This window comes from Vibrio sp. PBL-C16, assembly GCF_034321865.1.
Lineage (GTDB): Bacteria > Pseudomonadota > Gammaproteobacteria > Enterobacterales > Vibrionaceae > Vibrio > Vibrio alginolyticus.
This window is the reverse complement of sequence record NZ_JAXLNY010000002.1, coordinates 3,056,242-3,113,912: the sequence shown is the minus strand read 5'-3', so window position 1 is coordinate 3,113,912 and position 57,671 is coordinate 3,056,242. Positions and strand designations below refer to the sequence as shown.

The 57,671-nt window shown below is 46.5% G+C and carries 43 protein-coding genes, 8 tRNA genes and 3 rRNA genes (2 of these 54 only partly in view); 31 read left to right on the top strand and 23 right to left on the bottom strand.

Annotation, left to right across the window (positions count from 1 at the left end):
* The 8 genes from mnmE to UQW94_RS22520 form a co-directional block, all read right to left on the bottom strand.
* Window positions 1-1,124, bottom strand: the 5' portion of a protein-coding gene (mnmE, locus tag UQW94_RS22555; protein WP_005383836.1) for a tRNA uridine-5-carboxymethylaminomethyl(34) synthesis GTPase MnmE. The gene continues 238 nt to the left of window position 1, outside the view; 1,124 of the gene's 1,362 nt are visible here — the first part of the coding sequence; its start codon is at window positions 1,122-1,124; the stop codon falls past the left edge of the window.
* A gap of 130 nt (window positions 1,125-1,254) precedes the next feature.
* Window positions 1,255-2,877 (bottom strand): membrane protein insertase YidC, encoded by a 1,623-nt coding sequence (yidC, locus tag UQW94_RS22550; protein ID WP_005383834.1) that lies wholly within the window; start codon window positions 2,875-2,877, stop codon window positions 1,255-1,257.
* 2 nt (window positions 2,878-2,879) lie between these two features.
* A complete protein-coding gene (yidD, locus tag UQW94_RS22545) occupies window positions 2,880-3,137 on the bottom strand; it encodes a membrane protein insertion efficiency factor YidD (protein ID WP_005378822.1) in 258 nt (85 codons plus the stop codon).
* On the bottom strand, window positions 3,104-3,427 hold the full coding sequence (gene rnpA / locus UQW94_RS22540; RefSeq protein ID WP_005394102.1) for a ribonuclease P protein component: 324 nt from the start codon (window positions 3,425-3,427) through the stop codon (window positions 3,104-3,106). The genes yidD and rnpA overlap by 34 nt, the downstream gene beginning before the upstream one ends.
* A gap of 46 nt (window positions 3,428-3,473) precedes the next feature.
* Window positions 3,474-3,608 carry a 50S ribosomal protein L34 gene (gene rpmH, locus UQW94_RS22535; RefSeq protein WP_005378825.1) on the bottom strand — a complete coding sequence of 45 codons (135 nt, stop codon included), beginning with the start codon at window positions 3,606-3,608 and terminating at the stop codon, window positions 3,474-3,476.
* Between the two features lie 242 nt (window positions 3,609-3,850).
* Window positions 3,851-4,588, bottom strand: a complete 738-nt coding sequence (locus tag UQW94_RS22530; protein ID WP_322142572.1) for an amino acid ABC transporter ATP-binding protein — start codon at window positions 4,586-4,588, stop codon at window positions 3,851-3,853.
* The gene (locus UQW94_RS22525) at window positions 4,585-5,256 is read right to left on the bottom strand and encodes an amino acid ABC transporter permease (RefSeq protein WP_005378829.1); all 672 of its coding nucleotides are present in this window, start codon (window positions 5,254-5,256) and stop codon (window positions 4,585-4,587) included. Before UQW94_RS22525 ends, UQW94_RS22530 begins: the two co-directional genes overlap by 4 nt.
* 114 nt (window positions 5,257-5,370) lie before the next feature.
* Complete coding sequence (locus UQW94_RS22520; protein ID WP_005378831.1) at window positions 5,371-6,117, bottom strand: amino acid ABC transporter substrate-binding protein; 747 nt, start codon at window positions 6,115-6,117, stop codon at window positions 5,371-5,373.
* A 412-nt stretch (window positions 6,118-6,529) separates the two neighbouring features.
* On the opposite strand from UQW94_RS22520, the gene dnaA reads away from it, so the two are divergent.
* From dnaA to UQW94_RS22490, 6 genes are all read left to right on the top strand, one after another.
* Window positions 6,530-7,936, top strand: a complete 1,407-nt coding sequence (gene dnaA, locus UQW94_RS22515; protein ID WP_005378835.1) for a chromosomal replication initiator protein DnaA — start codon at window positions 6,530-6,532, stop codon at window positions 7,934-7,936.
* A gap of 63 nt (window positions 7,937-7,999) precedes the next feature.
* Window positions 8,000-9,100, top strand: coding sequence for a DNA polymerase III subunit beta (gene dnaN, locus UQW94_RS22510; protein WP_005394106.1), 1,101 nt, complete (start codon window positions 8,000-8,002; stop codon window positions 9,098-9,100).
* Between the two features lie 9 nt (window positions 9,101-9,109).
* A complete protein-coding gene (gene recF, locus UQW94_RS22505) occupies window positions 9,110-10,189 on the top strand; it encodes a DNA replication/repair protein RecF (protein WP_005378839.1) in 1,080 nt (359 codons plus the stop codon).
* 13 nt (window positions 10,190-10,202) lie between these two features.
* Window positions 10,203-12,620 (top strand): DNA topoisomerase (ATP-hydrolyzing) subunit B, encoded by a 2,418-nt coding sequence (gene gyrB, locus UQW94_RS22500; protein WP_005378841.1) that lies wholly within the window; start codon window positions 10,203-10,205, stop codon window positions 12,618-12,620.
* Between the two features lie 343 nt (window positions 12,621-12,963).
* A complete protein-coding gene (locus UQW94_RS22495) occupies window positions 12,964-13,380 on the top strand; it encodes a GreA/GreB family elongation factor (protein ID WP_025768940.1) in 417 nt (138 codons plus the stop codon).
* 533 nt (window positions 13,381-13,913) lie between these two features.
* Complete coding sequence (locus UQW94_RS22490) at window positions 13,914-14,351, top strand: Hsp20 family protein (protein WP_213898944.1); 438 nt, start codon at window positions 13,914-13,916, stop codon at window positions 14,349-14,351.
* 126 nt (window positions 14,352-14,477) lie between these two features.
* On the opposite strand, the gene UQW94_RS22485 is transcribed toward UQW94_RS22490, so the two are convergent.
* From UQW94_RS22485 to glyQ, 4 genes are all read right to left on the bottom strand, one after another.
* Window positions 14,478-15,731 carry a valine--pyruvate transaminase gene (locus tag UQW94_RS22485; protein WP_154204935.1) on the bottom strand — a complete coding sequence of 418 codons (1,254 nt, stop codon included), beginning with the start codon at window positions 15,729-15,731 and terminating at the stop codon, window positions 14,478-14,480.
* 229 nt (window positions 15,732-15,960) lie between these two features.
* Complete coding sequence (locus UQW94_RS22480) at window positions 15,961-18,045, bottom strand: alpha-amylase (RefSeq protein ID WP_322142571.1); 2,085 nt, start codon at window positions 18,043-18,045, stop codon at window positions 15,961-15,963.
* Between the two features lie 217 nt (window positions 18,046-18,262).
* Window positions 18,263-20,329, bottom strand: a complete 2,067-nt coding sequence (gene glyS, locus UQW94_RS22475) for a glycine--tRNA ligase subunit beta (protein ID WP_322142570.1) — start codon at window positions 20,327-20,329, stop codon at window positions 18,263-18,265.
* Between the two features lie 12 nt (window positions 20,330-20,341).
* The gene (gene glyQ / locus UQW94_RS22470) at window positions 20,342-21,259 is read right to left on the bottom strand and encodes a glycine--tRNA ligase subunit alpha (RefSeq protein WP_048625586.1); all 918 of its coding nucleotides are present in this window, start codon (window positions 21,257-21,259) and stop codon (window positions 20,342-20,344) included.
* Between the two features lie 484 nt (window positions 21,260-21,743).
* Here glyQ and UQW94_RS22465 point away from each other — a divergent pair, with 484 nt between their 5' ends.
* Entirely contained in the window at window positions 21,744-22,298 is a 555-nt protein-coding gene (locus UQW94_RS22465) for a TMEM165/GDT1 family protein (protein WP_005378877.1), read from the top strand.
* Between the two features lie 160 nt (window positions 22,299-22,458).
* Window positions 22,459-22,719 carry a hypothetical protein gene (locus UQW94_RS22460; RefSeq protein WP_005378878.1) on the top strand — a complete coding sequence of 87 codons (261 nt, stop codon included), beginning with the start codon at window positions 22,459-22,461 and terminating at the stop codon, window positions 22,717-22,719.
* 44 nt (window positions 22,720-22,763) lie between these two features.
* Here UQW94_RS22460 and tusA read toward each other — a convergent pair whose 3' ends face one another.
* On the bottom strand, window positions 22,764-23,012 hold the full coding sequence (gene tusA, locus UQW94_RS22455) for a sulfurtransferase TusA (protein ID WP_005378879.1): 249 nt from the start codon (window positions 23,010-23,012) through the stop codon (window positions 22,764-22,766).
* A gap of 133 nt (window positions 23,013-23,145) precedes the next feature.
* On the opposite strand from tusA, the gene UQW94_RS22450 reads away from it, so the two are divergent.
* Window positions 23,146-23,328, top strand: coding sequence for a hypothetical protein (locus UQW94_RS22450; RefSeq protein ID WP_005378880.1), 183 nt, complete (start codon window positions 23,146-23,148; stop codon window positions 23,326-23,328).
* 167 nt (window positions 23,329-23,495) lie between these two features.
* Window positions 23,496-24,440 (top strand): LysR family transcriptional regulator, encoded by a 945-nt coding sequence (locus UQW94_RS22445; RefSeq protein WP_005378881.1) that lies wholly within the window; start codon window positions 23,496-23,498, stop codon window positions 24,438-24,440.
* Window positions 24,441-24,492: 52 nt separating this feature from the next.
* Here the strand turns inward: UQW94_RS22445 and UQW94_RS22440 are convergent, their stop codons facing one another.
* The 3 genes from UQW94_RS22440 to fadB all read right to left on the bottom strand — a co-directional run bounded on the left by UQW94_RS22440 (window position 24,493) and on the right by fadB (window position 29,087).
* Window positions 24,493-25,473, bottom strand: a complete 981-nt coding sequence (locus UQW94_RS22440) for an MDR family oxidoreductase (protein WP_005378882.1) — start codon at window positions 25,471-25,473, stop codon at window positions 24,493-24,495.
* 252 nt (window positions 25,474-25,725) lie between these two features.
* Window positions 25,726-26,901, bottom strand: coding sequence for an acetyl-CoA C-acyltransferase FadA (gene fadA / locus UQW94_RS22435; protein ID WP_322142569.1), 1,176 nt, complete (start codon window positions 26,899-26,901; stop codon window positions 25,726-25,728).
* A gap of 14 nt (window positions 26,902-26,915) precedes the next feature.
* Complete coding sequence (gene fadB / locus UQW94_RS22430) at window positions 26,916-29,087, bottom strand: fatty acid oxidation complex subunit alpha FadB (RefSeq protein WP_054579435.1); 2,172 nt, start codon at window positions 29,085-29,087, stop codon at window positions 26,916-26,918.
* Window positions 29,088-29,348: 261 nt separating this feature from the next.
* On the opposite strand from fadB, the gene UQW94_RS22425 reads away from it, so the two are divergent.
* The 9 genes from UQW94_RS22425 (at window position 29,349) to rrf (ending at window position 37,839) form a co-directional block, all read left to right on the top strand.
* Window positions 29,349-29,972: a YigZ family protein gene (locus tag UQW94_RS22425; protein ID WP_258488026.1), complete on the top strand. Its 624-nt coding sequence runs from the start codon at window positions 29,349-29,351 to the stop codon at window positions 29,970-29,972.
* Window positions 29,973-30,018: 46 nt separating this feature from the next.
* The gene (locus UQW94_RS22420; RefSeq protein WP_005378893.1) at window positions 30,019-31,476 is read left to right on the top strand and encodes a TrkH family potassium uptake protein; all 1,458 of its coding nucleotides are present in this window, start codon (window positions 30,019-30,021) and stop codon (window positions 31,474-31,476) included.
* Between the two features lie 9 nt (window positions 31,477-31,485).
* The gene (hemG, locus tag UQW94_RS22415; protein WP_054577148.1) at window positions 31,486-32,013 is read left to right on the top strand and encodes a menaquinone-dependent protoporphyrinogen IX dehydrogenase; all 528 of its coding nucleotides are present in this window, start codon (window positions 31,486-31,488) and stop codon (window positions 32,011-32,013) included.
* A gap of 465 nt (window positions 32,014-32,478) precedes the next feature.
* Window positions 32,479-34,031 (top strand): 16S ribosomal RNA (locus UQW94_RS22410).
* An 89-nt stretch (window positions 34,032-34,120) separates the two neighbouring features.
* Window positions 34,121-34,196: transfer RNA gene (locus UQW94_RS22405), tRNA-Glu, on the top strand.
* 2 nt (window positions 34,197-34,198) lie between these two features.
* Window positions 34,199-34,274 (top strand) — tRNA-Lys (locus UQW94_RS22400).
* Window positions 34,275-34,302: 28 nt separating this feature from the next.
* A tRNA-Val gene (locus tag UQW94_RS22395) sits at window positions 34,303-34,378 on the top strand.
* A 359-nt stretch (window positions 34,379-34,737) separates the two neighbouring features.
* Window positions 34,738-37,628 (top strand): 23S ribosomal RNA (locus UQW94_RS22390).
* A 94-nt stretch (window positions 37,629-37,722) separates the two neighbouring features.
* Window positions 37,723-37,839, top strand: a 5S ribosomal RNA gene (gene rrf / locus UQW94_RS22385).
* The 16S, 23S and 5S rRNA genes sit together here with 3 tRNA genes alongside, the layout of an rRNA operon.
* Window positions 37,840-37,930: 91 nt before the next feature.
* Here the strand turns inward: rrf and ilvY are convergent.
* Entirely contained in the window at window positions 37,931-38,821 is an 891-nt protein-coding gene (gene ilvY / locus UQW94_RS22380) for an HTH-type transcriptional activator IlvY (RefSeq protein ID WP_005379097.1), read from the bottom strand.
* Between the two features lie 143 nt (window positions 38,822-38,964).
* Here ilvY and ilvC point away from each other — a divergent pair, with 143 nt between their 5' ends.
* Window positions 38,965-40,449 carry a ketol-acid reductoisomerase gene (gene ilvC, locus UQW94_RS22375; protein WP_005379098.1) on the top strand — a complete coding sequence of 495 codons (1,485 nt, stop codon included), beginning with the start codon at window positions 38,965-38,967 and terminating at the stop codon, window positions 40,447-40,449.
* Between the two features lie 266 nt (window positions 40,450-40,715).
* Here ilvC and ubiK read toward each other — a convergent pair whose 3' ends face one another.
* The 4 genes from ubiK to UQW94_RS22355 all read right to left on the bottom strand — a co-directional run bounded on the left by ubiK (window position 40,716) and on the right by UQW94_RS22355 (window position 45,940).
* On the bottom strand, window positions 40,716-40,967 hold the full coding sequence (ubiK, locus tag UQW94_RS22370; protein WP_005379099.1) for a ubiquinone biosynthesis accessory factor UbiK: 252 nt from the start codon (window positions 40,965-40,967) through the stop codon (window positions 40,716-40,718).
* A gap of 131 nt (window positions 40,968-41,098) precedes the next feature.
* A complete protein-coding gene (gene vmeD / locus UQW94_RS22365) occupies window positions 41,099-44,221 on the bottom strand; it encodes a multidrug efflux RND transporter permease subunit VmeD (RefSeq protein WP_005379100.1) in 3,123 nt (1,040 codons plus the stop codon).
* 12 nt (window positions 44,222-44,233) lie between these two features.
* A complete protein-coding gene (vmeC, locus tag UQW94_RS22360; RefSeq protein ID WP_005379101.1) occupies window positions 44,234-45,340 on the bottom strand; it encodes a multidrug efflux RND transporter periplasmic adaptor subunit VmeC in 1,107 nt (368 codons plus the stop codon).
* A gap of 18 nt (window positions 45,341-45,358) precedes the next feature.
* A complete protein-coding gene (locus UQW94_RS22355; protein ID WP_005384254.1) occupies window positions 45,359-45,940 on the bottom strand; it encodes a TetR/AcrR family transcriptional regulator in 582 nt (193 codons plus the stop codon).
* 170 nt (window positions 45,941-46,110) lie between these two features.
* On the opposite strand from UQW94_RS22355, the gene rep reads away from it, so the two are divergent.
* Window positions 46,111-48,126, top strand: coding sequence for a DNA helicase Rep (gene rep / locus UQW94_RS22350; protein WP_005379104.1), 2,016 nt, complete (start codon window positions 46,111-46,113; stop codon window positions 48,124-48,126).
* 73 nt (window positions 48,127-48,199) lie between these two features.
* Here the strand turns inward: rep and UQW94_RS22345 are convergent, their stop codons facing one another.
* Window positions 48,200-48,613 carry a c-type cytochrome gene (locus tag UQW94_RS22345; protein ID WP_005384252.1) on the bottom strand — a complete coding sequence of 138 codons (414 nt, stop codon included), beginning with the start codon at window positions 48,611-48,613 and terminating at the stop codon, window positions 48,200-48,202.
* Between the two features lie 335 nt (window positions 48,614-48,948).
* Here UQW94_RS22345 and UQW94_RS22340 point away from each other — a divergent pair.
* The 5 genes from UQW94_RS22340 to UQW94_RS22320 all read left to right on the top strand — a co-directional run bounded on the left by UQW94_RS22340 (window position 48,949) and on the right by UQW94_RS22320 (window position 49,545).
* A tRNA-Arg gene (locus UQW94_RS22340) sits at window positions 48,949-49,025 on the top strand.
* Between the two features lie 33 nt (window positions 49,026-49,058).
* Window positions 49,059-49,134 (top strand) — tRNA-His (locus UQW94_RS22335).
* Window positions 49,135-49,203: 69 nt separating this feature from the next.
* Window positions 49,204-49,280, top strand: a tRNA-Pro gene (locus UQW94_RS22330).
* A 48-nt stretch (window positions 49,281-49,328) separates the two neighbouring features.
* Window positions 49,329-49,404: transfer RNA gene (locus UQW94_RS22325), tRNA-His, on the top strand.
* A gap of 64 nt (window positions 49,405-49,468) precedes the next feature.
* Window positions 49,469-49,545: transfer RNA gene (locus UQW94_RS22320), tRNA-Pro, on the top strand.
* Between the two features lie 338 nt (window positions 49,546-49,883).
* On the opposite strand, the gene UQW94_RS22315 is transcribed toward UQW94_RS22320, so the two are convergent.
* The gene (locus tag UQW94_RS22315) at window positions 49,884-50,609 is read right to left on the bottom strand and encodes an HAD family hydrolase (protein ID WP_033907401.1); all 726 of its coding nucleotides are present in this window, start codon (window positions 50,607-50,609) and stop codon (window positions 49,884-49,886) included.
* Window positions 50,610-51,270: 661 nt separating this feature from the next.
* Here UQW94_RS22315 and UQW94_RS22310 point away from each other — a divergent pair.
* The 5 genes from UQW94_RS22310 to UQW94_RS22290 all read left to right on the top strand — a co-directional run.
* A complete protein-coding gene (locus UQW94_RS22310) occupies window positions 51,271-52,986 on the top strand; it encodes a dipeptide ABC transporter ATP-binding protein (protein ID WP_005379108.1) in 1,716 nt (571 codons plus the stop codon).
* Between the two features lie 92 nt (window positions 52,987-53,078).
* Entirely contained in the window at window positions 53,079-54,632 is a 1,554-nt protein-coding gene (locus UQW94_RS22305) for an ABC transporter substrate-binding protein (RefSeq protein ID WP_005379109.1), read from the top strand.
* 147 nt (window positions 54,633-54,779) lie between these two features.
* Complete coding sequence (locus tag UQW94_RS22300; RefSeq protein ID WP_005379110.1) at window positions 54,780-55,757, top strand: ABC transporter permease; 978 nt, start codon at window positions 54,780-54,782, stop codon at window positions 55,755-55,757.
* A gap of 2 nt (window positions 55,758-55,759) precedes the next feature.
* On the top strand, window positions 55,760-56,710 hold the full coding sequence (locus tag UQW94_RS22295; protein WP_005384239.1) for an ABC transporter permease: 951 nt from the start codon (window positions 55,760-55,762) through the stop codon (window positions 56,708-56,710).
* A 157-nt stretch (window positions 56,711-56,867) separates the two neighbouring features.
* Window positions 56,868-57,671 carry the 5' portion of an SPOR domain-containing protein gene (locus tag UQW94_RS22290; protein ID WP_213898897.1) on the top strand. The gene runs 216 nt beyond the window's last position, so only the first 804 of its 1,020 coding nucleotides appear in the window; the start codon lies at window positions 56,868-56,870; its stop codon lies beyond the right edge, outside the window.

Genomic DNA, 57,671 nt, shown 5'->3' with positions numbered 1-57,671 from the left:
ATACACTCCTTGAGATGATCGCGCAGAGCTTCAACCCCTGCACCAGTCTTCGCTGACAAACGGATAAGAGTAGGGTTATTGACGTGGCAGATCCCCATATCTTCACCCGTTTGATCCGCTTTATTACGGATCACAGTTATGCCAATGTTGTCTGGTAGGCGATCCACAAAATCTGGCCAGATATCTTTCGGATCGGTGGCATCGGTTGTCGTGCCATCCACCATGAACAACACGCGGTCTGCTTGGGCTATTTCATCCCACGCGCGTTCGATACCGATTTTCTCTACTTCATCGGAAGCATCACGCAAACCTGCAGTATCGATGATGTGCAGAGGCATGCCATCAATATGGATATGCTCACGCAGTACATCACGCGTAGTTCCTGCGATGTCGGTTACGATTGCAGACTCTTTACCCGATAGCGCGTTCAGCAGGCTTGATTTGCCCGCATTTGGACGACCCGCAATCACGACTTTCATCCCTTCACGCATAATAGCGCCTTGGTTAGCTTCTTTGCGCACCGCATCTAGGTTGTCGATGATGGCTTGTAGGTCACCAGCCACTTTACCGTCGGCCAAAAAGTCGATCTCTTCTTCAGGGAAGTCGATGGCTGCTTCAACATAGATACGCAAATGAATCAGCGACTCAACTAAGGTATTAATGCGGCCTGAAAATGCGCCCTGTAAGGATTGCAGCGCCGATTTTGCTGCTTCTTCAGAACTGGCATCAATGAGGTCTGCAATCGCTTCGGCTTGAGCTAAGTCGAGTTTATCGTTCAGAAATGCGCGTTCAGAGAACTCACCAGGGCGAGCAGCTCGAATACCATCTATACCTAGAATGCGTTTTATCAGCATATCCATCACGACAGGGCCGCCATGGCCTTGCAGCTCAAGTACGTCTTCACCTGTAAATGAGTGTGGGTTAGGGAAGTACAGTGCGATGCCCTGATCAAGCACAGTGCCATCTTCTGACTTAAACGGCAGGTACTCTGCGTAGCGGGGCTTTAGTGTTTTGCCAGTGACTTCTAACGCCACTTGGTTGGCTTTAGGGCCAGAAACTCGAATAATACCGACACCGCCACGACCAGGCGCGGTCGCTTGAGCGACAATCGTATCTGTAGTCATAATTTTGCCTTTTGAGCTGGGCTATAGGGAAGATACCTAGGGAGCCATCACAATTAATTAGCTGAATTGTAATCAGCCAAAAACAAAAAGGCGACCTTTTGGCCGCCTTTCTCAATCATTTCCTAAAAGGTTACTTGCTGTGTAAGCCTTTTTTCTCTAATCCTTTGTAGATCAGAGTTTGCTGGATAAGCGTTACGATGTTCGACACCAACCAGTACAGAACGAGACCTGATGGGAAGAACAAGAAGAAGAAGGTAAACATAACCGGCATAAAGGTCATGATCTTCTGCTGCATTGGATCCGTTACCGTTGTCGGGCTCATCTTCTGGATTAGGAACATAGACGCACCCATCAATAGTGGCAGGATGTAGTAAGGGTCCTGTGCTGAAAGGTCATGAATCCAACCGAAGAATGGAGAGTGACGTAGCTCTACCGATTCCATTAGTGCCCAGTAAAGCGCGATGAAAATAGGCATCTGTAGGATAAGAGGTAAACAGCCACCTAGTGGGTTCACTTTCTCTTTCTTGTACAGTTCCATCATTTCTTGGCTCATGCGCTGACGGTCATCACCGATACGCTCACGCATTGCTTGCAGCTTAGGCTGTAGCATGCGCATTTTCGCCATAGACGTGTATTGCGCTTTTGTTAGTGGGTACATTGCACCACGAACGATGAAGGTCAGACAGATGATTGCCACACCCCAGTTACCAACAAAGCTCTGGATGAATGAAAGCAACATATGAAGAGGCTTCGCAATGAACCATAACCAGCCGTAGTCCACTACTAGGTCTAGGTTAGGTGCCACTTCTGCCATTTCATCTTGCAGTTTTGGACCAACCCAAAGTGTTGCTTCAAACTTAGCCTGATCGCCTGTTGCGATAGTTTTGTTCGGCATACGAACGCCGATGTCGCCTAGGTTGCCAATTACACGAGTGTATAGGTTAGTACCTGGTTCGTTACGTGGGATCCAAGCTGCGGCAAAGTAGTGCTGAATCATTGCTGCCCAACCTTGGCCATCGGCTAGGTTAAGAGACAGGTTGCGATCCTGCATATCATCAAAGCTGTACTTCTTGTAACGCGTATCTTCTGTTGAGTATGCGCCACCACGGTAAGTAGGCATTGTGATGCTACCACCATCGTCCATTAGGTTTTGACGTAGGTGAGCGTACATACCAAATGTTGCGTTGTTGCCTGAGTTGTTCACTACATCGTATTCAACATTAAGCGCGTAGCTGCCGCGTTTAAAGATGTAAGTTTTGGTGTATTCGATACCGTTTGCAGTGAATGTCATCGGAACGCGAAGTTCATCTTGACCGTCAGCCATTGTGAAGCTGTCTGCACTTACGTTGTAGTGAGGGCGATTTGTGCTGCTCAAGTCGATACCTTGAGGGCCCACTAGACCGCTTTGAGCGATAAATTGGTGACCTTGAGCGTCTTTAAGCAGAACAAAGGAATCTGATGAATCTAACTCAGCAGAGTATTCGTTAAGGTTGGCATGTACCACATCGCCACCAACGGTGTCGATCGACAGAGTTAAAACATCAGTCGTTACTGTGATAGTTTTTGCAGAAGCTTGCTGTTGACCAGGAACTGGGTCAAGTTCATCAGCAAAAGATGGTGCAGGTAGAGTGCTGCTTGATTGAGCCTGTTCAACTGCTTGAGGTTCTGGATTCTTTGCAACTTGCCATTGTTGAAACAGCAAAAAAGAAACCAGGGCCAAACCGATGAGCAGGATATTACGTTGAGAATCCATCGTTAGTTATCTCTGTCTTGTTTTTGGACTGGTGGAACGGGGTCATACCCCCCTTCATTCAAAGGGTGGCATTTTAATAGACGTTTGCCTGATAACCAACATCCTTTTACAAAACCGTGAGCTCTCAAAGCTTCTAGCGCGTAAGTGGAACAGGTTGGTGTGAACCGGCAACGAGGACCAATCAAAGGGCTGATAAACCAGCGATACAGATAAACGAGCCCAATGGCTATCCACGTGAAGGGCGAGACAGGCGTTGCCATAGCTTATCAAACAACTTAAAAATTTCCTCATTGCTTAAATCTTGCGCGCTTTTCTTTGCAATCACAACAAAATCTTTGTTTGGAAGCTGATGTTGATTGTTACGAAAGCTTTCACGAGCCAAACGCTTAAATCGGTTACGACCGACAGCCGTTTTGATTTGCTTTTTGGGAACCGCTAAACCTAATCGTGGGTGAGAAAGTTTGTTATTGCGAGCAATGATGGTGAAATGAGGCGAGCCAGCTCGATGAGCTTGCTGGAAGACGTTTTGATAATGCTCGGGAGTTAACAAACGTAACTCCCGATTAAACGCGTACGTGTTCAAAATAAACTAGCGATTATTTTGATAGGCGCGCACGGCCTTTTGCACGACGTGCGTTGATAACTTTACGACCGTTCTTAGTTGCCATGCGAGCACGGAAGCCGTGAGTACGCTTGCGCTTTAGAACTGTAGGTTGAAAAGTGCGTTTCATGATAATTACCTTTACTGATCAGTAGTTTTAGGTTCTTGTTAAACCCGGCGTGGGTATTTGCTTTCTTATATAAAGAAGCTCTTTATATAGAGAAGGACAACCGACGCCTCTCAACAAAGAGGCGGAATTGTAATCACACTCACATAATGTGTCAATGACTCAATGAGTACGAAATTCCGGCCGGGCGATTATACGTAGTGTGAGTAAAATCTCAAGGATCAATCGATCCTGATGCTTGATCGTTACTCTATTCCTACTTGGTTAAGGAATTTTTTCAAACGAGGATCTTGTGGATTATCGAAGATATCCTGTGGAGAACCTTGCTCAACGATATTGCCTTCCGCCATGAAGATCACTCTATCAGCGACTTCTTTCGCGAATTGCATCTCGTGCGTCACCACCAGCATGGTTTGATGCTGATTAGCTAACTTCTTCATTAATGAGAGAACTTCACCGACCCATTCAGGATCCAGCGCAGAAGTTGGTTCGTCAAACAACAGCAGTTCTGGTTGCAGCGCCATCGCTCGGCCGATACCCACACGTTGTTGTTGGCCGCCAGACAATGCCGCTGGATAACTATCGCCTTTATTCCCAAGACCGATGTCATCCAGAATTTGTTGCGCTCGTTTGAGAGCATCGGCTTTTTTCCAACCTCGAACGGTCACTAGACCTTCGGCAATGTTCTGACGCGCATTCATATGGGCAAACAGGGCATAGTTTTGGAACACAAAGCCAGTTCGACGACGCAGCGCTAATACTTCGGCTTTAGTGTGTTTTTGAGTATCAACGGAGATGTCATCTATCGTGATACGACCTTCATCTGCCTGCTCTAGAAAGTTCACCGTACGCAGCAAGGTTGATTTACCCGTGCCACTTGAGCCGATAATCACGATGATCTCACCTTGCTTAATATCGAGGTCGATGCCTTTCAGCACTTCAGTCTCACCAAAACGTTTGTGAATATTTTCTAACTTAATCATCGTACGTACGCCTTATTCAGTTTTGCTTCTGCCCAGATTTGTACGCGAGTCAGAATCACCACCACGCCCCAGTAAATAAGAGCAACCGCAAGGAAAGCTTCAAAGAAACGGAAACTTGATGAGGCTTCCATCTGTGCTTTCGCCATGATTTCGGCCACACCAAGCGTGAAAGCGAGAGACGTTGACTTGATCATATCGATGAAGTAGTTCATCAATGAAGGCAGTGCGACACGCGTTGCTTGAGGTAAAATCACTCGGCGCATTGCTTGGGATGTCGTCATACCGACCGATAAGCTCGCTTCCATTTGGCTGCGATCAATGCCAATAATGGCGGCACGAATACTTTCCGCCATATAAGCGGCAAAGTGCAGCGTTAAACCGATAACCGCTGCTGAAAAGGCGTCGATACCGACCATCAATGGAAAAATTTGCGGTAAGCCGTAATAAAGCAGGAAAAGCTGAACCAACAGTGGGGTGCCACGGAAGAAGCTGATGTACAGTTGGCTTAATTGATCCAGAACTGGCAGTTTAAATACGCGAATATTGGCTAAAATGACGGATAAAATCAGCGAAAACACCAATCCCCATGTCGCCATTTCCATGGTTGTGCCAAGATATTTCAGCAATATCGGCAGCAGTTCCAACATGTAATTAAAGTCAAATCCCATACGGCTTACCTAAAGGCTAGAGAAAAGAAAAGGTGGAAAACAAGTTCCACCTTTACGTAAGTTTATTTTAGTCCGAGAGTGATACCACTTTGCGGCCTAAAGTACAAAGAGTTCTTATTTCGTGATGTCAGCGCCAAACCACTTCACGGAAATTTTCTCTACTGTACCATCTGCGCGCATCTCAGCCAGTGCTTTGTTTACTTCTTCTTGCAGCTTACGACCTTTCTCGTTGTCAACGAAAGGCCATGCGTTTTGAATGGTCTCAAACGGTTCGCCTGCCAATTCCAGAGGAAGGCCAGTTTTCTTAATCAGCTCTAACGCAGAAAGACGATCCATTACAAACGCGTCTGCACGACCGAGCGCCACGTCATGTTCGATACCTGTGTCGTACGTTTTAATGTTGATCTTGCCGTCTTTGTCGTATTGACGCAGCAGTTGCTCAAAGTTAGAGCCTAGGTTCACCGCAACGGTTTTGCCCGCAAGATCGTCAACACCTTTGATGCTGTCGTTGCCTTTACGCACGGTAATTTGTGCGCCATCTACAACGTAAGGGTCAGCAAATAGGTATTTAGCTTTACGCTCATCAGTCATGGTGATTTGGTTGGAGATCGTATCGATACGACCAGTTTCTAAAAGACCAAATAAACCAGAGAAGTTGGCTGTTACGTATTCGATTTTGTAATCGTTACGTTTACCGATTTCATCCCACATGTCGACTTCAAAGCCTTGTAGCTTGTCTTGCTTTACAAAAGTAAACGGGAAGTAGCGACCTGACATACCAACTTTGACTTCAGTAGCGGCTTGTACGGTTGCTGCCGACAGTGCAATGGCTGCAACGGCAACCTTAATCCAGTTTTTCATAATACATCTCCATAATTTTATGGTTGGAAATACTACTGTTAGTTAGCTCAATTAAATAAATAACCAAGAGCAATAACCTAGACCTGTGAGTTATTAGATAATAGAAGAAGAATGTTAAATGTGACGAAAATGCGAACTGAACCTAGCGAAATGATCGACAAAATCAACATTGGGAATAAAATAATACACAGACTTATCACCAATCGCTCGATCTTGTGAATTTTGCCCAATTGTGGATCGTTGTGTGGGCAAATTTGGGGCAAGGTGTGTTGATCTCATCAAGTTTGCAGAAATAATTGTGAATAACTTGGATCTTATTCACTGGATCGTCGATCAATCGCTGGCGATCTTGGTTATCAACAGGTAAAATTGCCAGTCTTTTCCGATAATTCAATTACTCAGTGGGGGCACCGTGTCATCTTCGCTTTGGCTGCAATGTTTGCAGCAGCTTCAAGAAGAGCTACCAGCTACAGAATTCAGCATGTGGGTTCGTCCGCTACAAGCGGAGCTCAATGACAATACTCTCACTCTATTCGCGCCAAACCGCTTCGTGTTGGACTGGGTGCGTGATAAGTATCTGAACAATATTACTCGCTTACTGCAGGAATACTGTGGTGGCGACATTCCTAACTTACGCTTTGAAGTGGGGAGCCGACCTGTCTCTGCTCCAAAACCAGCGCCGACACGTACGCCTGCAGATGTGGCTGCCGAGTCATCTGCACCTGCGCAATTACAGGCGCGTAAGCCAGTACACAAAACCTGGGATGACGACGCTCAAGCGATTGCGGCTATCAATCACCGCTCAAACATGAACCCAAAACACAAGTTCGACAACTTTGTTGAAGGTAAGTCGAACCAACTGGGTTTGGCTGCGGCGCGTCAGGTATCGGATAACCCAGGTGCAGCTTACAACCCACTATTCCTATACGGCGGCACGGGTTTGGGTAAAACCCACTTATTGCATGCGGTGGGTAACGCGATTGTGGATAACAACCCGAACGCAAAAGTGGTCTACATGCACTCAGAACGTTTTGTGCAAGACATGGTGAAAGCGCTGCAAAACAATGCGATTGAAGAATTCAAACGCTACTACCGCAGTGTGGATGCACTCCTTATCGATGACATCCAATTCTTTGCTAATAAAGAACGTTCGCAAGAAGAATTCTTCCATACCTTCAACGCACTATTGGAAGGTAATCAGCAGATCATTCTAACGTCTGACCGTTATCCTAAAGAAATTAATGGCGTTGAAGATCGTCTTAAATCTCGCTTTGGTTGGGGTCTTACTGTTGCGATCGAGCCGCCTGAGCTTGAAACGCGTGTGGCGATCTTGATGAAAAAAGCCGAAGATCACCAAATCCACCTTGCTGATGAAGTGGCATTCTTCATTGCCAAGCGTCTGCGTTCGAACGTTCGTGAGCTCGAAGGTGCACTGAACCGTGTTATCGCGAACGCGAACTTTACTGGTCGTCCAATTACGATTGATTTTGTTCGTGAAGCGTTGCGCGATCTGCTTGCTCTACAAGAGAAGCTGGTGACGATCGATAACATTCAAAAGACCGTGGCGGAATATTACAAGATTAAAGTAGCGGACTTGCTGTCTAAGCGTCGCTCTCGTTCTGTTGCGCGTCCTCGTCAGCTGGCCATGGCGTTAGCAAAAGAACTAACCAACCATAGCTTGCCTGAAATTGGCGATGCGTTTGGGGGCCGCGATCATACGACCGTACTTCATGCTTGTCGCAAGATTGAGCAGCTGCGTGAAGAGAGCCACGACATTAAAGAAGATTACTCTAACTTGATTCGCACCCTGTCTTCGTAATCGGTTAGAATAACGGTATTCTAAGCAAATCATTTATTGAGCTGACAGCGTAAAGAGCCAAGCATGAAATTTACCATTGAACGTAGTCATTTAATCAAACCGCTACAGCAGGTTTCGGGCGCTTTAGGTGGCCGACCAACTCTGCCAATCCTGGGTAACCTACTTCTTAAAGTAGAAGAGAACGTATTGTCGATGACGGCAACCGATCTTGAAGTAGAGTTAGTAAGCAAAGTGACGCTAGAAGGTGATTTTGAAGCGGGCAGCATTACCGTTCCTTCGCGTAAGTTTCTCGATATCTGTCGTGGTTTACCGGACGATGCGATCATCACATTTGTATTAGAAGGTGATCGCGTACAAGTTCGCTCTGGTCGCAGCCGTTTCTCGTTGGCAACGCTTCCTGCGAACGATTTCCCTAATATTGAAGACTGGCAAAGTGAAGTGGAAGTATCACTGAGCCAAGCTGATTTACGTACGCTGATCGACAAAACTCAGTTCTCGATGGCGAATCAAGACGTTCGTTACTACCTCAACGGCATGTTGTTTGAAATTGACGGCACCACGCTACGCAGCGTAGCGACGGACGGCCACCGTATGGCGGTATCGCAAACTCAGCTAGGTGCGGACTTTGCGCAGAAGCAAATCATCGTGCCACGCAAAGGTGTGCAAGAATTAGTAAAGTTGATGGATGCGCCAGAGCAGCCCGTAGTACTTCAGATCGGTAGCTCCAATGTTCGTGCTGAGGTGAATAACTTTACTTTTACCTCTAAGTTGGTTGATGGTCGTTTCCCTGACTACCGCCGTGTATTGCCTCAGAGCACCAATAAGACACTAATAGCAAGTTGTGACGAGTTGCGCCAAGCCTTCTCTCGTGCTGCTATTCTTTCCAACGAAAAATTCCGTGGCGTGCGTGTGAATCTGGCTGATACTGAAATGCGCATAACCGCGAATAACCCAGAACAAGAAGAAGCGGAAGAGATGCTTGATGTAACCTTTGAAGGTGACGCCATCGAAATCGGCTTTAACGTAAGCTATGTGCTTGATGTTCTGAACACGTTGCGTTGTGAAAATGTACGAGTGTCGATGTCGGATGCTAACGCTAGCGCGTTGATTGAAAATGCCGACGATGACAGTGCCATGTACGTGGTGATGCCAATTCGTCTATAAGCCAACTGAATGCCTCTTTCTCGTCTCATCATTCAGCAGTTTCGAAACATTAAAGCCTGTGATATTGAGTTATCAGCAGGCTTTAACTTTCTTATCGGGCCGAACGGCAGCGGTAAAACCAGTGTCTTAGAAGCGGTTTATCTGCTCGGGCATGGCCGCTCATTCAAGAGCTCTCTCACCGGACGAGTGATACAAAATGAGTGTGACGAACTGTTTGTTCATGGTCGTTTTTTGAACTCGGATCAATTTGAGCTACCTATCGGCATTAATAAGCAGCGTGATGGCTCAACAGAGGTTAAAATAGGCGGTCAATCTGGACAAAAATTAGCGCAGTTGGCACAAGTTCTGCCTCTGCAGTTGATACACCCAGAAGGGTTTGATTTACTGACAGATGGCCCTAAACATCGTCGTGCGTTTATTGATTGGGGCGTGTTTCATACCGAGCCCGCTTTTTATCAAGCATGGGGAAGGTTCAAGCGCCTGAACAAGCAGCGCAACGCGTTGTTGAAAACCGCCAATAGTTATCGTGAGCTCAGTTATTGGGATCAGGAAATGGCAGGATTGGCTGAAAACATCAGCCAATGGCGAGCAAGTTACATCGAGCAGATGAAAACTGTCGCAGAAACTATCTGTCAGACATTTTTGCCAGAATTTGAGATCCAATTGAAGTATTATCGTGGCTGGGATAAAGACACTCCATACCACGAGATACTAGAAAAGAATTTTGAGCGTGATCAGGCATTGGGATACACCTTTAGTGGCCCAAACAAAGCTGATTTGCGCATTAAAGTGAACGGAACGCCCGTTGAAGATGTTCTGTCACGCGGTCAATTAAAACTCATGGTGTGTGCATTGCGTGTAGCGCAAGGGCAACACCTGACAGAGATGGCCGGTAAACAATGCATTTACCTAATTGATGACTTCGCGTCGGAATTAGATAGCCAACGTCGCAAGCGTCTTGCTGACTGCTTAAAAGAGACGGGCGCACAAGTATTTGTAAGCTCTATCACTGAAAGCCAAATCGCCGATATGTTGGACGATAACGGTAAATTGTTTCATGTGGAACATGGCAGGATAGAGTCAAACTAGAAGAGAGAAACTCATGTCTGAAAATTACGATTCATCGAGTATTAAGGTACTGAAGGGTCTGGATGCGGTACGTAAGCGTCCAGGAATGTACATCGGCGATACGGACGACGGCACCGGCCTTCACCACATGGTTTTCGAGGTGGTGGATAACTCAATTGATGAAGCGTTGGCAGGTCACTGTAAAGACATCGTTGTGACAATTCATGAGGATAACTCGGTTTCCGTTAGCGATGATGGTCGTGGCATTCCAACAGAAATCCACTCTGAGGAAAATGTCTCTGCAGCAGAAGTAATCATGACGGTTCTTCACGCGGGTGGTAAGTTCGACGATAACTCATACAAAGTATCGGGTGGTCTTCACGGGGTAGGTGTTTCAGTAGTAAACGCACTATCAGAGAAAGTTGAGCTAACGATTCATCGTGGTGGTCATATCCATACGCAAACCTACCGCCATGGTGAGCCTCAAGCGCCACTAGCCGTTGTGGGTGATACGGATAAAACCGGTACACAAATTCGTTTCTGGCCAAGTGCCGAGACGTTCTCTAACACTGAGTTCCACTATGACATTCTGGCGAAACGCCTGCGTGAACTGTCATTCCTGAACTCTGGTGTGTCGATCAAATTGGTTGATGAACGTGAAGCGGACAAACATGATCACTTCATGTATGAAGGTGGTATTCAAGCGTTCGTTGATCACCTAAACACCAACAAAACGCCAATCATCGAAAAAATCTTCCACTTTAACTCTGAGCGTGAAGACGGCATTTCAGTTGAAGTGGCGATGCAATGGAACGATGGTTTCCAAGAGAACATCTTCTGCTTTACCAACAATATCCCACAGCGTGATGGTGGTACTCACCTTGCTGGTTTCCGTGCTGCGCTAACACGTACATTGAACAGCTTTATGGATAAAGAAGGTTTCTCGAAGAAAGCGAAAACAGCGACTTCAGGCGACGATGCGCGTGAAGGTCTAACTGCGGTTGTTTCGGTGAAAGTGCCTGATCCTAAGTTCTCAAGCCAAACAAAAGACAAACTAGTTTCTTCTGAAGTGAAATCAGCTGTTGAGTCTGCAATGGGTGAAAAACTGTCTGAGTTCCTGATTGAGAACCCGACAGAAGCGAAGATGGTTTGTTCGAAAATCATCGATGCAGCACGTGCACGTGAAGCTGCGCGTAAAGCTCGTGAAATGACGCGCCGTAAAGGTGCACTAGACCTAGCTGGCCTTCCAGGTAAACTTGCAGACTGTCAGGAAAAAGATCCGGCACTCTCTGAACTATACATAGTGGAGGGTGATTCGGCAGGCGGCTCCGCAAAACAAGGCCGTAACCGTAAGAACCAAGCAATCCTACCGCTAAAAGGTAAGATTCTTAACGTAGAAAAAGCACGTTTCGACAAGATGCTATCTTCTCAAGAAGTAGCAACACTGATCACCGCACTAGGTTGTGGTATCGGTCGTGACGAGTACAACCCGGACAAGCTTCGTTACCACAACATCATCATCATGACCGATGCCGATGTCGATGGTTCGCACATCCGTACGCTACTGTTGACCTTCTTCTACCGTCAAATGCCAGAGCTTATCGAGCGTGGCTATGTCTACATCGCTCAGCCACCACTATACAAAGTGAAAAAAGGCAAACAAGAGCAGTACATCAAAGATGAAGAAGCGATGAACCAATACCAAGTATCATTAGCTCTGGATAATGCATCGCTACACGTAAACGCAGAAGCACCTGCACTGGCTGGTGAAGCACTAGAGAAGCTTGTTCAACAGTACAATGCGGGTATTAAACTGGCGGAACGTATGAGCCGTCGCTACCCAAGTGCTTTGGTAAACGAGTTGATTTACACTCCTCGTCTAACGCCAGAGCAATGCCATGACGCATCAGTTGTGGAAGCGTGGACGAAGCAGCTTATTGAGCAGCTGAATGCGAAAGAAGTGGGTGCAAGCCAGTACAGCTACGAAGTTGAGCAGCACGAAGAGCTAGGCTTAAACTTGCCTAAGATTGTGGTTCGTACTCACGGAGTGACGCACGAACATGCAATTAGCATCGACTTCCTAAACTCGAAAGAGTACGGCAAGTTGGCTGATCTATCAGAAGCACTTGATGGACTTCTGGAAGAAGGCGCGTACATCAAACGTGGTGAGCGTACTATGCCAGTGGCAAACTTTGCAGAAGCGCTTGACTGGTTAGTGAAAGAGTCAATGCGTGGCTTAAGCCGTCAGCGCTACAAAGGTCTAGGTGAGATGAACCCAGACCAACTTTGGGAAACCACCATGGACCCAGAAACTCGTCGTATGATGCAGGTAACGATTGAAGATGCGGTAGGCGCAGATCAACTGTTCACTACGCTAATGGGTGACCAAGTAGAACCTCGTCGTAACTTCATCGAAGAGAACGCACTGAAAGTAGCGAACCTAGACGTATAACGACACTGTTCGTGATAGTAAAAAGCAGCGAGAAATCGCTGCTTTTTTTGTTTTACCACCAGCTAAAATCGCCACTTTCTGCCAAAGCTGATGTTTTTCTGGTACTAACTGCCAACAACCCGATCAAGCCTGCCATTTTATTTCTGTTTTCTTTTTTTCTCGCCATTTTGTTCGCTTGAGCGTTTTTGCTTTCTTTTTTCTGCTCGCTATAGTGCTGAAGAACTGATGAATAAGGAGACTAAGAAAATGGTGATGATTTTCCTGAACTAAGCCGGAAGTGATGCACTTCCGGTTCAATGCACTGAATTTATTTGTAAGACAAGGCATTAAGAAGGAAATAATCATGTTTGAACGCTGGTTCTCGGCGTACTGCTTGGCGCTGCGAACTTGGTGGTTAACCAGTCGCTTTTTAACCTATCAATCACCACTAAGGTTGTTATCGCTATTTGAAACCTGCGAGCAACAAGCCCATTGCCGTAACCGAGCTCGTATTGCGGTTGGAGACACGGTTCGCTTAGTGGATGTTGAACGCGCCTATCAATATCGCATGACATTGGTCAGCTCGCGCAAGGGGCAACCCATGACAGGTATGCTCGCGGTCGATTCTTATTTGGGGTCTCGACTGTTAGGTCGAGCTAAAAATGATGCGCTCGAAGTGGAAATTTTTAATCAGCGACGCTGCTTTGTGATTACTGAAATTGTTCATCAATCGCAGCCACCAGCTCAGAAAATGCTGTGTGGTTGTCTGTTGTGCCAATAAATAGAGGTGAAGTCATGAGTAAGAAAGAAAAGAAACAACCGCAGTTGAGTCTAAAAGAAAAGCGCAAACTAAAGCAGGAAAAGGCGGCAGAAAAGGGCGTTGTAAAAGCGCGTAAATCCTCCCGCAAGTAAAGTGTAGATTGAGCCCTCCAGAACGGCGGGCTTTTTATCACTGATCGCGAAGTGATGAGGAACTAAGCTGTTCAAGGGGATAGTGGATGCTTTAAAAATTTTTTATTTTTTCCCTTGAAAGTCATTTTTGACGACCTTATATCTAGTTGTGAAGAGGGTGACTGGCTTGCTAGAGACTAGAAGACCAGCCCTCTGGAATCGCTAAAACGAGATCGCTCAGAAGAGGATATGGCGTTTTGGCACACAACTTAAACCTTTAGATTCAATATCATGTCTCCGAGCCAAACCAAGGCCAGTGGAATGATAAGAATCTCTTAGTTCGGCGTTGGTTTTTGCATAAACACGCCAGTAGGATGAAACTCATCTGAACTAAGACTATTGCTTAATTAAGAGGATAGATTTATGCGTAATGTAGACTTCTCACCACTATACCGTAATGCAATTGGCTTTGATCGTCTGCTAAACCTGATGGAAGCGAATACAGCGAAAAATACTTCTGGCGGTTACCCTCCATACAACATTGAGCAAAAAGACGAGCACAACTACCGTATTACTATGGCCGTTGCTGGCTTCTCTGAAGACCAACTCGATCTGACTCAAAACGAAAACATGTTGATTGTGAAGGGCGAACGTAAAGCCGAAGAAGGCAAAAACTATGTTTACCAAGGTATTGCAGAACGCGATTTTGAACGTAAATTCCAGCTAGCGGATTACGTAAAAGTCGTGGGTGCATCAATGGAAAACGGTCTGCTTCATATCGATTTAGTTCGTGAAATCCCTGAAGCCATGCAACCACGTAAGATTGCTATCGGTGGTAACAACCTGATTGAGAACAACTAATCAGTTAACCACCCGGTTATAGAATGAGAAAGAGCGCCATATGGGCGCTCTTTTTAGTTTGGGGTTTTCAAATCCGCTATTTTAAAGCCGTAATTTCAAAGAGAAGAACGGCTGAGTTCAATCCGTCTATTTACCTTCGCGGTAAGCCTTTTCCACTTCTTCAGCGATAATCGCAATGCCTTTTTGCATCATCTCATCATCTTGAACGTAGTTCATACGCAGGCATTGGTGCGCGTGATCCCACTCGTCTTGCTGACCAATAAAGAAATATTCACCAGGGACAATCAATACGCCACGCGCTTTCAAGCGTTGGTACAGTTCCATTGTTGTGATTGGCAGTTCATCAAACCATAACCACAAGAAGATAGCGCCTTCCGGCTTGTGGATGCGGAATCGCTCATCGGTAATTGCTTGTTGGAGCAGTTCAACCGCACGTTGTGATTTTTGCTTGTAGAACGGCTTAATCACCTCTGAACTCAGTTTAAGAAGATCGCCTTTGCCAATTATATGGTTTGCCAGCGCTGGACCAACACTGCCCGGCGCTAGGCTGATGATGCCGTTCATATTGGTTAACGCTTGAGTGATTTCTTCACTCGCAATCACAATGCCACAACGCACGCCCGGCAAGCCAAGTTTAGATAGGCTCATGCATAGGATGGTGTTTTCATTCCAGAACGGTTCGACATCTTCAAAGATGATGTTCGGGAAAGGTAGACCGTAGGCGTTATCGATGATCAGTGGGATGTTGTTCTCACGTGCTAGCTTGTCCAGCTTACGTACTTCTTCGTCTGTCAGTACATTACCCGTTGGGTTGGTTGGACGAGATGCACAGATTGCCGCAACAGAGTCGTCGACGGTTAGCTGCTCAAAATCGACGTGGTATTTAAACAGACCGTTATCTAACAGCTCGATTTCTGGGTGGTAAGAGATAAAGATATCTTTATCAATGCCAGCATCACCATAACCGATGTATTCAGGAGCGATAGGCAGTAGCACTTTCTTGTGCGAACCGTCTGGCTGTTTACCTGCCAACAAGTTGAACAAGTAGAAGAAGCCACTCTGGCTACCGTTAGTTAGGCTGATGTTCTTTTCGGAAATATCCCAGCCGTAAGTTTCACGGAATAACTGAGCTAGCGCTTTGACGAACGCGTCTTTACCCTGCGGGCCATCGTAGTTGGCAAGGGCGGCGACGAGCTCCCCACTGGCGAGCATTTCCTCACTGGCTTGGTGAAAGTAATCGAGCATGGCAGGAATGGCGGCAGGATTACCTCCACCGAGCATGATGGCACCTGGTGTGCGCAGACCATCATTCAAATCGTCCATTAACTGCGTAATACCTGAATACTGATTAAATTTTTCACCAAACTTTGAGAACTGCATGCTGACTTATACCTAATTCATTGTGATTGCTTTGTGTATGTTTATGCCGATGTTTTATCGGCTTATCGAGTAATCCTTGACCTTACCTCAATGTGTAATTAACGCAAAGTGTGAATTAAGCCGAAAAAGAAAAAAGTGCGTCATCAGACCAGAGGAACGAGACAAAAGGACAAAAACAGCAATAAAAAAGGGAAGCTTATGCTTCCCTTGCTGGTGGAGAGAGTGTGATTTACTCACCGGTGTAAACAATCAGCACCTTGTCGTCTTGGTATTGGCGTTCGAACGCGTAGTAACCTTCTTGGTTGCGAGTGATGTGCTTACCTTGAGCTACCGCTGGGTGGCGTTTACGGAATTCGCCCAACTTTTGCCAATGTTGCAGTAGATCCTCACGCTCGCCATGAATCTTATCCCATGGCATATCTGAGCGTGTGCCTTGGTGGGCGTCTGAACCAGTAATGCCAAAATCACGAGCTATCTCATCACCGTAATAGATCTGTACTGCACCGGGAGCCAGCATCAGTGCATTTGCTGCACGTGCTTGGTCATCAAAGCTGCGGCTGCGCGCTGACCAAAACAGTTGTGTATCGTGTGAAGACAGGTAGCTCAACACGTTGAACTCAGGATCGGTATTGATGCGTTCTGCATAGCGGCGGTAATCATTATCAAGTTGAGCGAAACACTTCAGCGCTTTTGGTGCTACGTCAGATTGGAACTCGAAGTTGATGATGGAATCGAAGCCGTTATCGAAATACGGGCTTTTCACCACGCTGTGTGCCCACACTTCACCCGTCATCCAGAAAGGTAAGTCATCCAAGGCTTTGTCCGGGTTGTTTTGCTTCCACTGGGCAAGCGCTTGGGTGGTGCTGGCTTTCAGCTCTGCCCACGCTTCCATTTCAACGTGTTTTGCAGTGTCGACACGGAAGCCGTCAATGCCGTAGTCACGTACCCAATCGGATAACCAGGTAATCAGGTGTTCACGTGGGGTTTGCAGCTCATCTTGCGCATTGGTGTCTTTATTGCGGAAGAAGTTTGGTAATCCGGTTTTCTGAGTCGATTCGGTTTTGAGATCCGGTAGGTAGTTCAAAGACATGGTGATGTCGTTGTAGCCCGGAGCATCGTAGTCGCCAATGTCGGTGCGAATCCAGTCTTTGCCCCACCATTTATCCCACGCTTCGCTATCACCGTATTTGATGTAGTCGTTGAAGCTGTGCCAGCTTTGTCCTGATTTTGGCTGCCAGTCGGTCCATTTTTCACCAAGGACTTGTTTGGCTTCTTGGTCATCAAGGTAAAGCTGACCAAATCCGAATTCCTGCATGTCTGCTAATGTCGCATAACCTGTGTGGTTCATGACCACATCCCAAATCACGCGGATACCTTTCTTGTGGGCGGTATCGACGAAGGTTCTGAGTTCATCTTCGGTACCCATGTTGGCATCAAGCTTGGTCCAATCTTGGTGATAGTAGCCGTGGTAGCCATAGTGCTTAAAGTCGCCTTTATCGCCGCCGCCAACCCAGCCGTGGATTTGTTCCAGTGGTGACGTTATCCAGATAGCATTCACACCAAGTGATTCGATGTAATCGAGTTTTTTCGTCAGACCCGCTAAGTCACCGCCGTGGAAGGTACCAATCTCGTATTTTCCGTCTTTGTTGCGACCGTAGCTGTTGTCATTGTCTGGGTTGCCATTGTAGAAGCGGTCGGTCATGACGAAGTACACCGTTGCGTTATCCCAGCTGAACGGTTTATCGGCTTGCTGTTCAACTTCTTCTAGCAGCAATAGACCTTGGCTCATAGGACCCGGCTGCATGGTGACGCTGCCGTTGGCGACTGTGGCTTCTTGTCCGGTTAAGGCATCGCGAACGACAGTGCCATCATTAAAGGTTTGAGCAACATTGATGGTTTTTGGCGCGTCAGTTGCGACAGGGCAAGAGTAGGTGATGTCCTGACTCTGTTTTGGTTTGATTTTTACCGTTAGCTCGTTGGTGGTTGGGTTGAGCGTAAATTGATAGGTATTGGCTTTGAAGATGCGCAGCGGCATTTGTGCATCAGTGGCGCAGTTATCCATTTTTAATGGACGATTGAACTTGATGCGATCTTCTTCTGCTAGGGCAAAGCTACTGCCACAGCTTTGCTTGCTGTCAGCAATAGTAAAGTTATAACTGCCTTTTTCGAGTTTTTGCTCGGCGACAAGTAAGCCTTGTGAGTTTTCCTCAAAAACAGCGGTGTCATCATCAACGCTTAATACGATGGCATTTTCTGGTATCTGGCTGCAGGCGCTCAGTAGACCGATAGAGAGTGCGAGAATTGTTTTTTTCATTGTGTCCTTCCCCCGAATAAACAGTCCAGTTATAGCAAAACTGTGCCTCTACAATCCGAGCTCTACACCAACAAGTTAAACGCGTCTCACCCTACAAATTTTCGCCTTGTTCACAAAATGAATAATAAGCGTCACCTTCATCGGTTTGAAGGCAACAAAAAAGGGAAGCATCTGCTTCCCTTTTACTTATTTCTTAATCACTTCGAAGAGTAATGAATTACTTTTGAAGCAAAGAAATGTCTGCGATCTGTAGGAACAGGTTACGCAGGTTGTTCAGTAGTGTCAGACGGTTCTTCTTAAGTGCTTCGTCGTCTGCCATTACCATTACGTTATCAAAGAACGCATCAACTGGTTCACGTAGGTCTGCTAGCTTGCTTAGGGCTTCTTGGTAGTTACCTGTAGCAAATGCTGGCTCTAGCGCTTCTGTCATTACTTCAACGCTTTCTGCTAGTGCTTTCTCTGCGTCTTCTTGTAGAAGTGCTAGGTCGATGTCTGCTGCTAGTTCGCCGTCGAATTTCGCTAGGATGTTACCTACGCGTTTGTTCGCTGCTGCTAGAGACTCTGCTGCTTCTAGTTCACGGAAGTGAGAAACCGCTTTAACTCGTTGGTCGAAGTCTGCTGGTTTCGTCGGACGACGAGCTAGAACCGCTTGAATGATGTCTACGCTGAAGCCTTCGTCTTGGTACCAAGCACGGAAACGACCAAGCATGAACTCAATCACGTCTTGTTCAACGTTGTCGTTGGTTAGGCGGTTGCCAAACAGTGACTTCGCTTTCGCAACTAGGTCAACAAGATCTAGGTTGTAGCCGTATTCAACGATGATACGCAGTACACCTAGAGATGCGCGGCGTAGTGCGAATGGGTCGCTGCCTTTAGGCGCTTGACCAATACCGAAGATACCGACGATAGTGTCTAGTTTGTCTGCCATTGCTACAGCAGTTGAAACGCCGTTAGATGGCAGTTCATCACCTGCGAAACGAGGCATGTATTGCTCGTTCAGTGCGACTGCAACTTCTTCTGCTTCACCGTCGTGGCGCGCGTAGTGCATACCCATCACACCTTGAGTATCCGTAAATTCGAATACCATAGAGGTCATTAGGTCACATTTTGCTAGTAGACCAGCACGCTTTGATTTCTCAACGTCAGCACCGATTTGTTCTGCAATGTAGCCAGCAAGTTCAGTGATGCGGTCTGTTTTGTCTTTGATCGTACCCAGTTGCTTTTGGAAGATCGCTTGCTCTAGTTCAGGAAGACGGTCGATAAGCGGACGCTTACGGTCTGTGTTGAAGAAGAACTCTGCGTCAGCAAGACGAGGACGAACCACTTTCTCGTTACCTTCGATTACGTAACGAGGTTCTTTTGATTCGATGTTCGATACGAAGATGAAGTTAGGTAGTAGCTTCTTGTTTTCGTCATAAACAGGGAAGTACTTCTGGTCACCTTTCATGGTGTAAACCAACGCTTCAGAAGGTACTTTTAGGAACTCTTCTTCGAACTTCGCTGTAAGTACTACTGGCCATTCAACCAGAGACGTGACTTCTTCTACTAGGTCATCTTCTAGATCAGCGATACCGCCAACTTCTGCTGCCGCTTTTTGTGCGTCAGCTAGGATGATGGCTTTACGTGCTTCGTAATCTGCCATAACTTTACCGCGCTCTTCTAGGATTGCAGGGTATTGCTCAGCAGAATCGATAGTGAACTCTTGTTCACCCATGAAGCGGTGACCACGGATAGTGCGGTCAGAAGCGACACCAAGGATCTCGCCTTCGATTAGGTCGCTGCCCATCAGCATGGTTAGCGTTTTCACTGGGCGGATAAATTGAGTCGTTTTGTTACCCCAGCGCATTGGTTTTGCGATAGGTAGGTTTGCTAGTGCTTTCGCTGCAAGTTCAACGACGATCTCAGTCGTTGGCTGACCTTTCACTTCTTGTTTGAACAGTAGCCATTCACCTTTATCTGTAACCATGCGCTCTGCTTGGTCAACAGAAATACCACAACCGCGTGCCCAGCCTTGAGCCGCTTTGGTTGGGTTGCCTTCCGCGTCAAACGCTGCAGAAACCGCAGGGCCACGTTTTTCAACGATTTTGTCTGATTGGCTTTCTGCTAGTGCCGCGACTTTAAGTGCAAGACGACGAGGAGCCGCAAACCATTTCACGCCTTCGTGAGCAAGCTCAGCGCTTTTTAGTTCTGCTTCGAAGTTTGCTGCGAATGCTTCAGCTAGTGTACGAAGTTGCGTTGGTGGTAGCTCTTCTGTACCTAGCTCGATTAGAAATTCTTTTGCCATGTTCTCTACCCCTTACGCTTGTTCTTTCTTACACATTGGGAAGCCAAGAGCTTCACGCGATGCGTAGTATGCTTCTGCTACTGACTTAGTCAGATCGCGAATGCGCAAGATGTAACGCTGACGTTCAGTTACTGAGATCGCTTTACGCGCGTCTAGTAGGTTGAATGCGTGACCGGCTTTTAGAATGCGCTCGTAAGCAGGTAGTGGCAGTGGCTTTTCAAGCTCAAGCAACTCTTTACACTCTTTCTCACACTGCTCGAAGAAACCAAATAGGAATTCAACGTCTGCGTGCTCGAAGTTGTAAGTCGATTGCTCTACTTCATTTTGGTGGAAGATATCACCGTAAGTCACTTTGCTGCCATCTGGTGCGATGTTCCAAACTAGGTCGTAAACAGAGTCTACTTCTTGGATGTACATTGCTAGACGTTCGATACCGTAAGTGATCTCACCAGTTACTGGCTTACACTCAAGACCACCAACTTGCTGGAAGTAAGTAAACTGGGTCACTTCCATGCCGTTTAGCCAAACTTCCCAGCCCAGACCCCATGCGCCTAGTGTTGGGTTTTCCCAGTTGTCTTCTACGAAACGGATGTCGTGTACAAGAGGGTCAATACCAAGAACTTCAAGGGAGCCAAGGTACAACTCTTGAATATTGTCAGGCGATGGTTTTAGCGCTACTTGGAATTGGTAGTAGTGCTGAAGACGGTTAGGGTTTTCACCGTAACGGCCATCAGTAGGACGACGTGAAGGTTGTACGTAAGCTGTCGACATTGGCTCTGGGCCAAGCGCTCGTAGACAGGTCATTGGGTGAGAGGTACCCGCACCCACTTCCATATCTAGCGGTTGAACAATGGTACAACCATTTTGAGCCCAATAATCCTGCAGCGCGAGGATCATTCCCTGGAAGGTTTTGATATCGTATTTTTGCATAAGTCAGGTTCGCGCGATTCTCTTGTTACTCGTTAATTCGTCATCTATGCCGAGTTTTTCAACTCTAACAACGGCGATAAAGAGTAATTACGGTTGAATAAATTAACAATCTAGTATAACCAGATATTGAGCATGGGAGTAGAGCTAATCTTGATTAATTCGTGGGCGATTTTCTCCTTTAATGAATTTTTACCGCGTTATCTGCTGTATTTTTCCTAAAAGGGAGTTTTTGCCTGCTTTGGCTCTTGAGAAGCGCAACAAAGGTGGCTAGAATTGCGCCTGTCTTTGGGGAGTAGCTTACCTGATGAAGTTTCTGTTTCATCTGGTTCGTCCGTCAACATAATTGGTGCAAAATCACCATGGCGTTCGAGACTTGAAGCCTTTCAAGTTTAGCAAGACCTTAGACAAATCATCACGAACCGGGGTAGGGGCGTGAGGTTTGTCTTCGGTTAAAAATAATAATCCCTGCCCCAATGAGCATGTCGTGAGCGTTTTAGCTATTTCAATTACTACTGTAGCGTTAGCAGAAATTGGCGATAAGACCCAATTGCTATCTCTATTACTCGCAAGTCGTTACCGAAAACCAATCCCAATTATTGCAGCAATCTTTTTGGCAACTATTGCCAACCACGCTTTGGCTGCATGGTTAGGTGTGGTTGTCGCAGACTATCTATCACCTGAGATTTTAAAGTGGGTGCTGGTGGTCAGTTTTGTCGCGATGGCGGCTTGGGTTCTGATCCCGGATAAACTGGATGATGACGAGCAGATTTCTAATCGAGGCCCATTTATTGCCAGTTTTATCGCGTTCTTCGTTGCGGAGATAGGCGATAAAACTCAGATCGCCACTTCCATCTTAGGGGCGCAATACGCGGATGCGTTAAGTTTGGTGATTATCGGTACCACAATCGGTATGCTGCTGGCGAATGTTCCTGTGGTCCTGATTGGTAAATTGTCGGCCGACAAGATGCCTTTAGGGCTGATCCGTAAAATCACCGCATTTTTGTTTATTGCTTTGGCAATAGGGGCTGCACTGTTCTGATTTTTTGCACGTGAAATGATGTGAGTTATCAATCATTAGTGGCGTGCTGCGCGAGTTCAAACTCTGACTCTAAATCGTTCCGTTGCGTGACGGATGACATATAAGTGTCATACTTGTCATGGTAGTTTAATGGTGTGAATGATAGCGAGAGGGCAAGTTTATGCTTACACGTTACATGGGGATGTCCCCGAAGAGTCAGAGTTATTTATTCACTTTTGGTTTAGCGCTGTGTTTACTAGCGATGGTGCTAACTGATATGTGGTTACCGATTGTAGCAGGATCGTTCGTTCTTACTGGATTGACAGTAGAAGCGTGGATTCGTGTCGCTCACATCATTCCTATGCATGAAGAGATGCGGGCAATGAAGAAACAACTTAACAAGCTCCAATCAGAAGTTCGCACACTCGAATACGACGAATAAACAAACGGCAGCCAATATAGGCTGCCGTTTTTAGTTCGACCAGATTATTCCAATCCTTTCTTGATCAGGTACTGATACGGAACTTGCTCCGTTTGTGCCGCAACTAACTGGTGGTCCATAAAGCGGCAGAAACTCGGAATGTCTCGAGTCGTGGATGGATCGTCTGCTTTGACCAGCAAAATCTCACCATCTTGCATGTTGCGAATTGTCTTCCTGACCATCATCACTGGCTCTGGGCAGCGCAGTCCTTCCGCCTCTAATGTCTTGTTTGCCAGTTCAGGATTAAAGCTCATAGTGTGATTCTCGTAACTAACTGAGCGTTGAATTTTACTTTCGTTGAAAAAATATTCAATAACCACTTGGCAAATCAAATTTTTTGTTTTACCTTAAATTAACAATTTGGTAACAACTAGCAAGGGAGAGGCAATGTTAACAGCGTTAGACAGACTTACGATTTACTCAGTGCTGTGCTTTATCTCGTTTTGTGCATTGGTACTCAGGACGCCAGCTGACACCTCTTTGACGCCTCTAGTAGGCATGGTTGCCACTATTATTGGGATTTGGATCGAGATGCGCAGATGGTCTGGCGCATCTGAGCAAGAAAATTAGCGCTTCTTGCTTGGATCAGAATGCTTTTAATAACGCTCACCTATTTTTACCGACACTTCATTCCGACACTATCCCCATTTTTCTTGGGCTTCCCCGCTGAAAGGCGGGATTTTTTTTGCCTGAAGAGTACAATTTACCCAAACACATACAAAATAAGTGGCTAATTCGTGGAACTGGAAGATATCTATCGCCGAGATTTAAATTTACTGGTTGCGTTGCGAGTACTGATAGAAGAAAACAGTGTCAGTAAGGCGGCAACACGTCTGAACTTGAGTCAATCGGCAATGAGTCGTGTGCTTGGTCGTCTACGTGACTTATTGGGAGACCCGCTGTTTACTCGTCAGGGACAGCATTTGATCCCAACTCAGAAAGCGTTAGAGATCGATCGCTCATTGGGCGAACCATTAGAGTCTTTACGTCAGTTGTTATCTCCGGTTGAGTTTGACCCATTGCAATGCGTACAGACTTTCAACATCGTGACCACCGACTATGCCATGCAAACAATCTTACCGTTCGCTTTGCCGAGAATTTACCAAGAAGCGCCAAACGTGTCTTTCAACTTCTTACCACTGCAACACGACCGTTTATCAGATCAGCTCACTTATGAAGGTGCAGACTTAGCGATTTGTCGCCCGACAGGCCCGGTGGAGCCTCTACGCAGTGAAGTGTTGGGGCGAGTGGGGGTGCTGTGTATGCTTTCAAAACAGCATCCATTAGCGGATAAAGAAATGAGCTTGGATGATTATCTGAGTCATCCACATGCCATGATCGCCATCAGTGATGGTGTTAAGGCACTGATCGAACAAGCTTTGATGGAGAAACCTAAGCGTAAAATGGTTCTGCGGGCTTATCATTTAGAAGCCGCATTGGCGATCATGGATACCTTGCCAATTATCATCACAGTGCCAGCGGACTTGGCGTATCTGGTTGCCGAGCGTTATGACTTGGTGGTGAAACCGTTACCATTCCAATTCACGCCGTTTGAATACTCGATGATTTGGCATGCGCGTTGCGAGCATTCTCCCGCTCAAGAATGGTTAAGAACGATTGTGCGTGAAGAGTGTAGCCGTCTGATAGCTAAACGTATCGAAGATATGGGACTGAACTGCTAACAAAAAAGAGCCAGCAATGCCGGCTCTTCGTCTGTTTACACTGAGTCAGTGTTTATAGCTTGATAACCACACGACCCGTTACTTGACCGTTGGTGATGTCTTCTGCATATTTTGGTGCTTCAGCAAGAGCAACTTCAGTACACGCTTGCTCGAAGTAGCTGTCTGGTAGTAGCTCGACCAGCTTTTCCCATGCAGCGATACGTTTCTCTGTTGGGCACATTACTGAGTCCACACCTTGTAGGCGAACATTACGTAGGATGAACGGCATCACTGTGGTTGGTAGATCAAAACCACCAGCAAGACCACAAGCTGCAACTGCACTGTTGTAATCCATTTGCGCCAATACTTTAGCCAGTACTTTGCTGCCTACAGTATCAACCGCACCTGCCCATACTTGCTTTTCAAGTGGACGTGCTGGTTCTTCAAATTCAGTACGGTCGATGATGCGGCTAGCACCTAGTTTTTCAAGTAGCGGGCCATTTTTTTCTACACGACCTGTCACTGCAGCAACTTTGTAGCCAAGCTGTGCTAGAAGCGTTACTGCGACTGAGCCTACACCGCCACTTGCGCCAGTTACAAGGATTTCACCATTTTCAGGTTTGATGCCTGCATCAAGCAGTGCTTGAACACATAGCATGCCTGTGAAACCAGCAGTACCAACCATCATTGCTTTCTTGCTGTCTAGACCTTTTGGTAGTGGTACTAGCCAATCTGCTTTTAGACGAGCACGCTGAGACATACCACCCCAGTGGTTTTCACCCACGCCCCAGCCAGTAAGGACAACTTTGTCACCAGCTTGGTAGCGGTCGTCTTCTGAGCTTACTACCGTACCTGCTAGGTCAATACCTGGCACCATCGGGAAGTTACGGATGATTTTACCTTTACCTGTGATCGCAAGACCGTCTTTGTAGTTTAACGATGAGTAATCAACGTCAATCAGAACGTCGCCTTCAGGCAGTTGTGTTTCATCGATTTGCTCGATGTTAGCGATAGTACGTTTGTCTTCTTGATTTAGAACTAGAGCATTAAACATAAGGTTCTCCGATTGTGCGGTAGCATGACTCTGGGTCACATGCAGCAAGATATCAACTGGTCTAAGTGTATGTCTTCTTTGTCTATGAATAAAATGAAACTTGAGCATTTAATGTATGCTTTTCATGCATATTTGATGTAAAACAAAAAGGGCGACATCAATTGTCGCCCTTAAGTGTAATACTAAAAATTTTATTATTAGTTCATTTGCTTATGATTGTTGGCTCGATCACTACAACAACGTCTTGAACTGTTATGGTCGTTCAAATACTGTCGCAATGCCCTGACCCAAACCGATACACATGGTGGCCAGACCGTATTTCGCGTCTTTCGCTTCCATTAGGTTGATCAACGTTGTTGAGATACGTGAACCAGAACAGCCTAGTGGATGACCCAATGCTATCGCACCACCGTTAAGGTTGACCTTCTCATCCATAACATCAAGCAGGCCTAAGTCTTTAGCACACGGCAGAGACTGCGCGGCAAATGCTTCGTTTAGCTCAACCACATCCATGTCTTCAATTGAAAGACCGGCACGCTTGAGCGCTTTTTTCGTCGCAGGTACAGGACCGTAACCCATAATAGAAGGATCGCAGCCCGCAATGGCCATGCCTTTAATACGTGCACGAATCTTCAAACCAAGCTCATTAGCTTTCTCTTCACTCATGATCAACATCGCTGATGCACCATCGGACAGCGCCGATGAAGTACCGGCTGTTACTGTACCGTTTGCAGGGTCGAACACTGGGCGAAGTTGAGATAGATCTTCAACGGATGTTTCAGGGCGAATCACTTCGTCGTAATCCAGAGTGAACAGTGTGCCGTCTGGTGCGTGGCCTTCAATTGGTAGAATTTCGTTTTTAAAACGACCTTCTACGGTTGCTGCGTGCGCACGAGCGTGTGAGCGAGCGGCAAACTCGTCTTGTTGCTCACGGCTAATGCCATGTAATTTACCCAGCATTTCAGCCGTTAAGCCCATCATGCCCGCAGCTTTTGCTACGTTCTTTGACATACCTGGGTGAAAGTCTACACCGTGGTTCATTGGCACATGCCCCATGTGCTCAACACCACCAATTAGGCAGATTTCAGCATCGCCAGTCATGATGGCACGTGTACCGTCGTGAAGCGCTTGCATTGATGAACCACACAAGCGGTTCACCGTCACGGCGCCAATTTCAATCGGCAGGCCCGCGAGTAGCGCGGCATTACGTGCAACGTTAAAGCCTTGCTCTAGTGTTTGCTGTACACAGCCCCAGTAGATGTCTTCAATCTCGCTTGGGTTCACTTGTGGGTTACGCGCAAGAATGCCTTTCATTAGGCGCGCAGATAGATCTTCTGCTCGTGTATGACGGAAAGCACCACCTTTAGAGCGACCCATTGGAGTACGTAGACAATCGACTACGACAACATTTCTTGTTTGATTAGTCATTTTAGAATCCCTCCTTAGATAGAACCTTGCTGTTGTGCACCGTAAAAGCTTTCACCTTTCGCCGCCATATCAATCAGCATTTGCGGTACTTGGTACATCGCACCTAGCTCGGCGTGTTGTTTTGCCATTTCAACGTATTCAGCAATACCCACGCTGTCTAGATAGCGGAATACGCCACCGCGGAATGGAGGGAAACCAAGACCATAAACCAATGCCATATCTGCTTCCTGCGGAGTCGCGATGATGCCTTCTTGTAGGCACAGCACCACTTCGTTGATCATTGGAATCATCATACGTTGAATGATGGTCTGATCGTCAAAGTCCTGCTTATCGGCACAAACGTCAGCAAGTACCGGTAAGATCGCTTCGGAGAAGGTTTTCTTCGGCTTACCTTTTTTATCTATGGTGTAGCTGTAGAAGCCATTACCATTTTTCTGACCATATTTGTCTGCTTCGAACAGTGCATCAATCGCATCACGACCTTGTTTACCCATACGCTCAGGGAAACCGTCAGCCATCACAGCTTGTGCGTGGTGCGCGGTATCAATGCCGACTACGTCAAGCAAGTACGCCGGTCCCATCGGCCAGCCAAATTTACGCTCCATGACTTTGTCGATTTTCGTAAAGTCAGCACCATCACGAAGTAGCATGCTGAAGCCGCCAAAGTATGGGAACAATACGCGGTTAACGAAGAACCCTGGGCAGTCATTAACGACAATTGGTGATTTGCCCATTTTCGCAGCATACGCCACAACACGATTGATGGTTTCATCAGAGGTGTGCTCACCACGGATGATCTCAACAAGAGGCATACGATGCACTGGGTTGAAGAAGTGCATACCACAGAAGTTTTCTGGGCGTTTTAGTGATTTTGCCAATAGGTTGATAGGAATCGTTGAGGTGTTTGAGGTGATAACGGTGTCGTCACCGACATGGGATTCAACTTCACTTAAAACTGCTGCTTTTACTTTCGGGTTTTCAACGACAGCTTCAACAATCACATCAGAGTTTTCAATACCTGCGTAATGTAAGCTCGGTGTGATTGATGCTAAAATACCCGCCATCTTAAAGCCATCAATGCGACCGCGAGATAAGCGTTTATTCAGCAGCTTAGATGCTTCAGTCATGCCTAGGTCGAGCGACGCTTGTGCGATGTCTTTCATCAAGACTGGCACACCTTTTAGCGCTGATTGGTAAGCAATGCCGCCACCCATGATACCTGCACCTAATACGGCTGCACGTTGCGTGTCTTTACTTGCTGACTTCGCTGCTTTTTTCGCAATGCCTTTGATGTATTGATCATTAAGGAATAGGCCAACGAGTGATTTTGCTTCTTCCGATTTAGCCAATTTCACGAAGTGCTTACGTTCAATGTCTAACGCTTCATTACGTGCAAAGCGAGCACCTTCTTCAATCGTGATAACGGCTGTCATTGGGGCAGGGTAGTGAGGACCTGCTTTTTGTGCCACCAGACCCTTCGCCATGGTGAAGCTCATCATTGATTCAAGCTTACTCAGCGTTAGCGGAGATGTTTTCTGTGCTCGGCGTGCTTGCCAGTCAAGTTTCTCGTTAATTGCAGAGTTAAGAGTTTGTAGTGCTGATTCGTATAAAGCATCAGTCTCTACAACTGCATCGAGTAAGCCAATTTTCAATGCTTCATCAGCTCGGCATGCTTTACCTTGGGTGATGATTTCCATTGCGCTGTCTGCGCCAATAACGCGAGGTAAGCGTACACAACCACCAAAGCCAGGCATGATTCCCAGTTTTGTTTCTGGTAGGCCGATGCTGGTGGTTTTGTCACCAATACGCATGTCTGTTGCTAGCACACATTCACAACCGCCACCAAGAGCGTGGCCTTTGATCACTGAGATGGTCGGAACGGGTAAGTCTTCTAATTTGTTAAAGATGCTATTAGCAAATTGCAGCCATTGGTCGAGCTCGGCATCCGTTTTAGCAAACAGACCTAAAAACTCGGTAATGTCTGCGCCTACAATGAATGCGTCTTTATCTGAAGTGAGCAACAACCCCTTGAGGCCTTGATGGGCAATGAGCGCATCAAGAGCTTTATCTAGCGATTCTAATGTCGCTAGGTCGAGTTTGTTGACGGATTTTGGAGAGCAGAAGCTTAGCTCTGCAATACCATCTTGTATTTCCTTTACCTGTAGGGTTTCGGCTTGGTAAATCATTGTCTATCTCCATGACATACAATCGTGGATTGTCTGTATACCTATTTCAACGACGCCGTGTACCTCGGCAAATAGGTATCGAGGAAGTCGTTTTATTTTTGTTCTGGTTTGACCAGTGAAGTTAGTTTGGATCGTAGATTGTCTAATTTCAATACATTTTTTAAACAAGTGTTTAACATTGTGCGCTGTGGCAGATCTTATGCGACGGGTAAATCACACTCGTGATAGACTTCAGGCAAATAGACCTGAATCCATAATCCTATGAATGACAAGCCTTATCTGATTCCAGCAGAGCTCGCTCAATTTGAAGAAGAAATTAAAAAGAGCGTATTCATTACTTATTTGGCGCACACGCCAAGTATCGAAGCTGCAAAAGCATTTGTTGCTCAAATCAAAGCTAAACACGCTGATGCTAGACATAACTGTTGGGGCTTTGTTGCTGGTCGCCCGGAAGATTCAATGAAATGGGGCTTTAGTGATGATGGGGAGCCGTCCGGAACTGCTGGCAAACCGATCCTGGCTCAGCTGTCTGGCTCTGGGGTGGGGGAAATCACGGCTGTGGTCACGCGATACTCTGGTGGAATCAAGTTAGGTACAGGCGGTTTGGTTAAAGCGTATGGGGGTGGGGTACAACAAGCGCTCAAGCTGCTTCAAACTATTGAGAAAAAAATAACCACAAAGCTCAGACTAACGTTAGACTATGGGTTTATGCCGATCGCACAATCAATCATGCCGCAATTTGGTGCGATAGAAGTCGAGGCTGAATACAGCGATCAGGTCGTATTAGTGGTGGAAATTGAGCTTCGAGAAGTGAGCGCGTTTACCCAAGCAATCATCAATAAAAGCGGGGCAAAGGCAATTGTCACTCCGCTAGACGGACAATAATGAAAAACAGGAAGCAACAGGGACAGCTTCGCTAGTCAATTTATCCATGCAATTTCGTTCAATTATTCGAATCGTCGGGCTACTGCTCGCACTCTTTAGTGTCACTATGCTTGCGCCAGCACTCGTTGCGCTGATCTATCGAGATGGTGCAGGTGTGCCTTTTGTCACGACATTTTTTGTTCTGCTGTTTTGTGGGGCCGTTTGTTGGTACCCAAACCGCAGGTATAAGCACGAGCTTAAAGCTCGAGATGGCTTTCTTATTGTCGTTCTGTTCTGGACAGTACTTGGCAGCGCAGGCTCGATCCCCTTTCTAATAGCTGACAACCCAAACGTCTCAGTCACGGATGCGTTTTTTGAATCGTTTTCTGCTCTCACTACGACCGGGGCGACCGTTATTGTTGGTTTGGATGAGTTACCTAAAGCGATTCTATTCTATCGACAGTTACTGCAGTGGTTCGGCGGTATGGGAATCATCGTATTAGCGGTGGCGATTTTGCCAGTACTTGGCATTGGTGGTATGCAGCTTTACCGCGCCGAGATCCCTGGTCCAGTCAAGGATACTAAAGTGACGCCGCGCATAGCAGAAACTGCTAAGGCGCTTTGGTACATCTATTTGAGCCTGACTATCGCCTGTGCTTCGGCTTTTTGGTTAGCTGGTATGACGCCATTTGACGCCATCAGTCACAGCTTTTCCACCATTGCTATTGGCGGCTTTTCTACCCACGATGCCAGCATCGGATACTTTGATAGTTACGCGATTAACCTGATTACGGTGGTTTTTCTGCTTATATCTGCATGTAATTACACACTGCACTTTGCTGCATTTGCATCAGGTGGCGTACATCCCAAGTATTACTGGAAAGATCCTGAGTTTCGCGCCTTCTTGTTTATTCAAGTGCTGCTATTTATCATTTGCTTTCTATTATTACTGAAACATCACTCTTACACATCGACATACGATGCTTTCGATCAGGCTCTGTTCCAAACCGTATCAATATCCACAACAGCGGGCTTTACGACAACAGGTTTTGCGGATTGGCCGCTCTTCTTACCTGTGCTGTTATTGTTCTCTTCCTTTATAGGTGGTTGTGCTGGTTCAACAGGCGGCGGCATGAAAGTGATCCGTATCCTGCTTCTTACCTTACAAGGTGCGCGTGAACTAAAACGTTTAGTCCATCCACGCGCGGTTTACACCATCAAAGTAGGTGGCAGTGCCCTACCACAACGTGTTGTCGATGCGGTTTGGGGCTTCTTCTCCGCATACGCATTGGTATTTGTGGTTTGTATGTTGGGGTTGATTGCAACAGGAATGGATGAGCTCAGTGCGTTCTCGGCGGTGGCTGCGACTCTGAACAACCTCGGTCCTGGCTTGGGAGAAGTGGCGCTTCACTTTGGTGATGTTAACGACAAAGCAAAATGGGTATTAATAGTTTCTATGCTGTTTGGTCGTTTGGAAATCTTTACCTTACTTATTCTACTTACGCCGACGTTTTGGCGTAGCTAAGGGGAAATCGTGGCAAAAGCATTATTTCTATACTCTTCCCGCGAAGGGCAGACTAAAAAAATTCTCCATTATATAGATGAACAACTTCCAGACTTCGATTGTGAGCTGGTGGATTTACATAATGTCGAGACGATTGACTTCAGCCAATACGACAGAGTATTGATAGGCGCCTCTATTCGCTATGGCCATCTTAATAAAAAGCTATACCAGTTTATTGAGCGAAACCTCAATCAATTGGAGCAAAATAAAGTGGCATTTTTCTGCGTAAACCTAACCGCTCGTAAAGAGGACCAAGGAAAGGATACACCTGAAGGTAGTGCCTACATTCACAAGTTCCTAATTAAGTCCCCTTGGAAACCAACGCTAATCGGTGTTTTTGCTGGTGCACTTTATTACCCACGTTATAGCTGGTTCGACAGAACTATGATTAGGTTCATTATGTCGATGACGGGTGGCGAAACCGATACGACCAAAGAGGTGGAGTACACCAATTGGGAAAAAGTGGCTCTTTTCGCAGATAAATTCAGAGAACTGTAGAAATAACGTGCTCTTTTGACCGCTTTTGATGCAAATTTATCCGAACGATAAAAAAATCAAAAAAAACGAGAAAAAGGGCTTGCCAATGTGATCGCAATCTCTATAATGCCACCTCGCTGACACGGCAACGCTTCGAAGCTTAAGTTTCGAAAGTAAGAAGCCAAGTTAGCAAGCCAAATTAGCCAAGCGGAAACGCTTGAAGAAAGTTTGAAAAAAGTGATTGACACTAAACTTTAACTCGCTAAAATGGCCGTCCTGTTTTGAGCAAAGCTCAACAGGAAAGCTCTTTAACAATATAGACCTATCAATCTGTGTGGGCACTCGTTGATGATAATCCAATTCGATACTTCGGTATCAAATTAGGTTTCAATGAAACGAAGTGACCATTGAATCTTCGGATTCAGCACAGTCAATTCAAACATTACTTTATGTAATGTTCAGTATTCATTGAGCCGACAAAATCTTAAATTGAAGAGTTTGATCATGGCTCAGATTGAACGCTGGCGGCAGGCCTAACACATGCAAGTCGAGCGGAAACGAGTTATCTGAACCTTCGGGGAACGATAACGGCGTCGAGCGGCGGACGGGTGAGTAATGCCTAGGAAATTGCCCTGATGTGGGGGATAACCATTGGAAACGATGGCTAATACCGCATGATGCCTACGGGCCAAAGAGGGGGACCTTCGGGCCTCTCGCGTCAGGATATGCCTAGGTGGGATTAGCTAGTTGGTGAGGTAAGGGCTCACCAAGGCGACGATCCCTAGCTGGTCTGAGAGGATGATCAGCCACACTGGAACTGAGACACGGTCCAGACTCCTACGGGAGGCAGCAGTGGGGAATATTGCACAATGGGCGCAAGCCTGATGCAGCCATGCCGCGTGTGTGAAGAAGGCCTTCGGGTTGTAAAGCACTTTCAGTCGTGAGGAAGGTAGTGTAGTTAATAGCTGCATTATTTGACGTTAGCGACAGAAGAAGCACCGGCTAACTCCGTGCCAGCAGCCGCGGTAATACGGAGGGTGCGAGCGTTAATCGGAATTACTGGGCGTAAAGCGCATGCAGGTGGTTTGTTAAGTCAGATGTGAAAGCCCGGGGCTCAACCTCGGAATAGCATTTGAAACTGGCAGACTAGAGTACTGTAGAGGGGGGTAGAATTTCAGGTGTAGCGGTGAAATGCGTAGAGATCTGAAGGAATACCGGTGGCGAAGGCGGCCCCCTGGACAGATACTGACACTCAGATGCGAAAGCGTGGGGAGCAAACAGGATTAGATACCCTGGTAGTCCACGCCGTAAACGATGTCTACTTGGAGGTTGTGGCCTTGAGCCGTGGCTTTCGGAGCTAACGCGTTAAGTAGACCGCCTGGGGAGTACGGTCGCAAGATTAAAACTCAAATGAATTGACGGGGGCCCGCACAAGCGGTGGAGCATGTGGTTTAATTCGATGCAACGCGAAGAACCTTACCTACTCTTGACATCCAGAGAACTTTCCAGAGATGGATTGGTGCCTTCGGGAACTCTGAGACAGGTGCTGCATGGCTGTCGTCAGCTCGTGTTGTGAAATGTTGGGTTAAGTCCCGCAACGAGCGCAACCCTTATCCTTGTTTGCCAGCGAGTAATGTCGGGAACTCCAGGGAGACTGCCGGTGATAAACCGGAGGAAGGTGGGGACGACGTCAAGTCATCATGGCCCTTACGAGTAGGGCTACACACGTGCTACAATGGCGCATACAGAGGGCGGCCAACTTGCGAGAGTGAGCGAATCCCAAAAAGTGCGTCGTAGTCCGGATTGGAGTCTGCAACTCGACTCCATGAAGTCGGAATCGCTAGTAATCGTGGATCAGAATGCCACGGTGAATACGTTCCCGGGCCTTGTACACACCGCCCGTCACACCATGGGAGTGGGCTGCAAAAGAAGTAGGTAGTTTAACCTTCGGGGGGACGCTTACCACTTTGTGGTTCATGACTGGGGTGAAGTCGTAACAAGGTAGCGCTAGGGGAACCTGGCGCTGGATCACCTCCTTAAACGATGATTATTGCGATGAGTGTTCACACAGATTGATACGGTTTATGAAGTTTAAGAGATAGAACATCCCCCAAGATGTTCACTTAGTGTCCCGTTCGTCTAGAGGCCTAGGACACCGCCCTTTCACGGCGGTAACAGGGGTTCGACTCCCCTACGGGATACCATTGGGTCGTTAGCTCAGTTGGTAGAGCAGTTGACTTTTAATCAATTGGTCGCAGGTTCGAATCCTGCACGACCCACCATTTCCTTCCACGGAAATCAAAACAATGTGGGCGATTAGCTCAGTTGGGAGAGCACCTGCCTTACAAGCAGGGGGTCACTGGTTCGAGCCCGGTATCGCCCACCATTCTCTAAGTATTTTTGGAATAAAACGTCCAAACCAGAACAAGCAATTGATACTGGTTGGTATTTTTGACTCTGAAAGTCTTTAGAAAATGTAACTTCCTTGTGAAGAAACATAGCTCTTTAACAATTTGGAAAGCTGACAAAACAACAATTTATTGTTGTTTGTAAAGTTCTCAATGTTTATCGAAAGATAAACACCAAAAAACACATTCAAGTGTTCTTGGCTTTTTGTTTTCATTTTTTCTAAAAATGAAGGTAAAGAGATGAGTCCGGCAAAATCGATATGTCTCTCGCTCATTCAAATAATGAGAGACAACTTTGGTGATTTGATTATCAACTCGAAACTCCTTCGGGTTGTATGGTTAAGTGACTAAGCGTACACGGTGGATGCCTTGGCAGTCAGAGGCGATGAAGGACGTATTAACTTGCGATAAGCCCAGATTAGGTAGTAAAAACCATTTGAGTCTGGGATTTCCGAATGGGGAAACCCAATACCATAAGGTATTACTGTTGAGTGAATACATAGCTCAACAGGGCGAACCGGGGGAACTGAAACATCTAAGTACCCCGAGGAAAAGAAATCAACCGAGATTCCGAAAGTAGCGGCGAGCGAAATTGGACTAGCCCTTAAGCTTTACACGCGTTAGACGAACAGCCTGGAAAGGCCGACGATACAGGGTGATAGTCCCGTAGTTGACGACGTGTGTTCAGTGAAATCGAGTAGGGCGGGACACGTGATATCCTGTCTGAATATGGGGGGACCATCCTCCAAGGCTAAATACTACTGACTGACCGATAGTGAACCAGTACCGTGAGGGAAAGGCGAAAAGAACCCCTGTGAGGGGAGTGAAATAGAACCTGAAACCGTGTACGTACAAGCAGTAGGAGCAGGCTTTGTCCTGTGACTGCGTACCTTTTGTATAATGGGTCAGCGACTTATATTCAGTGGCAAGGTTAACCATCTAGGGGAGCCGTAGGGAAACCGAGTCTTAACTGGGCGTTCAGTCTCTGGATATAGACCCGAAACCAGGTGATCTAGCCATGGGCAGGTTGAAGGTTGAGTAACATCAACTGGAGGACCGAACCGACTAATGTTGAAAAATTAGCGGATGACTTGTGGCTAGGGGTGAAAGGCCAATCAAACCTGGAGATAGCTGGTTCTCCCCGAAAGCTATTTAGGTAGCGCCTCGGACGAATACTACTGGGGGTAGAGCACTGTTAAGGCTAGGGGGTCATCCCGACTTACCAACCCTTTGCAAACTCCGAATACCAGTAAGTACTATCCGGGAGACACACGGCGGGTGCTAACGTCCGTCGTGGAGAGGGAAACAACCCAGACCGCCAGCTAAGGTCCCAAATTACTACTAAGTGGGAAACGATGTGGGAAGGCTCAGACAGCCAGGATGTTGGCTTAGAAGCAGCCATCATTTAAAGAAAGCGTAATAGCTCACTGGTCGAGTCGGCCTGCGCGGAAGATGTAACGGGGCTAAGTAGTAAACCGAAGCTGCGGCAATGCACTTTAGTGCATTGGGTAGGGGAGCGTTCTGTAAGCGGTTGAAGGTGTGTGGTAACGCATGCTGGACGTATCAGAAGTGCGAATGCTGACATGAGTAACGATAAAGGGGGTGAAAAACCTCCTCGCCGGAAGACCAAGGGTTCCTGTCCAACGTTAATCGGGGCAGGGTAAGTCGACCCCTAAGGCGAGGCCGAAAGGCGTAGTCGATGGGAAACGGGTTAATATTCCCGTACTTCTTACAATTGCGATGGGGGGACGGAGAAGGCTAGGTGGGCCTGGCGACGGTTGTCCAGGTTCAAGTGCGTAGGCTGAAGAGTTAGGTAAATCCGGCTCTTCTTAAAGCTGAGACACGACGTCGAGCATCTACGGATGTGAAGTCATTGATGCCATGCTTCCAGGAAAAGCCTCTAAGCTTCAGATTGTAAGGAATCGTACCCCAAACCGACACAGGTGGTCGGGTAGAGAATACCAAGGCGCTTGAGAGAACTCGGGTGAAGGAACTAGGCAAAATGGTACCGTAACTTCGGGAGAAGGTACGCTCTCGACGGTGAAGTCCCTCGCGGATGGAGCTATTGAGAGTCGCAGATACCAGGTGGCTGCAACTGTTTATTAAAAACACAGCACTGTGCAAAATCGCAAGATGACGTATACGGTGTGACGCCTGCCCGGTGCCGGAAGGTTAATTGATGGGGTTAGACTTCGGTCGAAGCTCTTGATCGAAGCCCCGGTAAACGGCGGCCGTAACTATAACGGTCCTAAGGTAGCGAAATTCCTTGTCGGGTAAGTTCCGACCTGCACGAATGGCGTAATGATGGCCACGCTGTCTCCACCCGAGACTCAGTGAAATTGAAATCGCTGTGAAGATGCAGTGTACCCGCGGCTAGACGGAAAGACCCCGTGAACCTTTACTACAGCTTGGCACTGAACATTGACCCTACATGTGTAGGATAGGTGGGAGGCTTTGAAACGCAGTCGCTAGATTGCGTGGAGCCGTCCTTGAAATACCACCCTTGTAGTGTTGATGTTCTAACGTCGACCCCTTATCGGGGTTGCGGACAGTGCCTGGTGGGTAGTTTGACTGGGGCGGTCTCCTCCCAAAGCGTAACGGAGGAGCACGAAGGTGGGCTAATCACGGTTGGACATCGTGAGGTTAGTGCAATGGCATAAGCCCGCTTGACTGCGAGAATGACAATTCGAGCAGGTGCGAAAGCAGGTCATAGTGATCCGGTGGTTCTGAATGGAAGGGCCATCGCTCAACGGATAAAAGGTACTCCGGGGATAACAGGCTGATACCGCCCAAGAGTTCATATCGACGGCGGTGTTTGGCACCTCGATGTCGGCTCATCACATCCTGGGGCTGAAGTCGGTCCCAAGGGTATGGCTGTTCGCCATTTAAAGTGGTACGCGAGCTGGGTTTAGAACGTCGTGAGACAGTTCGGTCCCTATCTGCCGTGGGCGTTGGAGAATTGAAAGGGGCTGCTCCTAGTACGAGAGGACCGGAGTGGACGAACCTCTGGTGTTCGGGTTGTGTCGCCAGACGCATTGCCCGGTAGCTAAGTTCGGGATCGATAACCGCTGAAAGCATCTAAGCGGGAAGCGAGCCTTGAGATGAGTTCTCCCTGATACTTTAAGTATCCTAAAGGGTTGTCGTAGACTACGACGTTGATAGGCAGGGTGTGTAAGCGTTGTGAGGCGTTGAGCTAACCTGTACTAATTGCCCGTGAGGCTTAACCATACAACACCCAAGGGGTTTTGATGGACTCAATGAAAGAACATTGAATGTGTAAGAACGAGAATTAAAAAAACGGCTTTCCAGATTAAAGAATTTGCTTGGCGACCATAGCGTTTTGGACCCACCTGACTTCCATGCCGAACTCAGAAGTGAAACGAAATAGCGCCGATGGTAGTGTGGGGCTTCCCCATGTGAGAGTAGGACATCGCCAGGCTTTAAATTTAAGAAGCCCGCTCGAAAGAGCGGGCTTTTTTGCATCTATAGAGTTTTAAAATTAGCTCACTTTATACCTAAAAAGTGTTCATCTAAGGTGCGATATACTTGCTCTCTGCAACCTTCCAAAAGGCTTTAACAAGCGGATTCTCCAGCTGAGTTTTGTTGCAGCAAACACCAAGTTTAAAAGGTTTAATTGGTAAGACTTTTAAACGATTTATCTTTTCTCTTACCGGACTGTTGTTGATTACAACATCAGGTGCGATACCTACTCCACACCCCAATGCAACCATACTTACGATGGCTTCATGTCCGGAGGTTTGTGCGTAGATCTTTGGCTTTATTTTCATTTGTTTGAGCCAAGTATTGGCCCTGTCCCTTGCCGTTCCTGCTTCTGGGAGTATGAATGGAATGACCGACCAGTCTGGTTTTTCTTTTTGTAGCTCTTCAGCAAACGCACTAACCCCAACAGGTACGATGACAGAAAGTGGGATTTCACTGATCGTTTCAAATGCGATTTTATTTGGCATCTGTTCTGACTTGGCTGATATGGCAATATCGGCTTCATCTGCTAGTATTTTGTCGATCGCTTGAGCTGGATCGCCGGTTGATAGTTTGAACTCAATGAAAGGGTTCTGAATACGAAAGTCAGAGATTAGCTCCGGAAGATGGCTGTAGCTTGCAGTAACAGAACAAAAGAGACGGATTTCTCCTTTCAATTCATCCTCGGTTCCCTTCAGGTGACTCTGATACTGCTGCCATTCGCCAAGAATCTTTAAGGCTACTGGGACTAGCTTTTTACCTTGGATAGTTAAATCAACGCTACGGTTGTCGCGTAAAAACAATTGTTGGCTGGTTTCCTCCTCTAATTTTTGTATCTGTCGGCTTAAGGCTGAAGGGCTAATATGCATTGCCGCTGCGGTCTTGGCGAAACTTTTACTCTCACAGAGATGAATGAAAAGTTGCAGGCTTTTGATATTCATTAAATTTTCATTTCCATGTTGCATAAATTGCAATAACTAATTGTGAATATATCACTTTAAGCAATCTCATGTCTGTTTTAGTATGAAGTTATTCGGTAAGGCAATTACTGACCTCAATGGAAGAATCTCAAAGGAGCACCCAGATGGCTAATTATTTCAATACCCTAAACTTGCGCGAGCAGTTGGACCAATTAGGTCGTTGTCGTTTTATGGACCGCAGTGAGTTCGCTTCAGAAGCGGATTATCTGAAAGGTAAGAAAGTAGTCATTGTAGGTTGTGGTGCTCAAGGTCTTAACCAAGGTCTGAACATGCGCGACTCTGGTCTAGACGTTGCTTATGCGCTTCGCCAAGCCGCGATTGATGAGCAACGCCAGTCATTCAAAAACGCAAAAGACAACGGTTTTGAGGTAGGTAGCTACGAAACGCTAATTCCACAAGCTGATCTAGTAGTAAACCTTACTCCAGATAAGCAGCACACAAACGTTGTTGAGACGGTAATGCCGTTAATGAAAGAAGGCGCAGCACTAGGTTACTCTCACGGTTTCAACGTTGTTGAAGAAGGCATGCAAATCCGTAAAGACCTAACGGTAGTAATGGTTGCACCTAAATGTCCAGGTACGGAAGTTCGTGAAGAATACAAGCGCGGTTTCGGTGTACCGACTCTTATCGCTGTTCACCCAGAGAACGACCCAAAAGGTGAAGGTTGGGATATCGCGAAAGCTTGGGCTGCAGCAACAGGTGGTCACCGTGCAGGCTGTCTAGAGTCTTCTTTTGTTGCTGAGGTGAAATCTGACCTAATGGGTGAGCAAACTATCCTTTGTGGCATGCTACAGGCTGGCTCTATCGTATGTTACGAGAAGATGATTGCTGATGGTATCGATCCTGGCTACGCTGGTAAGCTTCTTCAATACGGTTGGGAAACCATCACTGAAGCACTGAAGTTTGGTGGTATCACTCACATGATGGATCGCCTAACTAACCCTGCAAAAGTGAAAGCATTTGAGCTTTCTGAAGAGCTAAAAGAACTGATGCGTCCGCTATACAACAAGCACATGGATGACATCATCACCGGTCACTTCTCTAGCACTATGATGGCTGACTGGGCAAACGACGATGCAAATCTACTAGGCTGGCGTGCAGAAACAGGTGAAACTGCTTTCGAAAACTACCCAGAAACTGACGTAGAAATCTCTGAGCAAGAGTACTTCGATAACGGTATCTTGATGGTTGCTATGGTTCGTGCGGGTGTTGAGCTAGCATTCGAAGCGATGACGGCATCTGGCATCATTGATGAGTCTGCTTACTACGAGTCTCTACACGAGCTGCCACTTATCGCAAACACTATCGCACGTAAGCGTTTATACGAGATGAACGTGGTTATCTCAGACACTGCGGAATACGGTAACTACCTGTTCGCTAACGTAGCAACGCCGCTTCTACGTGAGAAGTTTATGCCAGCCGTAAATACTGACGTAATTGGTAAAGGTTTAGGTGAAACGTCTAACCAAGTGGATAACGCGACTCTTATCGCTGTGAATGAAACAATCCGTAACCACCCTGTAGAGTACATCGGTGAAGAGCTACGTGGTTACATGACTGATATGAAGCGTATCGCGGTGGGCGGCTAAATGACTCCATTTCGGTGTCGAAGGTGCTCGTTTACTATCGTAAAGTCCGCGCCTTCTCCTAGAAATGAAACCTTAATACAGCGTAATTTACTTAGTCTCAAGTAACGCAGTAGATAAACTCCAGGCAGACTGGAGTGATAAATACAAAATAAAACACAACATCTAATCAAAAGGCTTGGTCGCCGTTGACCAAGCCTTTTTGTTTTTAGCCGATTTATCTGCGCGCCGATAAGAAAAACGCTCCTTTGTGAGGAGCGCTTTGATACTTATTTTTCAGCAAGCTTTTCTTCAAGTTGCGCCAACTTCTGTTCCATTTCTGTTAGCTTTTGACGTGTACGTAGTAAAACTTGAGTTTGAACATCAAACTCTTCGCGACTTACAACATCTAGCTTGTTTAGCTGGCCTTGGATTACTTGACGAACTTTCTGATCGACATCAGAGCCCAATTCTTTTACAGGTTGAGGCATTGAGTCGTGAATCTGTTTAGCAATTTGCTCTAATTTCTTTGGGTCAAACATAGTGGCTAAAACTCCTTTTGATTTGTCCTCATTTTAAGTAAATGATACGTGAAAGTCGCCACTTAGATGGCAAAAAAGAGAGCGGCAATAAAAAAGGCCACCGAAGTGACCTTTTTGAATGCCTTAATAGCTTATCTGTTATCCGCTAATTCACGATGAGCTGCTTTCGCTTCGTCAACTCGCGCTAACTTCTCCAAGTCTTTGTCTTCAACAAATACTGGCAGAGGTTTGTGTTTTTCAGCTAGGTAGCTGTAAATCACAGGTAGTACGAATAGTGTGAACAGTGTACCGATTGCAAGGCCTGCAACGATGACGATACCGATACTGAAACGTTGCGCGGCACCTGCACCTGTTGCGTACATCAGCGGGATCAGACCTGCGATCATCGCTGCAGTGGTCATTAGGATAGGGCGAAGACGCACTTTCGCAGCTTCCATCACCGCATCAATACGAGACAGTTTATTATGTAACTGCTCTTCTTTGGCGACTTCACAGATCAAGATACCGTGCTTGGTTATTAGGCCGACCAGCGTGATCAAACCAACCTGCGAGTAGATGTTCATCGAGGCTGTACCCCAGGCCAATGCGATCAAGGCACCACAGATTGCCAGAGGTACAGATACCATGATGACAATAGGGTCGCGGAGTGATTCAAATTGAATCGCCAGAACGAGGAAGATGATCGCAAGTGCAAGACCGAAGGTTGCATACAAGGCACTACCTTCCGTTACAAACTGACGAGATTCGCCCATGTAATCGTGGTTATAGCCTGCAGGCAGCTTGGTTTGTGCAATATTCTCAAACCAGTCGATTGCGTCACCCATAGCAACACTAGGCGATGGTACTGCACCCACAGTCGCTGAGTTTAGCTGGTTGAAGTGTGGCAAAGAGCGAGGCTCAGCCACCACATCGATAGTAATCAGACTGCCTAATGGAACCGCTTTACCATCTACAGAGCGTACATAGTAGTTCTTCATCGATTCTGGGTTTAGACGCCATTTACGCTCAACTTGAGGAATCACCTCATACGAGCGACCATTCAGGTCGATTCGGTTTACATAACCATCTGCCATCATGGTGCTGAGAGTGATGCCAATGTCTTGCATCGTCACACCGTAGGCACCCGCTTTGTCTTTATCGATCTTGATCTTCATCGTTGCTGAATCGTAGTTCAAATCAAGGTCGGAATAGACAAACATTGGGCTACTTGCAACATCGGTTAGAATATCGCTAGCGATAGTAAACAAGCTCTCGAAGCTATTTGGTGTTGTAATTACAAACTGAACAGGTAGACCTGAGCCTGCACCTGGAAGCTCTGGCATTTGGAATGCAGTGACAGACATACCAGGCACACTTGATACTAGGCCACCCACACGTTTCGTGATTTCAGATTGGCTTGCCTCTCGTTCACTCCAAGGCTTCAATGTTGCTAGGCCAAACGCTTGGTTTGAGTTTGGTACACCATTAAAGACCTGTGCGTATTCCACCTCCGGTTGATCTGAGAGTATTTGGTTTACGTCATCCATGGTATTTTGGATATAGTCCAAGTTCGCGTTTGATGGGGCGGTACCCATCAGCATGACCACACCTTTATCTTCAGATGGTGCTAGTTCGCTAGGAATAAACTTGAACAAGACCGGTAAGCTTGCAAATACAATGATTGCAAACGCAATAACAACCGGACGATGAGCCATTACCGCTTTCAACATGCCTTCGTAACGAGTGGTCATGCCATCAAGGATATGGTGAACTTTTTGCTCAAACTTGCTTGGCTTCTCGTTCGCCTTCAGCATCTTCGAACACATCATTGGTGATAGTGTCAAAGCGATGATGCCGGATACGAATACTGAACCTGCCAGTGTCAAAGCGAACTCTTTGAACAATGAACCGGTGATACCACCCATCAATGCGATCGGTGCGTACACTGCACCTAGCGTCAATGTCATCGCGATAACTGGAACCGCAATTTCACGCGTACCAATGATTGCAGCTCGGAATGGTGATTCCCCTTCTTTGATGTGACGGTCAACGTTTTCTAGTACAACGATCGCGTCATCCACCACCAGACCGATGGCAAGCACCATCGCCAGTAGCGTCATCAAGTTCCAAGAGAAACCCATTGCCTGCATCACCATTGCCACACCAATCAATGAAAGTGGAATGGTCACGATAGGAATGATTACCGCGCGGAATGAACCTAGGAACAGTGTGATAACCACAAGTACGATGACCGCTGCTTCAAGAATCGTTTTGACTACTTCGTGAATCGATTCGTTGATGGCGATAGTTGAGTCGTACATTACGTTCATTTTGATGTTACTTGGTAGGTTGCGCTCAAGCTGAGGCAACAGTTCAAGTACGTCTGCTGCAATGTTGATTGGGTTAGCACTTGGCGCTGCGTTGATCGCCGCAACCACAGCTTCTTGACCGTTTGCACTTGCGCGATAAACGTCGTGACTCTTCTCTAGCGTTACTTTAGCGATATCACCTAGGCGGATGACATCCCCTTCACCAGTTTTCACGACCAATGCTTCAAGTTCAGCAACGTTTGATACCTGAGTATCTGCGCTACCGTTATAAAGCACGAACTCACCCGTCGCTTGACCGGTTGCAGATTGATAGTTGTTGGCGTTAAGAACGCTCATGACATCCGTAGCGGTCAACTTCAAAGCGCCCATTTTGGCAGGATCTAGCCATACGCGCAGTGCGTACTTCATACCACCATACAGGTCAACTTTGGACACACCGTTTACGGTGAACAACTGCGGGTTGATTACACGCTCAAGGTAGTCAGTGATCTGGCTTGAAGATAACTCGTCACTCGTAAAGCCGATGTACAGTACCGCCGTTGTCGAACCTGTCGACATGGTTACGGTTGGGTCTTCGGCTTCTTTTGGTAGCTGTGAACGTACCGAGTTGGTTTTCGCCAGAATGTCAGACAACGCCGCATTTGGATCAGTATTCAACTTCATGTTTACAGTAATGGTCGATTTACCCAGTACCGATTGCGAAGTCATGTAATCAATATTATCGGCTTGCGCTACCGCTTGCTCCAATGGCTGAGTAATAAAGCCTTGGATCAAGTTGGCACTTGCACCGTAGTAACTGGTGGTCACGGTGACCACCGTATTCGTCATTTCAGGGTATTCACGAACCTGCATTTTGAACACCGCTTGCAAACCAAGCAATGCAATCAAAAAGCTGATCGATACCGCTAAAACTGGACGTTTTATAAAAACATCTGTAAAGCGCATGATGCCTCCAACTTAAAGCATTGGTGTTTCAGCAGGTGGGGTAGTTGCATCGCTTTCGACAATGCTTACTTTCGCATGGTTACTCAAACGGACTTGACCCGATGTCACCACTACATCACCTGGCTTCACGCCTTCTAGAATGTGTGCGATATCTTTAGAGCGTTCGCCAACTTTTACCACATGCTGCTTAACGCGTTTTTCGCCATCTTCTTCTGTTACGATGTAAACATTGTCGCCATACAGCGTAAATGTGATCGCGGTTTGAGGTAGCGTGACCTGATTTTCTAATTTAGGCAGAATGATGTTTGCACGCGCGAACATACCACTACGTAGTTTGCCGTCACTGTTAGGGATATCCGCTTGAACTTGAATCAAACCACTTTGTACGTTTACAGCTGGTTCAATCGCAGAAATAGACCCTTTGAAAGGTTGGTCTGGATAAGCGTCAACAAAGATATCCACTTCTTGATCGATATTGATACGTGAAATATCGGTTTGTGGCACGGTGAAGCGCAAGCGCATCACGCTGGTATCTTCAAGGCGAACAATATCGGTGCCCGCCTGTAGGTACTGACCGAGGTACACGTTACGAATACCTACCACACCATCAAATGGCGCTTTGATTTCGCGTCGGTCGATGGTTGCTTTCAGGCTTTCAATATCCGCTTTTAAGGAGAAGTAGTTTGCTTCTGCTTCGTCATACGCTTCTTTAGAAATAGAGCCTTTTTTGAATAGGCCTTGGTAGCGTTTGTATTTCGCTTCTGCCGCTGGCAACTTAGCTTGCGAGCTCTTCAAATTTGCTTTTTCGACTTCAGAATCAAGCAACACTAATGGCTGACCCGATTTAACTTGAGTACCGGAATCAAACGCGATTTTATCGATAACACCGCTCGTTTCGTTCGCTACCGTCACGCCTTGGTTTGGCTCGATAAAACCAATTGCCTCGATGACTGGTACCCAATCCACCGCTTGCACTTCTGTCACGGTTACTGGGAACTCAGGTTCAGGACGGTTTGCCATGTATTCAGCGATCTTTTGTTGCTTAAATAAATTGAAACCTATCACGCTGCCGAACAAGAGAACGGCGATAAGTAACATAAAGAAAGTCCACTTTTTCATTCTATTAAGAACTCCAAGTTAGTGTTTAATAATTGCATCCCAACTGGCTTCAATAGCGGCCTCTAATGCCGTCTTATCCAGTTGATAAAATCCCAAAGCGTGTTTCCGAGCAAGTGCAACACTTGCCTCAAAACTTAATCCAGAAAGTACTTCGTTATCGAGAAGCTTGAATACTCCCTCGTCTTTACCCTGATTAAAAAGAAGATCTACTTGGGCAAACATTTGTCTCTCAAGTTCCCGAGCTTTGCTACTATTTGAACAGGGTAAAGACTCATATTGGACTCGGTTGCTGATCGCACTTAAGTTCGAGCTCGCTAAATTCCAAATATTGAGCCACATGGTTCGATAACGCTGTTTTAAAGGCATCTCTTCACTAACACCTAGTTGCACCGCAGTAGCAACACGCTTAGCAACGTTAAGGCGTAGTTCCTCTAAAAGATGTTCTTTATCTGAGAAATAACGGTAAATCGTCCCTGCTGCGACACCTGCCTCATTGGCGAGCTTTTGCATGGAAAGCCCTTGAAAACCAGATTCAGCAATGAGTTGTTCAGCAGCGACTAAGATTTGTTCTCGTTTATCTACAGCAGGGTTATCCTTCATAATGTCACCCTTTAGTGAATGAACGTTCATTCATTATAGCTTAAATACCCGCCATTTATGCAACAGAATATTGCACTTAATTGGTGTGAAAATTACAAGAAATCAGCATAGCTTTCACGAGGCCACCCCTTTATCATAGGCGCCACATTCATCACCCGCAGAGAATTTCTATGAAGCTGAACCCTAGTCAAGATGAAGCCGTGAAATACGTGTCTGGTCCATGCCTAGTGCTAGCTGGTGCTGGCTCGGGCAAAACTCGTGTTATTACCAATAAAATCGCTTATCTGGTTCAGCAATGTGGTTACAAAGCGCGTAACATTGCGGCGGTGACGTTTACCAACAAAGCGGCACGTGAAATGAAGGAGCGTGTAGGTCAAACGTTAGGGAAAGGTGAGTCTAAAGGTTTGATGGTATCAACATTCCACACTTTAGGATTGAACATCATCAAGCGTGAGTACAAGCATTTAGGGTTGAAAGCGGGCTTCTCACTGTTTGATGACCAAGACCAGCTAGCTCTGCTCAAAGAGCTTACTGAAAAGCAGCTTGATGGTGATAAAGATCTGCTACGTCAGCTTCTGAGTTGTATTTCCAACTGGAAAAACGACATGTTGACGCCAGAGCAAGCCAAAGCGCGTGCGCAAGGTGAACAGCAACAATTGTTTGCGTTCTGTTTTGATATGTACCAAAAGCAAATGAAAGCCTATAACGCGCTCGATTTTGATGACCTAATTTTGATGCCCGTTTTACTCTTACGTAATCATGAAGACGTTCGTCAGCGTTGGCAGAATCGTATCCGTTACCTACTGGTTGACGAGTATCAAGATACCAACACGAGTCAGTATGAGCTGGTCAAATTAATTGTCGGAGAACGTGGACGATTGACGGTTGTAGGGGATGACGATCAGTCTATTTATTCATGGCGTGGTGCGAAACCTCAGAACCTCGTGTTGCTAGGTGAAGATTATCCGAATTTGCGTTTGATTAAGCTAGAGCAAAACTACCGTTCAACGAGTCGAATCCTGCGTGCGGCCAACATTTTGATAGCTAACAACCCTCACGTCTATGAGAAGTCCTTGTTCTCTGAAATTCCTGACGGTGAAAAACTCAAAGTGTTGTTGGCTAAAAATGAAGAGCACGAAGCAGAGCGCGTAACGGGTGAACTAATTGCACATAAGTTCCTAAACCGTACCGAATATAAAGATTATGCGATTCTATACCGTGGTAACCACCAATCACGTTTGATTGAAAAGTCTCTGATGCAAAACCGTGTACCGTATAAAATTTCTGGTGGCACCTCGTTTTTTGCACGCGCAGAGATTAAAGACATCATGGCGTATTTGCGTGTTTTGGTTAATCCGGATGACGACAATGCATTTTTGCGCATTGTGAACACTCCGCGACGTGAAATAGGCCCAGTAACGTTAGAGAAATTAGGCAGTTATGCCAATATGCGAGGCAAGAGCCTGTTTGAGTCGAGCTTTGAAATGGGGCTCGAACAGCACCTAACGGGACGTGGCCTAGAAAACCTGCGTCGTTTCACCCAATGGCTAGTGGCGATTGCTGATCAAGCTGAGCGTGGTGATACCGTCGAAGCGGTTCGTTCGCTAGTTCGTGATATCCATTATGAAGATTGGCTATACGAAACTTCAGCAAGTCCGAAAGCCGCTGAAATGCGAATGAAGAACGTTTCTGATCTTTATTCATGGATAGTGGCGGACCTAGAGGGTGACAACTACGATCAAGAAGAGAAAACGTTAAAAGAAGTCGTTCAACGTTTGACCTTGCGTGACATGATGGAGCGCGGTGAAGAAGATGAAGACAGTGATGCAGTACAACTGATGACCTTGCACGCATCAAAAGGCCTTGAGTTCCCATATGTATACTTAATTGGGTCCGAAGAAGGTATTTTACCGCACCAAACCAGTATTGATGAAGATAACGTGGAAGAAGAGCGTCGCCTGATGTACGTTGGTATTACTCGCGCGCAACGTGAACTGACTTTCACTATGTGCAAAGAGCGTCGGCAGTTCGGCGAGTTGATCAAACCGACTCAAAGCCGCTTTTTGGATGAGTTGCCATTTGATGACGTTGAATGGGAAGTAAACAAAAAGCCAGTATCAGCAGAAGAGCGTATGGCGAAAGGTCAAGCACACATTGCCAATATTCGAGCAATGTTTAAGAAGTAAAGTAACCTTGTTCTCACTGACTAAAAACAAAAAGGCTTGCCAACTGGCAAGCCTTTTTCGTTGATGTCTTTACTTATAGACCTTCAATCATGTGGTCAATTGCTGCGATGATTTCATCGTCAGAACAGTCCATACAGGTTCCTTTGGCTGGCATCGCATTGAAGCCTTCTAATGCGTGCTTCACTAACGTATCTTTGCCTTGTGCAATACGTGGTGCCCAATCATCGGCATTACCTGTTTTAGGTGCGCCGTTTACACCAGATGCGTGACAAGCAATACAAAAAGTACCATAAACTGTGGCGCCATCACGTGGACCGGTTGGTTCTTCTTTCACTGGCTCAGAACCTGCTAGATAAACATCACCGACAGGTTGGATGCGTTCTGCGATCGCATCGTATTCAGTTTGGCTGATGTCAGAAGCTAAAGCTGCCGTAGAAAACGTTAAGGCAGCGAACAAAACGCTAATCATTTGTCGAGACATATCCATTAAACCCACTTCACATTCCCGAGGTAAGTGACTTACCTATTTATATAGTTAGAGTATTAATGCCGAGCAGAGAAATCATTAAATTCCACTGAATGGCATAGAATGATTAGACAACTTGGTTGCAGCTGTTAAATCAATGTAAATAATGGGTGATTATATCCCGATAACTTGTTGCAATAAACAACAAGTTATCCATGACAGGGCGTGAATCACATCAAAAATCCACTTTAACGGAAGATAACTGTCGAAAAAGAGACCAAACGATAAAAAAAGTAAAAAAAGTACTAGACGGCATAGTGTGATATCCGTATTATTCCACTCCGCCGATAGGGCATGCGCCCGTAGCTCAGTTGGATAGAGCGTTGGCCTCCGGAGCCAAAGGTCGAAGGTTCGAATCCTTTCGGGCGTACCATTGCCTCGGAGGATACATCGGTAAAAATCAGTGGTGGCTATAGCTCAGTTGGTAGAGCCCCGGATTGTGATTCCGGTTGTCGCGAGTTCAAGTCTCGTTAGCCACCCCATTCTTTCTTTTTTAGATTGAATGCGGTAGCATTGCTCCCAATCTTGATTCAATCAAGATAAAACATCGTCGGTGAATAGCGCAGCTTGGTAGCGCATCTGGTTTGGGACCAGAGGGTCGGGGGTTCGAATCCCTCTTCACCGACCACTATTTAGTTTATGGCTCGAATAGAGCGGTAAACAGCAAAAATTGATGGTGGCTATAGCTCAGTTGGTAGAGCCCTGGATTGTGATTCCGGTGGTCGCGAGTTCGAATCTCGTTAGCCACCCCATTAATTAAGGTGACTTCTTAGTTGAAGTGTCCTGTCTGATTTGAGAAAATCAGCAAATACAGTTCGGTGAATAGCGCAGCTTGGTAGCGCATCTGGTTTGGGACCAGAGGGTCGGGGGTTCGAATCCCTCTTCACCGACCACTATTAGAAAGCCTGCTTTTTAGCAGGCTTTCGTCGTTTTAGAGTTTATGATCTCGCTTGGACTGTATTAGTCGGTAATGTATCAATGGATTTGAACCCAAGTGGGGTTCGCCTGAAGTTAGAATTCGGCTCTTCACCGACCGCTATTTAGAGCCTCAGTCGAAAGACTGGGGCTTTTTTGCATCTCTCCTGAAAAGAATCGGCATTCCATTTCAATTTTTCCCAAAAGTGTACAGCTCTAGGGGCTTTTGACCACCTATGATCTAAATGCTTTTCGAGCTGACAAAATAAACCCCAGAGCAGTGTCTGGGGGTTTGTAGTTTTCTAATCCGCTGCTTTTATTGGGCGAGTGTTTTAAGGATTTCTTTTACTTCTACCGTTTTTTGGATTTCAAAACTTGGCGTTATATCCGTTGAGTTACTTGCGCCTGTCGCATTCACCCACACACTCAAAATGCCCATATTGTTAGCGCCAGCAATGTCAGCAGGTAAAGAGTCGCCCACGTGTAGAGCCTCTTCTGGTTTTACTTCGACCAAGTCGAGCGCTTTTTGGAAAATACTTGTAGCAGGTTTCTCTTCTGGCTCTTCTCCTCCCACAATAATATGGTCCACCCAGTTGCTCATTTGTGTCGCGTTTAATTTAGGGTGTTGAGAAAAAATCGGGCCGTTAGTGATCACGACGAGTTTGTAATGTTGACGAAGGTCGCTGAGCATTTCTTTTACACCAGGGAAGAAAGTGAACGCGCCCATACGTGCAGAGTCAAAGTAGTCTTGAGCTTGTTGAGCCTCTTTTGCAGTGATGCTGACGCCTTGCTCCGCCAAGATGTTTTGGATCAGGCCACAACGGAAAGCATTTTCATCGGGTAGCAGAGCCACAAGGTGAGGGAACTCAGCATTCAGCTTTTTGTATACACCCTGCAAGTAGCGCTGCAAAAACGCTTTTGGCTCGGTAACTTGTGGGTAGGTCTTATGAATCCAAGTTGTAAACGCTTGTCCTGCAACTTTATCGGCTTGTGACGTTGCACATAAAGTCTCGTCCATATCAAAAAAAATCGCTTTAAGCACAGGAGCTCCTTTTATTTACGGCTTGGCTTTGACACTGTTCATCTATTATCCCACTCTCAATTGTGTCGTAAAGGGTTAAAATCGGCGAGTTTTCTTATGACGTACGAATGAGGATAGCGGTACTTTCCTTTGCTTAGTCAATAAACCGCTTAAGTGGCGCATAATCTGCGTTGGAGCAGGATTTGTGTGGTTTTGCTGTTTTGTTCACGTTTTGACCGATCCTTTCTCTTCCTAAGTTTGGCTTTTTGTATTTGCCGACTATTTTATTAATAGTTTTTTATGTTGAAAAAACACTTTTTGCATATGATATTGTTTGTTAAATGTTAATAAATGCACATGAATAATATGGTTAATGATCTTGTTTAGCTCATGTTTACTTTTAGAGCATTTTTCTAGTTTTATTGGTGCATGACGCACAAAAATAGTGTGATATGAAAATGGTTAAATACTTGTTAATGCATTTTTATTCGCTAATTGTGCGTTTATTTAATGTTTTTTCGGCGGAATATACTTTAATTGTTGCTTTTTTGTGTGATTTTTGCCAAATTATTTCCGCATTAAGATTTCAGAGTATTATTCTGAATTTGAACGGATTCATTCAGGTGATGAATGGTGCCTTTGGCATGATTCGATACCACAGACAAGGCAGTAGAGGTCTGAAATGTCACTATTAGAAGTGAAAAACCTTCGTATTGAATACCCATCCCGACACGGCGTTCACGCTGCCGTGAAGTCACTTTCTTTTCATATTGAACGTGGTGAAATCGTGGGTGTTGTTGGCGAATCAGGTGCGGGTAAATCCACCGTTGGTAACGCCGTTATTGATTTGCTTAGCCCTCCAGGTCGCGTTGCTAGCGGTGATGTATTCTTGGATGGAGAAAAAATTTCTGGCCTATCACCAGAAGCGATGCGTAAGGTTCGCGGCTCGAAAATAGGTTTTATTTTCCAAGATCCGATGACCTCGCTCAATCCACTTTTTACTGTTGAGCAACAGCTGAAAGAGACGATCCACGCTAACATGAAGGTCTCTGATGAAGAGGCGTATCAGCGCGCGCTTTCTCTTATGCAGCAGGTTGGTATTCCTCAACCAGAAAACCGCTTAAAGCAGTACCCGCACCAATTCTCTGGTGGTATGCGTCAGCGTGTTGTCATTGCCATTGCTTTGGCTGGTGAGCCTGATCTCATCATTGCGGACGAACCAACTACGGCGTTAGACGTTTCTATCCAAGACCAAATCCTCAACTTGATCCGCGAGCTGTGTATCAAGAACAATGTCGGCTGTATGTTGGTTACTCACGATATGGGTGTCGTCTCCAACGTCACCGATCGCGTGGCGGTAATGTATCGTGGTGACTTGGTGGAGTTTGGACCAACAGCCAAAGTATTGGGCGATCCTGATCATTCTTATACTCGCAGTCTAATTTCAGCGGTACCACGTTCAGACAGAAAGCTAGATCGTTTCCCGTTAGTAAGCTATATCGAAGAAGCGGCGGAAATGGAGCCACTCGATATCAAGAACCACTGGTTAGGACAAAGCCAAGATGAGCGTGAGTACACTGGCCCGCTTTTGGACGTGAAGAACGTCAATCTTCGCTTTGTGACCAAAGACTCTTTGTTCGAGAGCCGCCGAGAATACGTGCAAGCATCTAATAATGTGAGCTTTGAAGTGCACGAAGGCGAAACCTTTGGTTTGGTGGGCGAGTCTGGTTCAGGTAAATCGACCATTGCACGTGTGATTGCTGGTTTATACCAACCTAACTCTGGTCAGGTGAAATTCGAGGGCATTGACCTGACCGCTTTAACCTCTGAGAAAGAGCGCCGCCCGATGCGTCGTCAAATGCAGATGGTGTTCCAAAACCCATATACTTCAATGAACCCTCGTATGAAGGTATTCGATATTATTGCTGAGCCAATCCGTTTCCATAAATTGACGAAAAACGAGTCGGAAACTCGCCAAATCGTGAATGACCTATTGGATCATGTTGGTTTGGGTCGAATGGCTGGGCTTAAGTACCCTCATGAATTCTCCGGTGGTCAGCGTCAGCGTATTTCTATTGCGCGTGCGTTGGCGACTCGTCCTCGACTTTTGATTTGTGATGAACCGACCTCAGCACTGGACGTATCGGTACAGGCACAAATTCTAAACTTGCTGAAAGATCTGCAAAGTGAGCTGAACTTGACTATGTTGTTTATCAGCCACGATTTACCTGTTATTCGTCAGATGTGTGACCGAGTAGGTGTGATGCAAATGGGTACACTTTTAGAAGTGGCACCAACAGAACAGTTATTCACGGCACCTCAACACGAATACAGCAAAAAATTGATTTCTCTGATGCCGGAGTTTACTGGCTTGCGAGAAGAGATCGAAACGGCATAAACCAAGCAATTCGCTTGGCTAACCTTTAGTCATAACAAAGACGCAAACACAACAACAAGGGATCCGTATCCCCGCATGAAGGAGTTATGCAAATGAAAACCATGAAAAGCAAATTAGCAGTGGCGCTAATGGCTGCGGGCCTAAGCTTTAACGCAATGGCAGCAGATATCAAAGTTGGCTATGCAGCTGACCCAGTATCGCTTGACCCACATGAGCAGCTATCAGGTGGCACACTGCAAATGTCACACATGGTATTTGATCCGTTGGTTCGCTTTACTCAAAAAATGGATTTCGAGCCTCGCCTAGCAGAAAGCTGGGAACGTATTAACGATACGACTGTTCGTTTCAAACTACGTGAAGGTGTGAAATTCCATTCTGGCAATACTCTAACGGCTGACGACGTCGTGTGGACGTTCCAGCGTTTACAAAGCTCTCCTGACTTTAAAAACATCTTCGACCCGTACGAAAAAATCGTCAAAGTTGACGACAACACGTTCGATCTTGTAACTAAAGGTCCTTACCCACTAGTGTTGCAAACCGCAACGTACATTTTCCCTATGGACAGCAAGTTCTACACGGGTAAAACCGCAGACGGCAAAGACAAGTCTGAACTAGTGAAGCACGGTAACTCATTCGCATCGACTAACGTTTCTGGCACGGGTCCGTTCATCGTGACATCACGTGAGCAGGGCGTAAAAGTGGAATTTGAACGCTTTAAAGATTACTGGGACAAAGAGTCGAAAGGTAACGTTGATAAGCTAACACTTGTTCCAATCAAAGAAGACGCGACTCGTGTAGCAGCGCTGCTTTCTGGCGGTGTTGACATGATTCACCCTGTAGCGCCAAACGACCACAAACGCGTTGAAGATGCTGATGGCATCGACCTAGTTACGCTACCTGGTACTCGTATCATCACGTTCCAACTAAACCAAAACAGCAACGAAGCATTGAAAGACGTTCGCGTTCGCCAAGCGATTGTTCACGCAATCAATAACGAAGGTATCGTGAAGAAAATCATGAAAGGCTTCGCAACGGCTGCTGGTCAGCAAAGCCCGGCAGGTTACGTGGGTCACGATGACAAACTGGTTCCTCGCTACGATTTGAAGAAAGCGAAAGAACTGATGAAAGAAGCGGGTTACGAAAACGGCCTGACGCTAACGATGATCGCACCAAACAACCGTTACGTGAACGATGCGAAAGTAGCACAAGCGGCGGCGGCAATGTTGTCTAAGATCGGTATCAAGGTTGATCTGAAGACCATGCCAAAAGCGCAGTACTGGCCTGAGTTCGACAAGTGTGCGGCAGACATGCTGATGATCGGTTGGCACTCAGATACAGAAGACTCAGCGAACTTCAACGAGTTCCTAACTATGACTCGTAACGAAGAAACCGGTCGTGGTCAGTACAACTGTGGTTACTACTCAAACCCAGAAATGGACAAAGTGGTTGAAGCTGCGAACGTAGAGACGGACCCTGCGAAACGTGCAGAAATGCTGAAGGGCGTAGAAGCGACACTATACAACGACGCAGCATTCGTACCGCTACACTGGCAAAGTGAAGCATGGGGCGCGAAGTCTAACGTGAAAGCGGCAGATATCGTTAACCCAATGGTAATGCCTTACTTCGGTGACCTAGTGGTTGAATAATCACGGTTAGTCGACTTTGAGGAGGGATGGATTTCCCTCCTCAACTTAAAGCACTCGACTCAGTTTTGTTTCAGTCGGATTGAGTTGGTTATTTAGACTGAATTTTCTCTCTAATTTAGAGATCTATGGATAGTTAAGGGGCAAGGAATGTTTTCGTTTCTGGTCAAGCGCCTGTTTCAGGCACTGATAGTGATGTTTGTGATCAGTTTGGTGGCGTTTGCCATTCAGGACAACCTGGGTGATCCGCTGCGTGAGCTTGTAGGTCAGTCGGTTTCGGAATCGGAGCGTCAAGCGCTACGCGACGACTTGGGCCTGAACGATCCCTTTATCACAAAGTACACGCGCTTTGTGGGTAATGCACTGCAAGGTGATTTGGGTACCTCATATTTTTTCAAGCGACCTGCGGTTGAGGTGATTCTCGACAAGCTGGTAGCTACATTAGAGCTCGTGTTTGGCGCGACGCTTATCATCATTGTTTTCTCTATTCCGCTTGGGGTGTACTCTGCGATTCATCCTAAGAGTGTTTTTACCAAATTTGTCATGGCGATGAGCAGTGTCGGTATCTCGATTCCGGTGTTCTTAACCGCAATCATGCTGATGTATGTCTTCTCCATAGAACTCGGTTGGTTGCCTTCCTATGGGCGAGGTGAAACCGCTAACGTACTCGGTTGGGAATCTGGCTTCTTTACCATTGATGGTATCAAGCACCTCATCCTACCTTGTATTGCGCTAGCGTCTATCATGCTGCCGTTGTTCATCCGCTTGGTGCGTTCAGAAATGCTGGAAGTTCTGAGTTCGGAATACATTAAGTTCGCCAAAGCAAAAGGTTTGAACTTACAAAAGATTTATTACCAACATGCACTTAAGAACACCATGCTACCAGTATTGACGGTAGGTGGCGTGCAGATTGGTACCATGGTGGCCTACACCATTCTTACTGAAACCGTGTTCCAATGGCCGGGCACTGGCTTCCTTTTCCTAGAGGCAATCAACCGTGTAGATACACCGCTGATCACTGCCTACGTTATCTTTGTTGGTCTGATCTTCGTGGTAACCAATACCATCGTTGACTTGCTGTACGGCATCATCAACCCAACTGTGAACCTAACTGGAAAAGGAGCTTAATCATGAGCCAATCAAATTTAACACCAGCTCCCGCTCCATCAGCGTGGCAGCGTTTCAAAGAGTCAGATTTTCTGTATTACTTCAAACGCGACAAAGTGGCGATGGCGAGTTTTACCGTCTTTATGATGTTCTTAGTATTGGCATTGGCTGCACCGATTCTTGCGCCAACAGACCCGTACGATCTGACGTCTATCGACATCATGGACTCTGAGTTGCCACCTTCGTGGATGGAAGATGGCGATGAGCGTTTTGTTCTTGGTACTGATGAGCAAGGCCGTGATATTTTATCGACCATTCTTTACGGTTCTCGTTTGTCTTTGACGATCGGCTTTTTAGCCGTCGGTCTTCAGTTGATTCTGGGTATCATCATTGGTTTGTCGGCGGGTTACTTCGGTGGTCGTATCGATAGCTTCTTGATGCGTTTTGCAGACGTACAGTTGTCGTTCTCAACCATGATGGTCGCGATCATCGTATCGGCCATTTTCAAAGCCAGCTTTGGCAGCGATTTTTACAGCCAATACGCGGTGGTGATGCTGGTGGTGATCATCGGTGTGGCTGAATGGCCGCAATACGCACGGACTATTCGTGCCTCGGTATTGGCAGAGAAGAAGAAAGAATACGTCGAAGCGGCGCGTGTGATGGGCTTTAAAGCGCCACGCATCATGTTCCGTCACATTCTGCCGAACTGTCTATCGCCAATCTTGGTTATCTCGACGGTACAGGTAGCGAACGCGATCATGTCGGAAGCGGCACTGTCATTCCTAGGTTTGGGTCTTCCTGTTGATCAGCCGTCACTAGGTGCGCTGATCAGCATCGGCTTTAACTACATCTTCTCAGGTGCGTGGTGGATTACTGCCTTCCCAGGCATCGTGTTAGTTACACTGGTTCTGGTTATCAACTTATTGGGTGACTGGCTACGTGATGTATTCAACCCGAAACTGTACAAAGGATAAGAATTTTCCCGCCAAGCGTTGTAAATTCGCTTAATTCCTTCCTAAACTGAGAGCCGGATGCAAATTCCGGCTCTTTTTTTGCTAGTTATTCTTTGTTCACATTTTTTTGGCGCTTTGCCGCCATAATGACCTTACCCACTAATTTAGAGTGAAGTGTATGGAAATGAAGAAGGCACAACACCCATCTCGTATCTTCCAAGCAAGCCTAGCTTTCGGCTTGTTGCTGGTATGCGCCCAGTTTTCTAGCCCAGTATCGGCGGAGGAGTTCCTTTGCCAAGCCACTCAAGCCAGCGAGAAAGAATTACCGATGCTTGAGAAAACGTGCCCAATTGGTAACGGAGTATGGGGAAAGAAAGTGCCGCAAGGAGGCAACTACCTCTACTGGATTCAATGCGGATTACTACCAAAGCCAATGTCACTCGCGAAAGCAAAGCCGCTTTACAGCAAGATTACGACCGACGTGTGGATGAAGCCTGAATCCAAAGGTTATCGCTGTTTGATTGGGCCTTACAAAGATCTGTCTGATGCGAGGGGAGATTTGCGAGGAGTCAAAACCTTGTCGAATTACAAAGAGGCGTTCATCCGAGTGGTTGGGAAAGGGACGAAACAACCAGTAACACCACCTACACCTAAATCTACTGTATCGTCGAAATCAGCCGCATCTTCGGTTAAGCCAACACCGACGGTGACCCCGAAACCCGCGCCAGTTCCTGCTGTGCGAGCTGATACCGACGCCTTTAAAGCGCGGGCAGAGAAGCCAGATACCAAGGCAAAAAGTTCGCGTGATAGCTCTTCGTCTACGCCTGTTGCTAAGACCAAAGCGAAGCCAATTGTCACTGGAAATGATGACATTGAAGTTCGGTTGAGAACTTCAGTACAGGGCAAAACGTACGTGGTCCCATATTTACTCGATCACCATAATCAGTTTTACATGGAACATGGTAAGCCGTGGAACCGCCTC

What these genes read in the sequence shown, in the direction of transcription:
- yidC (WP_005383834.1), bottom strand. Translation starts at nt 2,877, where the DNA reads ATGGATTCTCAACGTAATATCCTGCTCATCGGTTTGGCCCTGGTTTCT.
- yidD (WP_005378822.1), bottom strand. Translation starts at nt 3,137, where the DNA reads ATGGCAACGCCTGTCTCGCCCTTCACGTGGATAGCCATTGGGCTCGTT.
- rpmH (WP_005378825.1), bottom strand. Translation starts at nt 3,608, where the DNA reads ATGAAACGCACTTTTCAACCTACAGTTCTAAAGCGCAAGCGTACTCAC.
- UQW94_RS22530 (WP_322142572.1), bottom strand. Translation starts at nt 4,588, where the DNA reads ATGATTAAGTTAGAAAATATTCACAAACGTTTTGGTGAGACTGAAGTG.
- UQW94_RS22525 (WP_005378829.1), bottom strand. Translation starts at nt 5,256, where the DNA reads ATGGGATTTGACTTTAATTACATGTTGGAACTGCTGCCGATATTGCTG.
- UQW94_RS22520 (WP_005378831.1), bottom strand. Translation starts at nt 6,117, where the DNA reads ATGAAAAACTGGATTAAGGTTGCCGTTGCAGCCATTGCACTGTCGGCA.
- dnaN (WP_005394106.1), top strand. Translation starts at nt 8,000, where the DNA reads ATGAAATTTACCATTGAACGTAGTCATTTAATCAAACCGCTACAGCAG.
- recF (WP_005378839.1), top strand. Translation starts at nt 9,110, where the DNA reads ATGCCTCTTTCTCGTCTCATCATTCAGCAGTTTCGAAACATTAAAGCC.
- gyrB (WP_005378841.1), top strand. Translation starts at nt 10,203, where the DNA reads ATGTCTGAAAATTACGATTCATCGAGTATTAAGGTACTGAAGGGTCTG.
- UQW94_RS22495 (WP_025768940.1), top strand. Translation starts at nt 12,964, where the DNA reads ATGTTTGAACGCTGGTTCTCGGCGTACTGCTTGGCGCTGCGAACTTGG.
- UQW94_RS22490 (WP_213898944.1), top strand. Translation starts at nt 13,914, where the DNA reads ATGCGTAATGTAGACTTCTCACCACTATACCGTAATGCAATTGGCTTT.
- UQW94_RS22485 (WP_154204935.1), bottom strand. Translation starts at nt 15,731, where the DNA reads ATGCAGTTCTCAAAGTTTGGTGAAAAATTTAATCAGTATTCAGGTATT.
- UQW94_RS22480 (WP_322142571.1), bottom strand. Translation starts at nt 18,045, where the DNA reads ATGAAAAAAACAATTCTCGCACTCTCTATCGGTCTACTGAGCGCCTGC.
- glyS (WP_322142570.1), bottom strand. Translation starts at nt 20,329, where the DNA reads ATGGCAAAAGAATTTCTAATCGAGCTAGGTACAGAAGAGCTACCACCA.
- glyQ (WP_048625586.1), bottom strand. Translation starts at nt 21,259, where the DNA reads ATGCAAAAATACGATATCAAAACCTTCCAGGGAATGATCCTCGCGCTG.
- UQW94_RS22460 (WP_005378878.1), top strand. Translation starts at nt 22,459, where the DNA reads ATGCTTACACGTTACATGGGGATGTCCCCGAAGAGTCAGAGTTATTTA.
- tusA (WP_005378879.1), bottom strand. Translation starts at nt 23,012, where the DNA reads ATGAGCTTTAATCCTGAACTGGCAAACAAGACATTAGAGGCGGAAGGA.
- UQW94_RS22450 (WP_005378880.1), top strand. Translation starts at nt 23,146, where the DNA reads ATGTTAACAGCGTTAGACAGACTTACGATTTACTCAGTGCTGTGCTTT.
- UQW94_RS22440 (WP_005378882.1), bottom strand. Translation starts at nt 25,473, where the DNA reads ATGTTTAATGCTCTAGTTCTAAATCAAGAAGACAAACGTACTATCGCT.
- fadA (WP_322142569.1), bottom strand. Translation starts at nt 26,901, where the DNA reads ATGACTAATCAAACAAGAAATGTTGTCGTAGTCGATTGTCTACGTACT.
- fadB (WP_054579435.1), bottom strand. Translation starts at nt 29,087, where the DNA reads ATGATTTACCAAGCCGAAACCCTACAGGTAAAGGAAATACAAGATGGT.
- UQW94_RS22425 (WP_258488026.1), top strand. Translation starts at nt 29,349, where the DNA reads ATGAATGACAAGCCTTATCTGATTCCAGCAGAGCTCGCTCAATTTGAA.
- UQW94_RS22420 (WP_005378893.1), top strand. Translation starts at nt 30,019, where the DNA reads ATGCAATTTCGTTCAATTATTCGAATCGTCGGGCTACTGCTCGCACTC.
- ilvY (WP_005379097.1), bottom strand. Translation starts at nt 38,821, where the DNA reads ATGAATATCAAAAGCCTGCAACTTTTCATTCATCTCTGTGAGAGTAAA.
- ilvC (WP_005379098.1), top strand. Translation starts at nt 38,965, where the DNA reads ATGGCTAATTATTTCAATACCCTAAACTTGCGCGAGCAGTTGGACCAA.
- ubiK (WP_005379099.1), bottom strand. Translation starts at nt 40,967, where the DNA reads ATGTTTGACCCAAAGAAATTAGAGCAAATTGCTAAACAGATTCACGAC.
- vmeD (WP_005379100.1), bottom strand. Translation starts at nt 44,221, where the DNA reads ATGCGCTTTACAGATGTTTTTATAAAACGTCCAGTTTTAGCGGTATCG.
- vmeC (WP_005379101.1), bottom strand. Translation starts at nt 45,340, where the DNA reads ATGAAAAAGTGGACTTTCTTTATGTTACTTATCGCCGTTCTCTTGTTC.
- UQW94_RS22355 (WP_005384254.1), bottom strand. Translation starts at nt 45,940, where the DNA reads ATGAAGGATAACCCTGCTGTAGATAAACGAGAACAAATCTTAGTCGCT.
- rep (WP_005379104.1), top strand. Translation starts at nt 46,111, where the DNA reads ATGAAGCTGAACCCTAGTCAAGATGAAGCCGTGAAATACGTGTCTGGT.
- UQW94_RS22345 (WP_005384252.1), bottom strand. Translation starts at nt 48,613, where the DNA reads ATGGATATGTCTCGACAAATGATTAGCGTTTTGTTCGCTGCCTTAACG.
- UQW94_RS22310 (WP_005379108.1), top strand. Translation starts at nt 51,271, where the DNA reads ATGTCACTATTAGAAGTGAAAAACCTTCGTATTGAATACCCATCCCGA.
- UQW94_RS22305 (WP_005379109.1), top strand. Translation starts at nt 53,079, where the DNA reads ATGAAAACCATGAAAAGCAAATTAGCAGTGGCGCTAATGGCTGCGGGC.
- UQW94_RS22300 (WP_005379110.1), top strand. Translation starts at nt 54,780, where the DNA reads ATGTTTTCGTTTCTGGTCAAGCGCCTGTTTCAGGCACTGATAGTGATG.
- UQW94_RS22295 (WP_005384239.1), top strand. Translation starts at nt 55,760, where the DNA reads ATGAGCCAATCAAATTTAACACCAGCTCCCGCTCCATCAGCGTGGCAG.